54 protein-coding genes, 2 tRNA genes, 1 other RNA gene and 1 riboswitch (2 of these 58 running past the window's edge) are annotated in these 56040 nt (G+C 74.6%); of the genes, 28 read left to right on the top strand and 29 right to left on the bottom strand.

Annotation, left to right across the window (positions count from 1 at the left end; translation table 11 throughout):
* Together ACI79Q_RS08640 and ACI79Q_RS08645 are read left to right on the top strand one after the other, a co-directional pair.
* Window positions 1–1492, top strand: the 3' portion of a protein-coding gene (locus tag ACI79Q_RS08640) for a flavin-containing monooxygenase (protein ID WP_456588959.1). The gene continues 8 nt to the left of window position 1, outside the view; 1492 of the gene's 1500 nt are visible here — the last part of the coding sequence; its start codon lies beyond the left edge, outside the window; its stop codon occupies window positions 1490–1492.
* Window positions 1493–1536: 44 nt separating this feature from the next.
* Window positions 1537–2472, top strand: coding sequence for an alpha/beta hydrolase (locus ACI79Q_RS08645; RefSeq protein ID WP_456588960.1), 936 nt, complete (start codon window positions 1537–1539; stop codon window positions 2470–2472).
* A gap of 54 nt (window positions 2473–2526) precedes the next feature.
* Here the strand turns inward: ACI79Q_RS08645 and ACI79Q_RS08650 are convergent, their stop codons facing one another.
* A complete protein-coding gene (locus ACI79Q_RS08650) occupies window positions 2527–3303 on the bottom strand; it encodes an esterase/lipase family protein (RefSeq protein ID WP_456614542.1) in 777 nt (258 codons plus the stop codon).
* Window positions 3304–3332: 29 nt separating this feature from the next.
* The gene (locus ACI79Q_RS08655; protein WP_456588962.1) at window positions 3333–3638 is read right to left on the bottom strand and encodes a hypothetical protein; all 306 of its coding nucleotides are present in this window, start codon (window positions 3636–3638) and stop codon (window positions 3333–3335) included.
* 186 nt (window positions 3639–3824) lie between these two features.
* On the opposite strand from ACI79Q_RS08655, the gene ACI79Q_RS08660 reads away from it, so the two are divergent.
* Window positions 3825–4085, top strand: coding sequence for a hypothetical protein (locus ACI79Q_RS08660; protein ID WP_456588963.1), 261 nt, complete (start codon window positions 3825–3827; stop codon window positions 4083–4085).
* A 42-nt stretch (window positions 4086–4127) separates the two neighbouring features.
* Here ACI79Q_RS08660 and ACI79Q_RS08665 read toward each other — a convergent pair whose 3' ends face one another.
* Window positions 4128–5315 carry an acyl-CoA dehydrogenase family protein gene (locus ACI79Q_RS08665; protein WP_456588964.1) on the bottom strand — a complete coding sequence of 396 codons (1188 nt, stop codon included), beginning with the start codon at window positions 5313–5315 and terminating at the stop codon, window positions 4128–4130.
* 164 nt (window positions 5316–5479) lie between these two features.
* On the opposite strand from ACI79Q_RS08665, the gene ACI79Q_RS08670 reads away from it, so the two are divergent.
* Window positions 5480–6514, top strand: coding sequence for an ion channel (locus ACI79Q_RS08670; RefSeq protein ID WP_456614543.1), 1035 nt, complete (start codon window positions 5480–5482; stop codon window positions 6512–6514).
* On the opposite strand, the gene ACI79Q_RS08675 is transcribed toward ACI79Q_RS08670, so the two are convergent.
* From ACI79Q_RS08675 to ACI79Q_RS08690, 4 genes are all read right to left on the bottom strand, one after another.
* On the bottom strand, window positions 6511–6657 hold the full coding sequence (locus tag ACI79Q_RS08675) for a hypothetical protein (RefSeq protein WP_456588966.1): 147 nt from the start codon (window positions 6655–6657) through the stop codon (window positions 6511–6513). The genes ACI79Q_RS08670 and ACI79Q_RS08675 overlap by 4 nt on opposite strands.
* Before the next feature lie 43 nt (window positions 6658–6700).
* Complete coding sequence (locus ACI79Q_RS08680; RefSeq protein WP_456614544.1) at window positions 6701–7783, bottom strand: hypothetical protein; 1083 nt, start codon at window positions 7781–7783, stop codon at window positions 6701–6703.
* 369 nt (window positions 7784–8152) lie between these two features.
* Window positions 8153–9802, bottom strand: a complete 1650-nt coding sequence (locus ACI79Q_RS08685; RefSeq protein WP_456614545.1) for an AMP-binding protein — start codon at window positions 9800–9802, stop codon at window positions 8153–8155.
* Between the two features lie 10 nt (window positions 9803–9812).
* Complete coding sequence (locus ACI79Q_RS08690; RefSeq protein WP_456597691.1) at window positions 9813–10781, bottom strand: cyclase family protein; 969 nt, start codon at window positions 10779–10781, stop codon at window positions 9813–9815.
* A 139-nt stretch (window positions 10782–10920) separates the two neighbouring features.
* Between ACI79Q_RS08690 and ACI79Q_RS08695 the strand changes: the two genes are divergently transcribed.
* The gene (locus tag ACI79Q_RS08695) at window positions 10921–12213 is read left to right on the top strand and encodes a hydroxyacid-oxoacid transhydrogenase (protein WP_456588970.1); all 1293 of its coding nucleotides are present in this window, start codon (window positions 10921–10923) and stop codon (window positions 12211–12213) included.
* Between the two features lie 6 nt (window positions 12214–12219).
* Here ACI79Q_RS08695 and ACI79Q_RS08700 read toward each other — a convergent pair whose 3' ends face one another.
* Window positions 12220–12636: a PaaI family thioesterase gene (locus ACI79Q_RS08700; protein WP_456588971.1), complete on the bottom strand. Its 417-nt coding sequence runs from the start codon at window positions 12634–12636 to the stop codon at window positions 12220–12222.
* 132 nt (window positions 12637–12768) lie between these two features.
* Here ACI79Q_RS08700 and ACI79Q_RS08705 point away from each other — a divergent pair, with 132 nt between their 5' ends.
* Genes ACI79Q_RS08705 through ACI79Q_RS08720 form a run of 4 tightly spaced genes read left to right on the top strand, consistent with a single transcriptional unit; the run spans window position 12769 to window position 16230 of the window.
* Window positions 12769–13191 carry a hypothetical protein gene (locus tag ACI79Q_RS08705; RefSeq protein WP_456614546.1) on the top strand — a complete coding sequence of 141 codons (423 nt, stop codon included), beginning with the start codon at window positions 12769–12771 and terminating at the stop codon, window positions 13189–13191.
* The gene (locus ACI79Q_RS08710; protein ID WP_456613006.1) at window positions 13188–14588 is read left to right on the top strand and encodes an alpha/beta fold hydrolase; all 1401 of its coding nucleotides are present in this window, start codon (window positions 13188–13190) and stop codon (window positions 14586–14588) included. The genes ACI79Q_RS08705 and ACI79Q_RS08710 overlap by 4 nt, the downstream gene beginning before the upstream one ends.
* 27 nt (window positions 14589–14615) lie before the next feature.
* Window positions 14616–15533 (top strand): AEC family transporter, encoded by a 918-nt coding sequence (locus tag ACI79Q_RS08715; RefSeq protein ID WP_456614547.1) that lies wholly within the window; start codon window positions 14616–14618, stop codon window positions 15531–15533.
* A 34-nt stretch (window positions 15534–15567) separates the two neighbouring features.
* Window positions 15568–16230, top strand: a complete 663-nt coding sequence (locus tag ACI79Q_RS08720; RefSeq protein WP_456614548.1) for an SGNH/GDSL hydrolase family protein — start codon at window positions 15568–15570, stop codon at window positions 16228–16230.
* A gap of 109 nt (window positions 16231–16339) precedes the next feature.
* On the opposite strand, the gene ACI79Q_RS08725 is transcribed toward ACI79Q_RS08720, so the two are convergent.
* Window positions 16340–17629, bottom strand: a complete 1290-nt coding sequence (locus tag ACI79Q_RS08725; RefSeq protein WP_456614549.1) for a heparin lyase I family protein — start codon at window positions 17627–17629, stop codon at window positions 16340–16342.
* Between the two features lie 401 nt (window positions 17630–18030).
* Window positions 18031–18104 (bottom strand) — tRNA-Ile (locus ACI79Q_RS08730).
* Between the two features lie 160 nt (window positions 18105–18264).
* Window positions 18265–18420: riboswitch (cyclic di-AMP (ydaO/yuaA leader) on the top strand.
* A gap of 10 nt (window positions 18421–18430) precedes the next feature.
* On the opposite strand from ACI79Q_RS08730, the gene ACI79Q_RS08735 reads away from it, so the two are divergent.
* Together ACI79Q_RS08735 and ACI79Q_RS08740 are read left to right on the top strand one after the other, a co-directional pair.
* Window positions 18431–19657 (top strand): murein hydrolase activator EnvC family protein, encoded by a 1227-nt coding sequence (locus ACI79Q_RS08735; RefSeq protein ID WP_456588977.1) that lies wholly within the window; start codon window positions 18431–18433, stop codon window positions 19655–19657.
* Window positions 19658–19689: 32 nt separating this feature from the next.
* Complete coding sequence (locus ACI79Q_RS08740) at window positions 19690–20439, top strand: TVP38/TMEM64 family protein (RefSeq protein ID WP_456614550.1); 750 nt, start codon at window positions 19690–19692, stop codon at window positions 20437–20439.
* Here the strand turns inward: ACI79Q_RS08740 and ACI79Q_RS08745 are convergent.
* Complete coding sequence (locus tag ACI79Q_RS08745; RefSeq protein ID WP_456614551.1) at window positions 20373–21266, bottom strand: maleylpyruvate isomerase N-terminal domain-containing protein; 894 nt, start codon at window positions 21264–21266, stop codon at window positions 20373–20375. The genes ACI79Q_RS08740 and ACI79Q_RS08745 overlap by 67 nt on opposite strands.
* Before the next feature lie 783 nt (window positions 21267–22049).
* Here ACI79Q_RS08745 and ACI79Q_RS08750 point away from each other — a divergent pair.
* Window positions 22050–22550, top strand: a complete 501-nt coding sequence (locus ACI79Q_RS08750; protein ID WP_456588980.1) for a DUF3145 domain-containing protein — start codon at window positions 22050–22052, stop codon at window positions 22548–22550.
* A gap of 184 nt (window positions 22551–22734) precedes the next feature.
* On the opposite strand, the gene ACI79Q_RS08755 is transcribed toward ACI79Q_RS08750, so the two are convergent.
* The 6 genes from ACI79Q_RS08755 to ACI79Q_RS08780 form a co-directional block, all read right to left on the bottom strand.
* On the bottom strand, window positions 22735–24147 hold the full coding sequence (locus ACI79Q_RS08755) for an acyl-CoA carboxylase subunit beta (protein WP_456614552.1): 1413 nt from the start codon (window positions 24145–24147) through the stop codon (window positions 22735–22737).
* Between the two features lie 77 nt (window positions 24148–24224).
* On the bottom strand, window positions 24225–25466 hold the full coding sequence (locus ACI79Q_RS08760; RefSeq protein ID WP_456588982.1) for a beta-ketoacyl-[acyl-carrier-protein] synthase family protein: 1242 nt from the start codon (window positions 25464–25466) through the stop codon (window positions 24225–24227).
* Window positions 25467–25553: 87 nt separating this feature from the next.
* Window positions 25554–25796 (bottom strand): acyl carrier protein, encoded by a 243-nt coding sequence (locus ACI79Q_RS08765; RefSeq protein WP_347060094.1) that lies wholly within the window; start codon window positions 25794–25796, stop codon window positions 25554–25556.
* Window positions 25797–25929: 133 nt separating this feature from the next.
* Window positions 25930–26898, bottom strand: a complete 969-nt coding sequence (locus tag ACI79Q_RS08770) for a beta-ketoacyl-ACP synthase III (RefSeq protein WP_456613000.1) — start codon at window positions 26896–26898, stop codon at window positions 25930–25932.
* Entirely contained in the window at window positions 26895–28097 is a 1203-nt protein-coding gene (locus tag ACI79Q_RS08775) for an acyltransferase domain-containing protein (protein WP_456599167.1), read from the bottom strand. The genes ACI79Q_RS08770 and ACI79Q_RS08775 overlap by 4 nt, the downstream gene beginning before the upstream one ends.
* A 145-nt stretch (window positions 28098–28242) precedes the next feature.
* On the bottom strand, window positions 28243–29421 hold the full coding sequence (locus ACI79Q_RS08780; protein ID WP_456588985.1) for a PucR family transcriptional regulator: 1179 nt from the start codon (window positions 29419–29421) through the stop codon (window positions 28243–28245).
* A 92-nt stretch (window positions 29422–29513) separates the two neighbouring features.
* Here ACI79Q_RS08780 and ACI79Q_RS08785 point away from each other — a divergent pair, with 92 nt between their 5' ends.
* Both ACI79Q_RS08785 and ACI79Q_RS08790 read left to right on the top strand, forming a co-directional pair.
* Window positions 29514–30062: a pirin family protein gene (locus ACI79Q_RS08785; RefSeq protein WP_456614553.1), complete on the top strand. Its 549-nt coding sequence runs from the start codon at window positions 29514–29516 to the stop codon at window positions 30060–30062.
* A gap of 2 nt (window positions 30063–30064) precedes the next feature.
* Window positions 30065–31318, top strand: a complete 1254-nt coding sequence (locus ACI79Q_RS08790; protein WP_456599169.1) for a M20 metallopeptidase family protein — start codon at window positions 30065–30067, stop codon at window positions 31316–31318.
* On the opposite strand, the gene ACI79Q_RS08795 is transcribed toward ACI79Q_RS08790, so the two are convergent.
* Entirely contained in the window at window positions 31315–32349 is a 1035-nt protein-coding gene (locus ACI79Q_RS08795; RefSeq protein ID WP_456588988.1) for a LacI family DNA-binding transcriptional regulator, read from the bottom strand. The genes ACI79Q_RS08790 and ACI79Q_RS08795 overlap by 4 nt on opposite strands.
* A 216-nt stretch (window positions 32350–32565) precedes the next feature.
* Here ACI79Q_RS08795 and ACI79Q_RS08800 point away from each other — a divergent pair, with 216 nt between their 5' ends.
* Window positions 32566–33963, top strand: coding sequence for a GH1 family beta-glucosidase (locus ACI79Q_RS08800; RefSeq protein ID WP_456599170.1), 1398 nt, complete (start codon window positions 32566–32568; stop codon window positions 33961–33963).
* Between the two features lie 94 nt (window positions 33964–34057).
* Here ACI79Q_RS08800 and aceE read toward each other — a convergent pair whose 3' ends face one another.
* Complete coding sequence (gene aceE / locus ACI79Q_RS08805; protein WP_456599171.1) at window positions 34058–36874, bottom strand: pyruvate dehydrogenase (acetyl-transferring), homodimeric type; 2817 nt, start codon at window positions 36872–36874, stop codon at window positions 34058–34060.
* A 141-nt stretch (window positions 36875–37015) separates the two neighbouring features.
* Here aceE and ACI79Q_RS08810 point away from each other — a divergent pair, with 141 nt between their 5' ends.
* The 4 genes from ACI79Q_RS08810 (at window position 37016) to ACI79Q_RS08825 (ending at window position 38408) form a co-directional block, all read left to right on the top strand.
* Entirely contained in the window at window positions 37016–37180 is a 165-nt protein-coding gene (locus tag ACI79Q_RS08810) for a hypothetical protein (protein WP_456588991.1), read from the top strand.
* A gap of 88 nt (window positions 37181–37268) precedes the next feature.
* A complete protein-coding gene (locus ACI79Q_RS08815) occupies window positions 37269–37688 on the top strand; it encodes a DUF3052 domain-containing protein (protein WP_456588992.1) in 420 nt (139 codons plus the stop codon).
* Window positions 37689–37795: 107 nt separating this feature from the next.
* Window positions 37796–38260 (top strand): peroxiredoxin, encoded by a 465-nt coding sequence (locus tag ACI79Q_RS08820; RefSeq protein WP_456599172.1) that lies wholly within the window; start codon window positions 37796–37798, stop codon window positions 38258–38260.
* Between the two features lie 76 nt (window positions 38261–38336).
* Window positions 38337–38408 (top strand) — tRNA-Val (locus ACI79Q_RS08825).
* 54 nt (window positions 38409–38462) lie between these two features.
* On the opposite strand, the gene ACI79Q_RS08830 is transcribed toward ACI79Q_RS08825, so the two are convergent.
* Window positions 38463–39287, bottom strand: coding sequence for an esterase/lipase family protein (locus ACI79Q_RS08830; protein ID WP_456588994.1), 825 nt, complete (start codon window positions 39285–39287; stop codon window positions 38463–38465).
* A gap of 190 nt (window positions 39288–39477) precedes the next feature.
* Between ACI79Q_RS08830 and ACI79Q_RS08835 the strand changes: the two genes are divergently transcribed.
* Window positions 39478–40389 carry an alpha/beta fold hydrolase gene (locus tag ACI79Q_RS08835; protein ID WP_456588995.1) on the top strand — a complete coding sequence of 304 codons (912 nt, stop codon included), beginning with the start codon at window positions 39478–39480 and terminating at the stop codon, window positions 40387–40389.
* Here the strand turns inward: ACI79Q_RS08835 and ACI79Q_RS08840 are convergent.
* The 4 genes from ACI79Q_RS08840 to ACI79Q_RS08855 form a co-directional block, all read right to left on the bottom strand.
* Window positions 40386–41399, bottom strand: a complete 1014-nt coding sequence (locus ACI79Q_RS08840; RefSeq protein ID WP_456597668.1) for an NAD-dependent epimerase/dehydratase family protein — start codon at window positions 41397–41399, stop codon at window positions 40386–40388. The genes ACI79Q_RS08835 and ACI79Q_RS08840 overlap by 4 nt on opposite strands.
* On the bottom strand, window positions 41396–42844 hold the full coding sequence (locus ACI79Q_RS08845; RefSeq protein ID WP_456589065.1) for a WS/DGAT/MGAT family O-acyltransferase: 1449 nt from the start codon (window positions 42842–42844) through the stop codon (window positions 41396–41398). The genes ACI79Q_RS08840 and ACI79Q_RS08845 overlap by 4 nt, the downstream gene beginning before the upstream one ends.
* A 157-nt stretch (window positions 42845–43001) precedes the next feature.
* A complete protein-coding gene (locus ACI79Q_RS08850; RefSeq protein WP_456612994.1) occupies window positions 43002–43967 on the bottom strand; it encodes an alpha/beta fold hydrolase in 966 nt (321 codons plus the stop codon).
* Window positions 43968–44011: 44 nt separating this feature from the next.
* Window positions 44012–45973, bottom strand: a complete 1962-nt coding sequence (locus ACI79Q_RS08855) for an FUSC family protein (protein WP_456599174.1) — start codon at window positions 45971–45973, stop codon at window positions 44012–44014.
* A gap of 61 nt (window positions 45974–46034) precedes the next feature.
* Between ACI79Q_RS08855 and ACI79Q_RS08860 the strand changes: the two genes are divergently transcribed.
* On the top strand, window positions 46035–46862 hold the full coding sequence (locus ACI79Q_RS08860; RefSeq protein ID WP_456614554.1) for a Nif3-like dinuclear metal center hexameric protein: 828 nt from the start codon (window positions 46035–46037) through the stop codon (window positions 46860–46862).
* 18 nt (window positions 46863–46880) lie between these two features.
* Here the strand turns inward: ACI79Q_RS08860 and ACI79Q_RS08865 are convergent, their stop codons facing one another.
* Complete coding sequence (locus ACI79Q_RS08865; RefSeq protein WP_456614555.1) at window positions 46881–47657, bottom strand: hypothetical protein; 777 nt, start codon at window positions 47655–47657, stop codon at window positions 46881–46883.
* 64 nt (window positions 47658–47721) lie between these two features.
* On the opposite strand from ACI79Q_RS08865, the gene ACI79Q_RS08870 reads away from it, so the two are divergent.
* Genes ACI79Q_RS08870 through ACI79Q_RS08885 form a run of 4 tightly spaced genes read left to right on the top strand, consistent with a single transcriptional unit; the run spans window position 47722 to window position 51807 of the window.
* Complete coding sequence (locus tag ACI79Q_RS08870; protein WP_456614556.1) at window positions 47722–49524, top strand: carbon starvation CstA family protein; 1803 nt, start codon at window positions 47722–47724, stop codon at window positions 49522–49524.
* Window positions 49521–49916, top strand: a complete 396-nt coding sequence (locus ACI79Q_RS08875; RefSeq protein ID WP_456589002.1) for a hypothetical protein — start codon at window positions 49521–49523, stop codon at window positions 49914–49916. The genes ACI79Q_RS08870 and ACI79Q_RS08875 overlap by 4 nt, the downstream gene beginning before the upstream one ends.
* Before the next feature lie 59 nt (window positions 49917–49975).
* Window positions 49976–50716 (top strand): zinc ribbon domain-containing protein, encoded by a 741-nt coding sequence (locus ACI79Q_RS08880; RefSeq protein ID WP_456589003.1) that lies wholly within the window; start codon window positions 49976–49978, stop codon window positions 50714–50716.
* A complete protein-coding gene (locus tag ACI79Q_RS08885; RefSeq protein WP_456589004.1) occupies window positions 50713–51807 on the top strand; it encodes a bifunctional RNase H/acid phosphatase in 1095 nt (364 codons plus the stop codon). Before ACI79Q_RS08880 ends, ACI79Q_RS08885 begins: the two co-directional genes overlap by 4 nt.
* A 14-nt stretch (window positions 51808–51821) precedes the next feature.
* Here ACI79Q_RS08885 and ACI79Q_RS08890 read toward each other — a convergent pair whose 3' ends face one another.
* Window positions 51822–52586: a sulfite exporter TauE/SafE family protein gene (locus ACI79Q_RS08890; RefSeq protein ID WP_456614557.1), complete on the bottom strand. Its 765-nt coding sequence runs from the start codon at window positions 52584–52586 to the stop codon at window positions 51822–51824.
* Between the two features lie 24 nt (window positions 52587–52610).
* Here ACI79Q_RS08890 and ACI79Q_RS08895 point away from each other — a divergent pair, with 24 nt between their 5' ends.
* Together ACI79Q_RS08895 and ACI79Q_RS08900 are read left to right on the top strand one after the other, a co-directional pair.
* Complete coding sequence (locus ACI79Q_RS08895) at window positions 52611–52970, top strand: DoxX family protein (protein WP_456599178.1); 360 nt, start codon at window positions 52611–52613, stop codon at window positions 52968–52970.
* A gap of 37 nt (window positions 52971–53007) precedes the next feature.
* The gene (locus tag ACI79Q_RS08900; RefSeq protein WP_456599179.1) at window positions 53008–53727 is read left to right on the top strand and encodes a PIG-L deacetylase family protein; all 720 of its coding nucleotides are present in this window, start codon (window positions 53008–53010) and stop codon (window positions 53725–53727) included.
* Window positions 53728–53736: 9 nt separating this feature from the next.
* Here the strand turns inward: ACI79Q_RS08900 and ACI79Q_RS08905 are convergent, their stop codons facing one another.
* Both ACI79Q_RS08905 and ACI79Q_RS08910 read right to left on the bottom strand, forming a co-directional pair.
* Window positions 53737–55122 carry a DUF222 domain-containing protein gene (locus ACI79Q_RS08905; RefSeq protein ID WP_456614558.1) on the bottom strand — a complete coding sequence of 462 codons (1386 nt, stop codon included), beginning with the start codon at window positions 55120–55122 and terminating at the stop codon, window positions 53737–53739.
* Window positions 55095–55307, bottom strand: a complete 213-nt coding sequence (locus ACI79Q_RS08910) for a hypothetical protein (protein WP_456614559.1) — start codon at window positions 55305–55307, stop codon at window positions 55095–55097. Before ACI79Q_RS08910 ends, ACI79Q_RS08905 begins: the two co-directional genes overlap by 28 nt.
* Before the next feature lie 99 nt (window positions 55308–55406).
* Between ACI79Q_RS08910 and rnpB the strand changes: the two genes are divergently transcribed.
* Window positions 55407–55808: RNase P RNA component class A (rnpB, locus tag ACI79Q_RS08915), an RNA gene on the top strand.
* 147 nt (window positions 55809–55955) lie between these two features.
* On the opposite strand, the gene ACI79Q_RS08920 is transcribed toward rnpB, so the two are convergent.
* Window positions 55956–56040, bottom strand: partial view of a hypothetical protein gene (locus ACI79Q_RS08920; RefSeq protein ID WP_456614560.1) — the final stretch only. Its footprint extends 164 nt past the window's final position; 85 of the gene's 249 nt are visible here — the last part of the coding sequence; its start codon lies beyond the right edge, outside the window; its stop codon occupies window positions 55956–55958.

A 56040-nucleotide genomic window follows, 5' to 3' on the forward strand; every position in this document is an offset into this window, starting at 1 on the left:
GATCGCGGAACAGCCGGTGACGACGGGGACGACGGAGCACGTGGACGTGCTGATCGTCGGCGCGGGGATCTCGGGGATCGGGGCGGCGCACCACCTCCGGGAGCGCTTCCCGGACCGGAGCTTCGTCATCCTCGACGCCCTCGACAGCCGGGGTGGCACGTGGTGGACGCACCGCTATCCCGGCGTCCGCTCCGACAGCGACCTCTTCACCTTCGGGTACCGGTTCAAGCCGTGGCGGGGTGCCTCGATCGCGACGTCGGAGGAGATCCTGTCCTACCTGGACGAGGTCATCGACGAGGACCGGCTGGGCGAGCGCATCCGGTACCGGCACCGGGTCACGACCGCGTCCTGGTCGTCCGCGGAGCGCCGGTGGACCGTCCAGGTCACGCGTGAGGACACCGGCGAGCAGCTCGCCCTCACGACCGACTTCCTGTGGATGTGCCAGGGCTACTACGACCACGACCGGCCCTACCGGCCGCAGTGGCCGGGCATGGACCGGTTCCGCGGGGCGGTCGTGCACCCGCAGCAGTGGCCGGCCGACCTGGACACCACCGGCAAGCGCGTCGTCGTCATCGGCTCCGGGGCCACCGCGGCCACGCTGGTGCCGGCGCTGGCCGACACCGCCGCGCACGTGACGATGCTCCAGCGCTCCCCGACGTTCTTCTTCGCCCGGCCCAAGACCCACGAGCTGGCCGAGACCCTGCGCGCTCTGGACGTGCCGGACGAGTGGACGCACGAGATCCTCCGGCGGGCCTACATCGCGGAGGGCGACGAGATCACCCGGCTCTCCTTCGAGGCGCCGGACGAGCTGCGGGAGCTGCTCATCGAGTCGATGCGCCCGCAGCTGCCCGAGGGGTTCGACATCGACAAGCACTTCAACCCGAGCTACCGGCCCTGGCAGCAGCGGCTGGCGCTGCTCCCCGACGGCGACATGTTCACCGCCATCCGGGAAGGGCGCGCCTCGGTCGTCACCGACACGATCGAGACGTTCACCGAGACGGGGATCCGGACGTCGTCGGGGGAGGAGCTCGAGGCGGACGTCGTCGTCACCGCGACCGGCTTCGACCTGAGCCTCTTCGGCGGCATCGCGTTCACCGTCGACGGCGAGCCGGTCGACTTCACCCAGCGGGTCACCTGGCGCGGCACGATGATCAGCGGTGTGCCGAACATGGCCTACGTGTTCGGCTACTTCCGGGCCAGCTGGACGCTGCGCGCGGACCTGGTCAGCGAGCTCGTCTGCCGGCTGCTCGCCCACATGCAGGAGCGCGGGGCCACCGTGGTCGTCCCGACCCTGCGCCCCGAGGACGCCGACATGCCGCTGCGGCCGTGGGCCGACCCCGAGAACTTCAACTCCGGCTACGTCATGCGCTCGGCGGGCCGCATGTTCAAGCAGGGCGACCGCGAGCCCTGGACCCACCTGCTGGAGTACGCGGAGGAACGGACGGCGCTGCCCGCCGTCGACCTCGACGACTCGTCCCTCGTCTACCGCTGACCGCCCGCACCGTTCCCCCCATCCACCCAGAACAGGAGTCGCCCGTGCCCGTCGACCCGAACATCGCCGCGATGCTGACCATGATGGAGCAGGCCGGCATGCCGCCCATGTACGAAGGCACCCCCGAGGCCGGGCGGGCGCTGTACCTGGCGCTCACCCACGGCGCCCGCACCCCGGAGCAGCTGGTGCCCGTGGGGAGCACCGAGGACCGCACCGTCCCCGGCGCCGAGGGCGACCTGGGGGCCCGCGTCTACCGCCCGGAGGGCGAGGGGCCCTTCCCGACGGTGATCTTCTTCCACGGCGGCGGGTGGGTCATCGGAGACCTCGACACCCACGACAACATGGCTCGCAACGTCTGCCGGGGGAGCGGCGCCGTGGTGGTCGCCGTCGACTACCGGCTGGCCCCGGAGCACCCGTTCCCGGCCGCGGCGGACGACGCGGTGGCCGCTGCGCGGTGGATCGCGGCGCACCTCGACGAGTTCGGTGGTGACCAGCGGCTGGGCGTCGCCGGGGACAGCGCCGGTGGCAACCTCGCCGCCGTCGTGGCGCAGGTGCTGCACGCCGACGGAACGCCGCTGGCGGCGCAGTTCCTGATCTACCCGGCGGTGGACGCCGAGGGCGAGTACCCGTCCCGCATCGAGAACGCCAAGGGGTACTTCCTCGAGAAGGACACCATGGACTGGTTCTACGGCCACTACGCCGGCGCGTGGGACGACGCGCAGGATCCGCGGCTGTCGCCGCTGCACGGCGCCGAGCTCTCGGGCCTGCCCCCGGCGGTGGTCGTCACGGCGGAGTACGACCCGCTGCGGGACGAGGGCGAGGCCTACGGCGAGGCGTTGCGCGCCGCGGGCGTTCCCGCCGACGTGCGGCGCTACGACGGCATGATCCACGGCTTCTTCGACATGGGCACGATCTCGCCGGCCGCGCAGACGGCGATCGACGAGACCAGCGCCCGCTTCGGGGAGCTCCTGCGCAGCTGAGCCGGCCGGCCGTGCGCGGGGCCAGTGCCCCTGGCCCCGCCCGCGCCCCGTCGCTCACCCGGCGGGGAAGAAGGCGCGCAGTCCGAGACGGGTCGGGCGCTGGAACGGCCGCCAGGCGCCGCGGGGCTGGGCCAGCCGGTCGGCGACCACCCACAGCACGGCCGGGTCCAGCCCCATGCCCAGGTGGCTGGCGTGCACGGCGACGTTCTCGCTGATCGGCCCCTCCTGCTGCAGGCAGGTGCGCCAGTCGACGACGCCGTCCCAGCGCGAGTACACCGAGGTGCTCGGCACCGGCAGCGCCGGGGCGGGACGCACGTCCCGCACCGCACGCAGGCGTCGGTACTCCTGGTACATGCCGGCGCCCACGGCGGCGCGGCGCGGCCGGGACGGCACGCCGGCGACCGGGGAGCCGAGCGAGACCACCTGCCGCACCAGCTGCGGGGATCGCTCGGCCAACCGACGGGCGAAGATGCCACCGAGGCTCTGGCCGACGATGCTCACCGGGCCGCCGTGCTCGTCGGCGAGCCGCTGCACCAGCGCCCGGACGCCGTCCACCACCTCCGGCCGGGGCCCGTGGTTGCGGCCGAGGTCCCAGCCGACCACGGGGTGACCCAGCCGGCCGATCCAGCGGCGCAGCGTCCGGGTGGAGGCGTCGGAGGCCAGCCAGCCCGGCAGGACGACGACCGGGTGCGGCTCGCCGCGCGGGGCGAACCGGAGCAGCGGGGACCCGGCCGCGAGCGCGCCGGCGCTGACCAGTGCGCGGGCCGGCTCGGTGAGGGCCAGCAGGTCGTCGGTGCGGGTGCCCCGAGGGCGCCCGGACGGGGTGCTCACCGGAGGTGCATGCCCGGCCGGAGGCGGGATCAGTCGCTCGGCGGCAGCACGCGCGGGACGAACACCTCGTCGATCGGCCGGGGGCCGACGTACTGGCGGCAGGTGCACGGCACCCAGCTGTGACCGGACCAGCGACCGCGCTTGTCGTAGGTGTCGCGCCGCAGCTCGGCGTAGCAGGTGTTGCTCTCGGTGTCGTGCTGGCTCAGCGTGTGCCCGCAGCCGCAGAGCGGGGTCATCGGTGCGGGCGGGGCGCTCCGCCGCCCCCGGCCCAGTCGCCCGGCGACGAAGCCGGCGCCGAGCAGCGCCGCGCCCACCAGCAGGCTGATCGGATCCATCTACGTGCACCTCCTGCGCGAGACATCGACGGTAACGCGCGAACGCCGTCCCCCGGCGGGGTGACCGCCGGTGACGGCGGCGCCGGCGGGTCGGTCGCGCAGCGTGGTGGCGACGGCGGTCGGCGGGGAGCCGCTTTCGCCCGATCGTGGTGATTGACCGGCCGTGACGTGGGGCACTGGTTGCAGGTGAGCACGTACGCCGTGGGTTTCGCCCGTCCCGACCGCTGGTCCGGCGGGCCGCGCACCGAACCGAGCTACCCGTGGCACGCCGTGGAGGCCCACCGCCCGCCGGCCGAGCTCGACGGCGAGGTGGAGCTGGCCGTCTGCGGGGCCATCGTCCAGGTCTGGGGCACGCAGAAGTGGCAGCGCGTCGGCGTGGGCCGCACCGGCTGCCCGGAGTGCGCGCGCCTCACCGCCGTCGACAGCCGGCTGACCACCGCCCGCTGACCCCGGGCCCCCTGGTCGGCCGGCCGGAGCCGGCCGACCAGCTCAGCGCTGCTCGGGCTTCCGGCCGCTGATCGCCGACAGCCCGGTGATCGCCCGGCCGACGATCAGCGCCTGCACCGAGTCGGTGCCCTCGAAGGTGAAGATCGCCTCCATGTCGGCGTGGTGACGGGCGACGTGGTGGTCGAGCAGGATCCCGTCACCGCCGAGGATGTCCCGCGCGTCGGCGACGATCGCCCGGGCCTTGGCCGCGTGGTTCATCTTCGCCAGCGACGCCATGGCGGCCGTCATCCGGCCGGCGTCGGCGAGCTTCGACAGCCGCCAGCACATCAGCTGCATCGACGTGATCTCGGCCAGCATGCGGGCGAGCTTGTCCTGCACCAGCTGGAAGCCGGCGATGGGCTGCCCGAACTGCTCGCGCTGCAGGGCGTGGGCGAGGGCCAGCTCGTAGGACGCCGTCGCCAGGCCGAGCGCCCGCCAGGCGACCGTGTAGCGGGTCCGGTCGAGCATCGAGGAGACGTCCTTGAACGAGTGGCAGTTGGCCAGCTTGTTCTCGACCGGAACCCGGACGTCGGTGAGGGTGATCTCGGCCTGCCACACCGCGCGCAGCGCTGTCTTGCCGGTCATCACCGTCGCCTCGTAGCCCGGCGTGCCCTTCTCGACGACGTAACCGCCGACCTTCCCGTCCTCGCCGCGTGCCCAGATGATCACGTAGTCGGCGATCGTGCCGTTGCCGATCCACTTCTTCTGCCCGTTGAGCACGAAGGCGTCACCGTCACGGCGGGCCGAGGTCTCCAGGCCCACGGCGTCGGAGCCGTGCTTGGGCTCGGTCAGGCCGAACGCCCCGATCTTCTCGAGGCGCACCATCTCGGGCAGCCAGCGCTCGCGCTGCTCCTCGTCGCCGAGGACGGCGATCGACTGCATCGCCAGGAAGCTGTGCACGCCGTTGAAGGTGCCGATGCTGCCGTCGGCGCGCGCCAGCTCCGCGGCGACCAGGCCCGCGGCGACGTTGCTCATGCCGGGGCAGCCGTAGCCCTCGATGGTGCCGCCGACGACGCCGAGCCCGGCGAGCTTCTGCGCCATCTCGAAGGGGAACTCCGCGCGTTCCCAGTAGTCGTTGATGTGCGGGGTGACCTCTGCGTCGCAGAAGGCCCGGACCCGGTCGCGGATCTCGATCTCCTCCGGCTCGAGGAGGTCATCGATGGCGTAGAAGTCAGGGCTGTCGACGGTCACGGTCCCGAACGTACGACGAACAGGTGCATGCTGCCCGTCGTCCGGTGCGTCGCCGGGGCGGCGCGGCTGCTGATCGCGCTGGTCGCGGCGCGTGGTCGGTGCGGCACTGCCCGGGGCGCGCCGCGGTAGCTTGCGTCGTCCCGGTCCCTGCCCCTGGAGCTCCGTTGCCGTTCCTCCTCCACCGCTTCACGCGGTTCGTCCGGCTGCGCCTGACCGGCTGGCGGCTGCCGCTGGCGGTCGCGGTGTTCGTCTTCCTCTCCAGCTGGCTGGCGATGGCGCTGGTCGAGCCCGTGGGCAGCGACATCACCGCGCCGGGCACCTACTGGTGGTACTTCCTCGTCACCGCCGCGACCGTGGGCTACGGCGACGTCTTCCCCAGCTCCGTCGTCGGCCGGGTCATCGGCGCCTACGTGATCGTGGGCGGCATCGTCACCCTGACCCTGTTGTTCACCCGGCTGTCCGAGGCCCTGCAGTCGTTGCGGGGCCGCCGTCTGAGAGGTGTGGTTCCCCTGGACCTGTCCGACCACGTGGTGCTGCTGGGCTACTGGCCCGGGCGCACCGAGCGGATCGTCGCCGAGCTGACCGCCGAGGGGCGGACCCAGGTCGCGCTGTGCGCCTGGGAGGACGTCATGGAGAACCCCATGCCCGACCAGCCGGCGGTGCACTTCGTCCGCGGCGACCTCACCCACGAGGACGTCATGCATCGGGCGTGCGTGCCGCGGGCCCGGACGGTGGTCGTCGACGTGCGGGATGACAACGAGACGCTCGCCGTCGTGGTGGCCGCCGAGCACGCCCACCCCGGGGGCCACCTCGTCGCGGCGCTGCGCGACCTCGAGCGGCGAGACACGCTGCGCTACGTCAGCGCCGGCGTGCAGGGCGTCCAGTGGCACATGCCGTCCCTGCTCACCGAGGAGGCCAACGACCCTGGCATCACCCAGGTCTACAGCGAGCTGATGACCCACGGCGGGCGGAACACCTACTCGCTGACGGTGCCGGCCGGCTTCCCGCACGCGACGTTCGGCGAGTGCCAGCGGCACTTCGGCGAGGCCTTCGGGGCGACCGTGCTGGCGGTGCGCGGCCCCGACGGGCTCGCGGTGAGCCCGCCCTGGGACACCCCGCTCGCGGTGGGGACGACGCTGTACTACGTCGCGGCCGGCCGCATCCCGGCCCGGCAGCTGACCGCCGTCCGGCGCACCTAGGAGGGGTGGCCCTCGACGTCGCCCTCGTCGCCCTGCGGGGCCTCGCGGGGCGCGCTCTGCTCCTCCAGGGATGCCGCCATCTCGGGCGACTCCTGCTCCAGGGCGATGTCGCGGGGCTGCGGCGTCTCGTGCTCCGTCGTCATGCCCCCACCCTGCCGCAGTGCGGCGCCCGCCGCCCCCCGGTCGTCACTCGTCTCCGGGGGCCAGCCACCCCGGGCGGTAGAGCACGGTCCCCGACAGCCCGGGCACGTCCAGCACCACCGTGCCGGTGAGCTCCTGGGTCGGTCCGAGCGGAGCCGCCGGGAAGGGCGCCGCGCCGGTGTCGCACACCCCGGCCGGGGAGCCGCCGGCGACGACCGTGCCGTCGTCCCCGACCAGGCGGAAGTCCCCGGCCGCCACGCTGCGCTCGCTCCCCAACGCGGAGAGGTCGGCGCCGGTGGTCACCGTGATCCGGACCGCGACCAGCGACCCGTTGCTGGGGACGACGGCGGCGTCGGCGCAGCTCACGCCGGGCAGCACCTCCTCCACCGTGACGGTGAGGACCAGGTCGCTCGTCGCGGGATCCCGCACCTCCAGCGGCGCACCGGGCACGAGGACCACGGCCGGCTCGGGGGTCTCGGTGGGTGGTGGCTCGGGGGTCTCGGTGGGTGGTGGCTCGGGGGTCTCGGTGGGCTGCGGTTCCGTGGGTGGTGGCTCGGGCGTCTCGGTGGGTGGTGGCTCGGTGGACGGCGGTGAGGGGGGCTCGGTGGGCGGCTCGCCGGGTGGCGGCACCGCCGGCGATGCCGGGGTGGTCAGGGGTGCCGGGGCGGGCAGCGGTGGCGAGGACGCCGGGTCCGGGGACGCGGACGGAGCTGACGTGGGGCCGGGGGAGGGTGTGGCCTCGACGGCGGCGGGGACCGGGTCGCCGGCGGGTTCCTCGTCGAGCGGCTCGCCCGGGTCGTCGTGGGATCGCTCCGGCGTCTGGGTCGGCGACGGCGACGGAGACGGCGGCGCGGGCCGCCCTCCCGCGTCCCCGGGGGCCGGCGGTACGGGGCGGGGAACGCCGGCGGTGGGAGCACCGGGCAGGAACCAGTCCTCGTCGCCGGGTGGGAGAGCGCCGATGGTCGGGATCACAAGCGGCCCCATGCCGCTGCCTCCCTCAGGGGGGAGCAGCCAGATCCGCGTCTCCGCCCGGTCGTCCGCCGCCACCTGCAGGCCGGCGGACCCGGCCGCGGGCAGGCCGGCCCCGCTCAGCGCGACCAGCGCGGCGGACCCGAGCCCGCCCGTCACCACGCCCAGGGCACGCAACCGGCGGAGGGCCGCCGCCTCCGCGGCGCGGCGGGTCGATGGCGAGGTCGGAGCCGTCGCCCGCCTCGGCACGAAGCGCCCGCGTGCCGGCGCCGCGTGCCGGACGGCCGAGGGATCCCGGGGGACCGGCGACGGCCGCCGCACCCCGGGGGCGCCCGAGGTGGGTGCCGCGGCATCCACCCCCGGGACCGGGACAGCCCCGGCGGGGGGCTGGGGCGGGGTGGTCATCGTCATCACCGCCAGGATCGACGAGCCGGGGGAACGGCCGGGAAGGAGCAGCTGGACGCTAGCCGTCCGGTGGGCGATCCGGGAGGGCTTCCGAAACGGCACCGCCCTCGTTTCTCGGAGGCGTCACCGACCCCGCAGTTCCCGGCGCAGGATCTTGCCGGTCACCGTCTTGGGCAGCTCGTCGACCAGCTCCACGCTGCGCGGGTACTTGTAGGCGGCCATGCGCTCCTTGCAGTGCGCGATCAGCTCCTCCGACGTCGTGCTCGCCCCTGGCTTGAGGCTGACGAACGCCTTCACGGTCTCGCCGCGCTTCTCGTCGGGCACGCCGACCACCGCCGACTCGCGGACGGCGGGGTGCTCGGCCAGCACGTCCTCGACCTCCCGCGGCCACACCTTGTAGCCCGAGGCGTTGATCATGTCCTTCTTGCGGTCGACGATGAACACCCAGCCCTCGTCGTTCATGAAGCCGACGTCGCCGCTCTTGAGCGCACCGCCGGGCAGGCCGGCCGCCGTCTCCTCCGGCTTGCCCCAGTAGCCGGCCACGACCTGCGGCCCCTCGGCGACGATCTCGCCGATCTCGCCCAGGGGCAGGTCGCGGCCGTCGTCGTCCTGGATGCGCACCACCGTGTTCGGAGCGGGGACACCGACCGACAGCGCACCCGAGACCGGGTCCACCGGCGACGGCGACCCGAACGGCGTCACCGTCATCGGCGAGGTCGTCTCGGTCAGGCCGTAGGCGTTGTGCACCTGCTTGCCGGTGGCGGCCAGGAAGTTCTGCTCGGCGGTCGGCGAGATGGCCGCACCGCCGGAGTAGATCGAGGTGAACGAGTCGAAGTGGTCACGCGTGAAGCCCGGGGCGTTGAGCAGTGCGCTGAACGCGGTGATCGCCCCGATGGTGAACGTCGGGCGGTGCTCGGCGAAGGCGTCGAGCACGACCTGGGGCTCGAACCGGTAGGCCAGCACCAGCGGCGCCGGCACCAGCAGGCTGACCGCGATGTGCCCGATCAGCCCGGTGATGTGGAACAGCGGGGCGACGCCGAAGATCGCGCCGTCCCGGCCGGCGTGCACCCAGTCGCGGTAGACCTGTGCCGTGAAGACCACGTTCCGGTGGGTGTTCATCGCGCCCTTGGGCACGCCGGTGGTCCCCGAGGTGTAGGTCAGGAACGCCACGTCGTCGGAGCGCAGGCCGACCGGCGGTGGCACCCGGCCGCGGTGGACGGCGACGAACTCGGCGAAGTCCGTCGTCCCCTCGTGCCGCTGCCGGCTGATGCCGGCGAAGAGCCGCTCGTCGTCCCGCGTCTGGAACTCCAGTTCGCTCGTGGTGAGGACGAGGCGGACGTCGGTGTCCGGCACGACCTCGCGCGCGACCTCGTCGTAGAGCGTCTCCAGGGCCAGCAGCACCGTGGCCCCGGAGTCCGCGAGCAGGTAGGAGAGCTCGCGGGCCCGGCTCATCGGGTTGATCGACACCATGATCCCGCCGGCCTTCCAGGCGGCGACCATGGCGATCACGAACTGCGGCACGTTCTGCAGGTAGACCGCCAGCCGGTCGCCCGGCCCGAACCCGCGCTCGAGCAGGCCGACGGCGAGCGCGTCGCTGAGCTCGTCGAGCTCCCGGCGGGTGATCGTCCCGTCGAAGTACCGCAGCGCGACGCCCAGCGGGTCCCGCTCGACCCCGGCCCGGAACATGTCCAGGGCGGTGTCGTACTCGATCGGGTAGTCGGCCGGCTGGTCGCCGTAGAGCGCCAGCCAGGGCCGGTCGTCGTAGCCGGTCACGACCGCGGCCTCACTTGATGACGACGGGGTTGACGGGGGTGCCGGCCGCCTTCGCGACCTTCAGCGGGGCGGCGACGTACAGGAACGCGTACTGCCCGTCCTCGGCGCAGTCGGCGGCCAGCTTCTCGAGGTCGGCGATCTCGGTGAGGGTGACCCCGAGGTTGCGCATCAGCGCGTTGTGCAGCACCAGGGCGACGCCGTTGTTGGGGTCGAAGGTGACCTCGTTGGCGATCGTGTCGGTGACCAGGTTGGGGATCTCCATGTCCTGGAACCACCGCACCAGCTCGGGGGAGTAGACCAGCCCCGGCTCGTTGAAGCCCTCGTAGAAGGCCTCGCCCTGCTCGTGGAAGAGCTGCAGGAAGTTGGTGCGGATGACGAGGATGTCGCGCTTCTGGATGGGCGTGCCCTGCGCCTCGGCGCAGGCGACGAGGTCCTCGTGGGTGAAGGTCTCGCCCTTGTCGAGGGTGGGCTTGCCGCGGAAGCGCGCCATGTCCAGGAGCACGGCACGGCCGACGACGCCGCGCTCGGCGATCGGCGCGACGCTGGCCTTCTCCAGCCCGCCGACCGTGGTCCGGGCGTCGTAGCCGTTGTAGATCTTCCCGTCGTACCAGAGGTGGCCGAGGGCGTCGTACTGGGTGGAGCCCTGGAGGTAGGCGTCGATCTTGTCGTCGGCGTAGTGCAGGCCGCCGGGGTACTGGGCGCCCTTGCCCCCCTCGTCCCAGTCGCTCTCGTCCAGCACCTGGGTGCGCACGGCGGGGGTGCGGCCGGGCCACACCGGGTCGCCCTTGGGGTCACCGATGAGGCGCTGCAGCGTGAAGACCTTGCCCGAGCGCACGAGCTTGACCGCGGCGAGCACCTGCTCGGGGCCGAGGTAGTTCAGCGCGCCGACCTCGTCGTCGGGCCCCCACTTGCCCCAGTTGGTGGGCGCGTCCTTCAGGAGCTCACCGAGGTAGGGCGCGGTCGTGGGGGTGTCGGTCACGGATGCCTCCAGAGCTGGTCGACGGCCCGTCCGTCGACGGGCGGGGCGGTGACCTGGACTATTCGCCGCTGTGGTGCCGACCACAACCGGCGTGCAACATTCGGTGCAACCGACGCCGACCGAGCCGCAGGGAGCCCCCTTGACCACCAGCACCGTGCCCGGCAACCCCGAGTCCGTCTTCACCTACGGGGCCCCGCAGCTGAAGTTCGGCAACGGCGCCTCCGACGAGATCGGCTTCGACCTCAGCCGGTACGGCGTGCGGCGGGTCCTCGTCGTGACCGACCCGGGGGTCGCGGCCACCGGGCACCCGCAGCGGGTGGCCGACCAGATGGCGCAGTTCGGCATCGAGGCGCGGGTGTTCGACGGCGTCCACGTCGAGCCGACCGACCAGAGCCTGGTCGCTGCCATCGACGAGGCCCGGTCGTCGGGTCCCTGGGACGCGTTCGTCGCCGTCGGTGGCGGGTCGAGCATCGACACGGCCAAGGCGATCAACCTGCTCACCACCAACCCCGGTGAGCTGATGGACTACGTCAACGTCCCGGTCGGCAAGGGGCAGGCGCCGTCGGAGCCGCTCAAGCCGCTGGTCGCCGTCCCGACGACGACGGGCACCGGGTCGGAGAGCACGACGATCTGCGTGATGGATGTGATCTCGGCCCGGGTGAAGACCGGCATCAGCCACGCCCGGCTGCGCCCCACCCTGGCCGTCATCGACCCCGACCTCACCCGCAGCCAGCCCTCCGGCGTGACCGCGGCGTCGGGCATGGACATCCTCTGCCACGCGCTGGAGAGCTACACCGCCCGCTGGTACACCACCTACGAGCACAAGTCCCCCGAGGAGCGGGTGCCCTACTGCGGCTCCAACCCGATCTCGGACATGTGGTCGGAGAAGGCGCTCACCCTGCTCGCCGGGTCCTTCCGCACCGCCGTCCGCAACGGGGACGACGTCCAGGCGCGGTCGGACATGGCGATCGCGGCCACCTTCGCCGGCATGGGCTTCGGCAACGCCGGCGTGCACATCCCGCACGCCAATGCCTATCCCATCGCCGGGCAGGTGAAGGACTTCCACCCCAAGGACTACCCGGGCGACGAGGCGATGGTCCCGCACGGGATGTCGGTCGCCCTCACCGCGCCGGAGGCCTTCCGGTTCACCTTCGAGGCGTCCCCGGAGCGGCACGTCCGGGCGGCCGAGCTGCTGGCGCCGGGTGCCGACCGCCCCGCGGACCTGGCGGAGTTCCTGCCCACCGTGCTCGCCGACCTGATGCGCGACATCGACATCCCCAACGGGGTGGGTGCCGTCGGCTTCGGCGAGTCGGACATCCCCGACCTCGTCGACGGCGCGATGAAGCAGCAGCGGCTGCTGGCCACCTGCCCGCGCGCCGTCACCGAGGACGACCTCGCCGGCATCTTCCGGCGGTCGCTCTCGCTGTGGTGAGGCCCCTCAGCGAGGGGGGACGACGGTCTTGGTGACCTGACCGGTCGCCACGAGGACGCCGTCCACGGTGGCCTCCGCCCGCATGAACGCGACCGCCCGGCCGCGGCGCAGCACGGTCGCCGTCACCTCCACGGTGGAGTCGGCGGCCACCGGTCGCAGCAGCGAGGCGGAGACGTCGTGGGTGACCGCGTGCTCGCCGTCGCCGAGGGAGGGCAGCAGCGCCAGGAACGAGGCGACGTCGAGGAGGGCGTAGACGACGCCGCCGTGCAGCAGCCCCGCCGGGTTCTGCGCGGCGGGGCCCACCGGGAAGCGGATGCCGGCCGCCGGGTTCCCGGCGTCGCGCAGCTCCACCCCGAGGAACCGGTGGAGCGGGATGTCCAGGACGGCCTGCACGTGGGCGTCGGTAACGGGTTCGCCGGTCACCCGGTCAGCATCCATCAACAGCCCCGGTGGCTTCCCACAGGCCCGACCGGAGCCCGTCGCGGGGTGCGCCCGCGCTCCTAGCCTCCGCCTCGACGTCTCCGCCTCGATCGCGGGACCAGGGGAGGAGCGGCGGTGATCCGGTACGGGGACCCCGAGGCGCTCGACGCGCTGGCGGCCGAGCTCGTGCGGCGTGCGCGGGAGGTGCGGGAAGCGGGGGAGGAGCACCGGCGCGACGGCCGGCGGGCCCAGTGGGTGTCCGACGCCGCCACGGCGTACCGGCGCCAGCAGGCGCGGTACTGCGCGGACGTCGACGCCGCGGCCGAGGCGATCGAGCGGGCCGCGGAGCTGCTGCGCCGGCACGCCGACGAGGTGCGCGCCCGGCTCGCCGCGATCGCCCGGGCGGAGCGGGCGGTCCGGTCGTGGCTGGCCGAACGGGCCGCCCGCGGGGAGAACGCGCTCGAGCAGGTGGGTGAGGTTCTGGGCGGACTCCCCGAGGCGGGTGCCGACGCCTGGCGCGCGGTGCCGGCCCGGCTGAGCGGCGCGGGCCTGTGGTGACCGCCCCCGAGCTCTCGGTCAGCGGCGGGGCCGGCGGCGTCGAGGCGGAGCTCGCCGACCTCGTCACCCTGGGACGGAGCAGCGCGGGCCTGGCCGAACTGCTCGCCCGCACCAGCGCGGCGTGCCACCTGGTGCTCGCCGACCCCGACCTGCTGGCCTCCGCGCTCCTGGACCCTGCGGGCGTGGCGCGGGTGGGTGCCGCCCTGCTGGAGGCGCTGGACGGTCCGCGCGGACTGACCGCGCTCGCGGTGCGGTTCGCGGCGCGGGCCGTCGCGCTGGAGGACGCGGCCGCGGCCTACGAGGCGGCCGACCGCGCGCTCGCCGAGCTGGCCGACGACCTGGAGTGGGCGGCCGGCTGCCTCTGGCCGGTCACGACGGCGGCCCTCGTCCTGGGCACTGCCGGGCGGGCCGTCAGCGACCCGACCGGCGCGGCCGCCGACGTCACCGCGCTGCTCGCCGACCCCGAGCGCTGGCTGACCGACCGCCCGGGGCTGGTCGACGACGCGATGGGCGCGCTGCCCGGTGCGGCCACCATGGCCGGCGGTCTCGCGGTCGGCCCCACCGGCCGCTGGCTCGGCGGTGAGGACGTCGGCGCCGCGGCCCGCCGGCTCGGACGGCTCTGGCCCGACGGGGCCCCGGTGGTCACGCGGCTGCCCGACGACGTCAGCGGTCCAGCGACCGCGCCACCCCGCGGGATCGACGACCTGCTGGGCGCGCTCGAGGTCCGGGCACGGAAGTCCGGCCCGGCGCGCGACACGATCGCCGTCCGGGTGCTCACCCGCGCCGACGGTGGCACCGCCTACGTCGTCGACATCCCCGGCACCGGCGTCTGGAACGCGCCGTCGGGCACGGTCCACCCGCGGACCCACGACCTCGGGACCAGCCTCCGGGTGCTCGGCGGTGACACGACGACGCGCCAGGCGGGGATCGCCGAGGCGCTCCACCGGGCCGGTGCGGAGCCGTCGGACCCCGTGCTGCTGGTCGGGCACAGCCAGGGCGGGATGGTGGCCGCGCAGGCGGCCGCGGACGCCGGCGGCCCGGGCTTCGGGTTCGACGTGCGCGCCGTGGTCACCGTCGGGGCACCCGTCGCCCGCGTCGACGTCCCGCCGGAGGTGCAGCTCCTCGCGCTGGAGAACCGCCACGACCTCGTCCCGCAGCTGGACAGCCGCGCCAACGACGACAGCCCGAACGTCACCACCGTGACCTTCGCGGCGCAGCACGGCAGCGTCGCGGACAACCACGCCATCGGGGCCGCGTACCGGCCCGCCGCCCGGGCGGTCGATGCCGGGGAGGACCCGTCGCTGGCCGCGTTCCGCGCCGCCGCCGCGCCCTTCCTGGTGCCGCCCGGCGAGCCGGCGTCGGTCGTCGCGCACGTCTACGAGATCGGCCGGAGGTGACGTGGCCGCGCTGGCTAGTCTGCCGTGGTGCAGGGGGCGGCGGTGGTGCTGCCGGAGTTCTCCCTCATCGTCCTGGGGCTGGTGCTGCGCCGCTGGGCCTGGCGGTCCCCGGGATTCTGGGCGGAGCTCGAGCGCCTCGTGTACTTCGTGCTGTTCCCGGCCCTGCTGCTCCGCACCACGCTCGCCGCCGACGTCGCCGCGGCCGGTACGGGGGTGGCCCTGCTGGCGGCGGTGGGGGCGATCGCGGCGGGCGCGCTGCTCGGCGCGCTCGTGCGGTGGTTCCCGGGCATCGACCGGGTGACCGCGGCCTCGGGGTGGCAGACGGCGTTCCGCTTCAACTCCTTCCTGGCGCTGGCCCTCGTCGACGACCGCGGGCCGGCCGCGCTCGCGCTGATGGGCGTCCTGCTGGGCGTCACCGTGCCCGCGGTCAACGTCCTCGCGGTGCTGGCGCTCGCGGGAGGCACCACTGCGGCGAGCGGACGCGGCGCCGTTCTCGGCGTGCTCGGGGCCGTCGTCCGCAACCCGCTGATCGTGGCGACCGTCGCCGGGCTCGCCGGCAACGCCGCCGGCGTGGTGCTGCCGGAACCGGTCGACGCCACGCTCGGCCGGATCGCCGCCGCGGCCGTGCCCATGGGGCTGCTGACGGTGGGTGCGGCGCTGCGGATCGGCGAGCTGGCCCGCCGGGAGTGGGCGCTCTCCGGCTACCTGACGGCGGTCAAGCTGCTCGCGGTGCCCGCGGCGGCGCTGGCCCTCGTGGCGCTCCTGGGCATCGAGGGCGACCAGCGCGCCGTCGTCCTCGCGTTCGCCGTCGTGCCGCCCGCCACGGCGTCCTACGTGCTGACGGCCCGCATGGGCGGCAACGGCGGGTTCGTCTCCGCGCACATCTCCCTGGCGACGACGGCCGCGCTCGGGACCGTGCCGCTGTGGTTGCTGGTCGCGGGCTGAGGAGGAGGCGTGCGGTCCGCTAGCGTCCTGAGGCATGTCGCGGCGGCGCACGATCGCGATCACCGGCGGGATCGTCGGGCTCGCCCTGGTCCTGTCGGTCCTGATCCCGGGCAGCCCGACGCGGGTCGTCGCCCGGGGCGCCGTGCACGCGGAGTGCGTCACGTGGGTGGGCGACGAGGGGAGCCGGTCGCTGGCGGTGTACGGGGACTCGATCAGCCGCGCGGACAGCGAGCCCCGGTTCGGCTTCCACGGCGGCCGCTCCTGGTACTCCCACCTCGTCTGCTCCGACGAGTTCACCGACGGCGCGAACGCGGCCGTGGCCGGGGAGACGGCGGCGGAGGTGCTGGGGCGTCTCGAGGCCGACGCGCCGCGGGTCGACGTCCTGGTCATCCAGGCCGGCACGAACGACCTCCGCCTCGGGGTGCCGACGAGGGAGACGGTGGCGAACCTGCGCCGGGCGGTCCGGCTGGGGCAGGAGGCCGCGGGCACGGTGCTGCTGGCGACGGTGCAGCCGTGGACGGACACGGACGCCACGGCCCTGAATGCCGCGGTCCGCCGGCTGGCGGACAGGACGGGCGTCGAGCTGGTGGACTTCGCCGGCGTGCTGGGTGACCGCGACCTGACCCGGGACGGGGTCCATCCGACGGAGGCGGGCGCCCGCGCCCTGGCCGACCTGGTGGCGGATGCCGTGACCTAGACGCCGACCACAGGGGCCGCGCGCTGCCCGCAGTCCGGAGAGCTCCGGACTGCGGGCAGCGACCCCATGACGGTCGGGCCTGCTCGCCGGACCCGGCGAGCCGAGCAGGTCAGTCCATCGCGTTCAGTGACGCGACGGACTCGCGCGTCGGGCCGAAGCCGATCGGGGAGTGCTGGAGGTAGTGCGTCCGGTAGGTCCCGGCCGCCGAGTAGATGCCCTGCTTGATGTAGACGGACTGCCCCTCGTACAGGTTGGCGACCCGCTCGGACAGGACCTTCTCGCCCTGGTGCCAGACCTCGATGAGGCCCTTCGCCGGGTCGGGGGACCAGATGAACCGGACGGTGTGGTCGTTCCAGGCGCCCTTGTCGATCGTGCCGAGGTTGAAGGTCCGGACGTACTGCGCGTCGCCGGCGGTCCTGCCGCCCGTGCCACCCCGGACGTCGACCATGAGGTTCTCGTTCACGTCCGACCAGAAGTGCACGTTGGGGTTGCCGGAGTTCACCGTCTGGTGCCACTGCGTGTAGATCAGGAACTGGCCGCGCTCGTCCCAGTCGAAGTCGGCCGGGAAGAACGTGGACCAGGCCCACCACTGCTCGTCGCCGGGCCGGACGTCGCCGGAGGCGGCGATCGAGTCGCGGACCTCGGAGCGGAGGGTGCCGTGCGTGCCGTTCCAGCCGGTGTCGCCGCGCTGCACGGTGAAGAAGGCGGTGCGCTCCGAGCCGGGGTACGGGTTGGCCGTGGTGGTGCCGTACTGGTCCGACCGGAGGGCGTGGATCTCGGGCCAGGGGCCGGGGACCAGCGTCGTGGCGTCGTAGCCCCAGACCCGCGTGGGCTGGACGGCGGGCAGCTCGGACTCGGGCTCGGGCTCGGGCTCGGTCGCGGGCGGGGGCGTCGTGGTCGTCGGCGTCGTGGTCGTCGGGGGCGTGGTGGGCTCCGTGGACGGCGCCGGCGGCTCGGTGGTGGTGGGCTCGGGCGGGGGCGTCGTGGTGACCGGGGCCGCCTCGGCCGGCTGGCCGCCGGGGTAGATGTGCACCGGCTCCGTCCGCTCACCCTGCACCTTGGCGTGGTCCCGCGGCACGACCACGAAGGCGTACCGCGGGGTGGACAGCGGCAGCCGGGGCGACGTCCAGGCGGTGGCGCCGGTGGAGCCCACGATGCGACCGGCGGCGCCGGAGGTGACGTCGATGACGAGGTAGTCGCGGGCCCCGGGCACCCCCGTCCAGTCCAGCGAAGCCCGCTGATCGACGGCCTCGCCGGTGAGATCGGCCGGGGGGAGCAGCACGGCGGCGGCCTGCGTGTGCGATGTGACGGGCCGAGGGGCTGCCAGGACGGCGTCGGCGAGTCCGGCGCCGCCGATCAGGGTCAGGGCCGCCAGGACGGCCAGGTTGCGCTTGTTCATGGCGTCGGTCCTCAGATCAGGTCGAGCGGGGTCTGGACGAGGCGGTCGGCGGCATGGACGCCGCCGCCGGCATCGGTCAGGACGGCGGTGGCGACGGCGAGCACGAGACCGGCCCTCGAGGGGAGCCGGGCAGGCGCTGCAGATGCCGCTCGGACGCCGCGTCCGGGGCTGCGGCGGTGACACCACCGGTCGAACCGACGGCGGCTGAACGCTCTGTCACGCATCAATTACGCCACGTCATGAAGGCGGCGGTGCAGAGGCGCGCCGGTCGCCTTCCGGCCGCGGCGCCGGTGTGGCGCACCGCTGACGCCGAGGCGCCTACACCCATTGGGAGCCGTGTCCTTGCTCACGCGGACAGGGAGGCGCGAGCGCCAGGCACGACACCGCTGGCATGGGAGAGGTGGGGCGGGTGGGGCTCGAACCCACGACCCAGGGATTATGAGTCCCATGCTCTGACCAGCTGAGCTACCGCCCCGGACCCGCCAGCCTGCCAGACGGCGCCGCGGCGCCGCAGCCACGTCCTGGGGCCGGTGGGGCGAACTGACAAGGTCCGTTACCCCCCTGTGACATTCGGGCGATCCGCTTGTACCGTCTCTCGCGGCCCATCCGATCCCGCTCCCGAAACCCGGGGGCTCGGACGGGCCCCGCCGAACTCTGCGGCCTCACCGCCGCGGGGACCGGGGACCCACGTTCTCTGGGGTGAATCCCGCCTGCGCCACCACGGGCAGGCAGGTAGGGCATGTTCCGGCCCGAACCCGTCAGCTGACCTGGTAGGCGGATAGAGGAACGGAGACCGTCGCCTTGGCGACCTCGCACCACCTGCGCCACCACGTCCCGGCCGCGCCCGCGCGCCGGGCCCTCAGCCGCACCCGTCGGGCGGCCACCGCCGCCACCGCACTGCTGGCGCTCGCACTGCTCGGGACGTCGACCGCGGCGGCCGCGCCGGGCGACGCGCGCAGCGAGCACGACCGCGTCGAGGCGGAGGTCGCCGACATCGAGCAGCGCGTGCGCGACGCAGAGGAGCGCCTGCAGCAGCTCACCCTCCGGGCAGAGGAGGCCAGCGGCGCCGTGCTCGCCGCGCAGGCCGAGCTCGACCGCGCCCGCGAGCACGCCGACGCCATCGCCGCCGAGCTCGCCGCCGTCCGGGAGGCCGTGGCGAGTACCCAGGGTGAGGTAGCCGCCCTCGGCCGGGAGGCCTACATGGGCAGCGACAAGTCCATGAAGCAGCTGGAGATGGTGCTGCACGCCGACGGCCCGGGGGAGCTCCTCCAGCAGGCCGCGACGCTCGATCTCCTCGGTGAGGATCGCGCGCAGGTGCTCGAGGACCTGCGGGTGGCCGAGGCCCGCGAGGCCCGGCTCGACCAGGAGGCGAAGGCCGCCGTCGCCGAGCGGGATGCCGCAGCGCGCAAGGCCCAGGGCATGCAGGCGGAGGTCGACGCCCTCCTCGCGGCCGCGCAGACCGACTTCGATGCGCTCACCGCCGAGAAGGCGGCGCTGGACGAGCAGCTGCGCGAGGCGGAGATCCGCATGCTCAGCCTCCGCGGCACGGCCGACCCCGTCGCCGCCTGGTCCGAGCAGCAGGCCACCGAGCAGGCGGCCGTGGCGGCGGCTCCCGCGACCGCCGGGGCCGGCCGGCTCACCCAGGGGCGGGTCACCTCCTGCTACGGCAGCCGGTGGGGTACCCAGCACCTCGGCGTGGACATCGCCGCGCCGATCGGCACCCCGATCTTCACGCCGGAGCCCGGGGTCGTGCTGCAGGCCGGGCCGGCCAGCGGGTTCGGCCTCGCCGTCGCCATCCAGCACCACGACGGGGCCATCACCGTCTACGGGCACGTGAACCAGTTCTTCGTCTCGCCGGGCCAGGTCGTCAGCGGTGGGCAGCAGATCGCCGAGGTGGGCAACCGGGGCCAGTCCACCGGCCCGCACCTGCACTTCGAGGTGCACCTCGGTGGCCTGTACGCCAACCGGTCCAACCCGGTGCCGTGGCTGGCCCAGCGCGGCATCACCCTCGGCGGCAGCTGCGGCTGAGGCTGGTTGACGCCATCGGTCAGGATGAGCACGTGCGGACGACGGCGGGGGCGAGCCCGTGGCTGCGGGCGTGGCTCCTCGTCGCGCTGCTCGCGACCGGCGTGGTCGCCGCCCTCGCCGTCGACGTGCCCACCCTGGCGCAGGTCCGCTCGTGGGCCGACGGCGGCGGCCTCCGGACGTGGCTGCTGCTGATCGCCGCGCAGGGGGTGGTCCTGCTCGCGCCCGTCCCACGGTCGGTGCTGGCGGCGCTGACCGGAGCGGTCCTGGGGTTCGGCGCGGGCTTCGCGGTCGCCTACACCGGTGCCTTCCTGGCGGCGACCGGTGCGTTCTGGCTCGCGCGGGGCCTGGGTCGCCCGGCCGTGGAGCGGCTGGCGGGGCCGCGGCTCGGCCGCGTGGACCGGTTCTCCAGCGACCGGGGCTTCGTCGCGGTGGTGCTGAGCCGGGTGGTCCCGATGGTGCCCTTCGTCCTGGTCAACTACGCGGCGGGCCTGAGCGCTGTACGGCCGCTGACCTACGGCATCGCCACCGCCGTCGGACTGGTACCCGGCACGGTGGTGCAAGTGGGCGCCGGCGCCTCGGCCGGCGCGGTCGTCGCCTGGATGCCGACCGCCACGGTCGCCCCGGTGGTCATCGTGCTGGTGCTGCTGCTGCTTGCCGGTGCGGCCGTGTCGAGGTACCGATCCCGCACCGGCGAGCAGGTGGGCGAGGACGCGGGTCAGCGCCCGCCGAAGAACCGCCCCAGCGCGCCGCCGGCCCCGCCCACGGTGCGGGCGGCCAGCTGAAGGATCGGTCCGCCCGGGATGCCCGGCACCTGCTGGACGATCGGCGCCAGCTGCAGGAGCCCGGGCACGTCGTGGACCTTCAGTCTGCGGCGGGCCACCGCCGGTACCGGGTTCACCCGGCCGGCGGCGGCGTCGAGCAGGAGCTCGGGGGTTGCCTCCACGGCCGGGCCCTCGACGACACCCGGCGGCACCCGTCGCACCCGCCACCCGTCGTCGTCCGCGGTGAACCCCCAGCCGCCGTCGGGTGTCACCAGGCTGACGCGGCCGGCGATGCCCGACGAGGCGGCCAGTGCGCCGGTCACGTCGGTCAGCGCCGCGAGCCCTGACTGCAACACGGGGCCAGGCGGTGGTGGCGCACCGCAGGACACCAGGTCCAGCCCGTGGACGGCGAGCTCGTAGGCCTGTCCGAGGACGACGCTGAGCAGCGGCAACCGGCCGACGACCGAGACCGCGGGTGCGGTGTCGAGCTCCACCGGCTCGTCGGTCAGGTAGCGGGCCGTCGCCTCGCGGTTGCGGCGCAGGGCGGCCAGCACCTCCGCACGGGAGGCGTCGCGGTGGGCGGCGGTCACCCGAGCGTTGACCGCGTCCGGGTCGGGGGGCGTGCCGGCGCCGCCGGTCCGGGCCGAGGCGATGAGGTCGGGCAGGGCGGTGTGGTCGTCCCAGCAGCCCAGGTGCACGCAGATTTCGTGGGCCCGCCACCCGGGGAGCCGGGACCGGCGGTCGAGGTCCACCGATTCCGCCTGCGCGAGGAAGGCGTCCCACGCGTCCAGCACCATCCCCGCGACCGCGTCGCGGCCCGCCTCGGCCATGCCCTGGTGTCCGCCCACGCGGAGGCCCTACCCGGAGGCCGCGCGAGGCAGGCACGGCGCACCGTGGCGCCGGTCACCCGCCCGGGTGAGCGCGCCGTCACGCGGCGGCGGGCGCGGACCGATCGCCCCTCCGTGAGCGAGACACCGGCGCGCGACCGCCGAGCGGGCTGGGGCCACGCCTGCGGACGACGGTCGCGCCCGGCGGTCCCGGCCGTGCTGGTCGGCCTGCGGTCCGGCCTGTACCGAGCCGGGCGACGACGTCGAGGACCTGTGCACCGGGCCGACGTCGCCATGTACCGGGCGAAGAGCACCGGCGGCGACCGGGTGGGGGTCCTGGACTCCTGAGCCGGATCCGTCCACGCCGCGTGGCCCTGACGCTACGCACCGTGGTCGGCGGCGAGAAGGACGCGCTGGTCGCAGGCGTCTGGGGGTGGATGAGCGCCCCGGACGCCGACTACCGTGCGTAACGACGCTCTGGGGCGCGGCCGCTCGCGTTCCGAGCCCTCGTGGGCCGGTATGGTTCCGGCCCGCCGGGCGGACCTGTGAATTCGCTGACGCATGTGGACGCCGCCAGTAACAGATGGTATTGCCCGCTGACCAGCGACAAAGCGGTGCACCGGCGGCCGGGCGAGCGCAACTGTCACTTTCGTCCCAGGAGTCGCAGCCGGGCTGGCGCGATGGGGGCACCATCGTGCAAACTTGTCGCGGGAGCCCTGCTCCGCCACTGCCGATAACGGCGCGTCACCGAATCGATGGGTCCGTAGGGGAAGACGAGACCGATCGAGTCGATGGAGGTGCCCGGTGCAGCGACGGTCAACCCAGGGTGTCGTCTTCGTGCACTCGTGCCCGAAGGCGCTCTGCCAGCACGTCGAGTGGGCGCTGGAACGCGTCGTCGGCGCGCCGGTCTCCCTGTCGTGGGCTGAGCAGCCCGCGGCGCACGGTGCCTACCGTGCCGAAGTGGCGTGGACCGGTTCGCCCGGTACCGGCGCCAAGCTGGTGGCTGCGCTGCGCGCGTGGCCGATGCTGCGCTTCGAGGTGACCGAGGAAGCCAGCCACGGCAACGACGGCGAGCGCATGTCCTACGTGCCCGGGCACGGGGTCTTCCGCGCGCCCACCAGCGCCAACGGCGACCTCATCGTCACCGAGCAGCAGCTGCGGCACCTCGCGGCGACGGCGTCCTCCGTCGAGGCGTTCCGGCACGGCGTCGACCAGCTGCTGGGCGCCGCGTGGGACGCCGACCTGGAGGTCTACCGGCACGCCGGCGACGGCAGCCCCGTCACCTGGCTGCACCAGGTCGTCTGAAGGTCACGATCGGGGCACGACACTCCCGGCCTGGTCGGGGAGTCGTCGTAGCCTGGAGCGGGCCGTCCGGGCGCCGTCGGGGAAGCGGCGCCGGGACGGCCTTTCCACGTGGTGAGGTACTGGAACGGCCCCGTCCAGAGGCTCGCGCCGAGCGTGCGAGGCGTGAGGAGGACGGGGTCCTTCGTCAGAGCGGGATGTTGCCGTGCGCCCCGCGACCGAGCGGTGCTCCGGCGAGCGCCTCGATGAGCCGCTGCCGCGTCCGGGCCGGCTCGACCACCTCGTCGACGACGCCGATCTGCAGCGCCCGGTTGACCCCGCCGGCGATCCGCTCGTGCTCCTCGGCCAGCTGCGCGTGCAGCGCCTCGCGCTCACCGGGCGGGGCGGCGGCCAGCTTCTTCCGGTGCAGGATGCCGACCGCCGCCTTGGCGCCCATGACGGCCACCTCGGCGCCGGGCCAGGCGAACACCTTCGTGGCGCCCAGCGAGCGGGAGTTCATCGCGATGTAGGCGCCGCCGTAGGACTTGCGGGTCACCAGCGTCACGCGCGGGACCACGGCCTCGGCGAACGCGTGCAGGAGCTTGGCGCCGCGGCGCACGACGCCGTCCCACTCCTGGCCCACGCCCGGCAGGTAGCCGGGCACGTCGACCAGCACCACCAGCGGGATGCCGAAGGCGTCGCACATGCGCACGAACCGCGCCGCCTTCTCCGCCGACGCGGAGTCCAGGCAGCCGCCGAGCCGCAGCGGGTTGTTCGCGATCACGCCGACCGTCCGCCCGGCGAGCCGGCCCAGGGTGGTGACGACGTTGGGCGCGAACCGGGGGTGCAGCTCCAGGCCCGGCTCGTCGAGCACCGAGGAGACGAGCGGCTTCACGTCGTAGGCCCGGTTGGTCTGCTCGGGCAGCAGCGCCGCCAGGTCGTTCCCCGCCTCCTCGGCGGCCGGGGCGAAGCTGCCCTGCGCCGCGAGCAGGTCGACGGCCAGCCGGGCGGTCTCCAGGGCGGCGGGCTCGGAGTCGGTGACCACGTGCACCACCCCGCTGCGCCGCCCGTGCGTGTCGGGGCCGCCGAGGCTCTCCATGTCGACGTTCTCGCCGGTCACCGAGCGGACGACCTCCGGCCCGGTGACGAACACCCGGCCGGCCGGACCCATGATCACCAGGTCGGTCAGCGCCGGGCCGTACGCGGCCCCACCGGCCGCGGGGCCGAGCACCACGGAGATCTGCGGGATGCGCCCGGACGCGCGGACCATGGCCGCGAAGACCTCGCCGACGGCGTGCAGCGCGGTCACGCCCTCGGCCAGGCGGGCGCCGCCGGAGTGCCAGATCCCGATGACCGGCACGCGCTCGCGCAAGGCGGTGTCGATGGCGTCGACGATGTGCCGGCAGCCGTCGATGCCCATCGCGCCGCCCATCACCGTGGCGTCCGTGCAGAAGGCGACGGCCTGGCTGCCGGACACCGCGCCGCGGGCGGCCAGCACCCCGGAGGTGTCCCGGGTGCCGAGCAGCTGCATGGAGTCGGCGTCGAAGAACCGCCGCAGCCGGTCCTCCGGGTCACGCGGGTCGGGGGCCGTCACGGCGGGCGCGGCCTGGACTGTCGTCACGGGTTCCTCCGGATCGTGTGGCCCCGTCCGGAGGCTCGCCCCGAGCCTGCGAGGGGTGAGAGGGACGGGGTCCTTCTTCAGGCGGTGGTGAAGACCAACGCGATGTTGTGCCCGCCGAAGCCGAACGAGTCGTTGACCGCCGCGGTCAGCTGCGCCCGGCGCGGCTCCCGGCGGACGATGTCGAGGGCCTGCACGGCGGCGTCGTCGTCGGGGTCGTCGAGGTTCGCCGTCGCCGGCACGATCTGCTCGCGCAGCGCCAGGATCGTGAACACCGACTCCAGGGCGCCGGCGGCGCCCAGCAGGTGGCCGGTCTGGCTCTTGGTGGCGCTCACCAGCACGTGCTCGCCCAGCGAGGAGCGGATGGCCGCGGCCTCGGCGGTGTCGCCGACGGGGGTGGAGGTCGCGTGGGCGTTGACGTGCCCCACGTCGGCGGGGGAGAGGCCGGCGTCGCGCAGCGCGGCGGCGATCGCCCGTCCGGCGCCCTCGCCCTCCGGGTGGGGGGCCACCAGGTCGTAGCCGTCGGCGGTCGCGCCCGCGCCGGCCAGGCGGGCGTGCACGCGCGCTCCGCGGGCGGCGGCGGAGTCGGCCCGCTCGAGCACGAGCGCGGCCGCGCCCTCGCCGAGGACGAACCCGTCCCGGCCCTTGTCGAACGGGCGGGAGGCGCGCTCGGGCTCGTCGTTGCGGGTCGACATGGCGCGCATGGCGGCGAACCCGGCCATGGGCAGCGGGTGGACGCAGGCCTCCGCGCCACCGACGAGCACGATGTCGGCGCGGTCGAACCGCAGCAGGTCCAGCCCCCAGCGGATGGCCTCGGCGCCCGAGGCGCAGGCGCTCACCGGTGCGTGCACGCCGCCCCTGGCCCCGACGGCCAGGCCCACAGCGGCCGCCGGCCCGTTGGGCATCAGCATCGGGATGGTGAAGGGGGAGACCCGCTTGGGCCCCTTCTGCTCGAGGACGTCGTCCTGGCCCAGCAGCGTCAGCGCCCCGCCGATGCCGGTGCCGAAGACGACCGCGATCCGCTCGGGGGCGACACCGGCGTCGCCGGCCCCGGACTCGGCCCACGCCTGCTCGGCGGCCACGACCGCAACCTGCTGGCTGCGGTCGAGCCGGCGGGCGCGGACCCGGTCGATCTGCTCGGCGGGTTCGGTGGCCAGGCGGGCGACGAGCTGGGCCGGGAACTCCTGCACCCACTCCTCGGTGATCCGGCTGACGCCCGAGCGCCCGGCGAGCAGGGCGTCCCAGGTGCTGGCCACGTCGCCGCCGAGCGGCGTGGTGGCGCCCAGGCCGGTGACGACGACGTCGGTGGTGGACGGGCTCATGGGATCTCCTCGTGCGGACGACGGCCGGGTGGGCCGGATCGGGGGGATCGGGTCCCGCCGGCGGTCGGCCGGCGGGACCCGAGGGGGTCAGCCCTGGTTCTTCTCGATGAAGCTGATCGCGTCGCCCACCGTCTTGATGTTGGCGAGCTGGTCGTCGGGGATGGCGACGCCGAACTTGTCCTCGACGGCGGTGGCGATCTCGACCATCGACAGGGAGTCGACGTCGAGGTCCTCGGTGAAGGACTTCTCCGGGGTGGCGTCCGCTGGGCTCACCCCGGCGACCTCCTCCAGGATCTCGGCCAGACCGGACTGGATCTCCTGGGTGCTCACGCGGGTCCTCTCTCTCGGATGGTGCGGTAGAAGGACCCCGTCCTGCCCGCCACTCGCACGCTCGTGGCGGTGCCCTGGACAGGGCCGTTCGTCGTCCGGGACACGGTGTCCCGGCGAACTGGGGTGGGGCGGCTCACGGGAGCACGACCACCTGGCCGGCGAAGGTGAGGCCGGCGCCGTAACCGAGCAGGAGGGCGACGTCCCCGCTCCTGGCCTCGCCGCTCTCGAGCAGGGCCGCCAGCGCCAGCGGCACGGACGCCGAGGACGTGTTGCCCGAGCGGACGATGTCGCGGGCGATGACCGTGCGCTCGGGCAGCTTCAGCCGCTTGGCCATGAGCTCGATGATCCGCAGGTTCGCCTGGTGCGGCGCGAACACGTCGATGTCGTCGGGGCCGACGCCGGCGCGGCGCATGGCCTCGACCAGGGTGTCGGTGAGCTTCGTGGTGGCCCAGCGGTACACCGCCTGGCCGGCCATGCTCATGCCGGTCTCGTTCTCGGGGATGGCGATCGCCTCGTGCAGGTCGCCGTCGCTGCCCCACACGGCGGGGCCGATGGCCGGCACGTCGGACGCGGTCACGACCGCGGCGCCGGCCCCGTCGGCGAAGATGACCGCCGTCGCCCGGTCGTCGAGGTTGGTGTAGTCGGTCAGCCGCTCGCCGCCGATGACGAGGGCGTTGCGCGCGGTGCCGCTGCGGATGGCGTCGGCCGCGGCGCTGAGCGCGTAGCACCAGCCGGCGCAGCCGGCGTTGACGTCGAAGGCGCCGGGCCGGGGCACGCCGAGCTGGTGGGCGATCCGCGGAGCGAGGCCCGGGATCGCCTTCGGCGGGCTGGTGGTCGCGAGCAGCACCAGGTCGATGTCGCCGGCGTCGAGGCCGCTGGCGGCCAGCGCCTTGCCGCCGGCTGCGACCGACATCTCCACGAGCGTCTCGTCGGGCTCGGCCCAGCGGCGCTCCGCGATGCCGACCCGTGCCTGGATCCACTCGTCGTTGGTGTCCATCCGCTCGGCGAGCTCGGCGTTGGTCACCCGACGGCGGGGCCGGTAGCTGCCGAAGCCGAGGATGCGGGCACCGGGGGCGCCGACCGGGAGCTGGAGTCGGGTCACGAGGACACCTCCGGGTAGAGCCGGGCGATCGGGTCGCCGGCGTCGACGAGGTCACCGTCGTGCACCAGCCACTCGGCCAGCACGCCGTCGTAGCCGGCGGAGACGTTGACCTCCTCCCGGCGGCCGCGGATGCAGCCGAGCGGGGTGCCGGCGGGCAGGTGGGTGCCCTCGGCGATCTCCGCAGGGCTCACCGTCCCGCGGGCGGGCGCGACGACCATCCGCCAGTCGGGCAGGTGCTCGGCCTCCGCGCGGCCGCGCTCGGCCTCGATCAGCTCGCGGGCCCGGTCGAGGTCGGCGGGCGTGCTCACGGCGAGCACCTCGATGCCGGCGCCCTTCCACTCCCGCTTGGCCAGGCCGGCGAGGGCGCCGGCGGGCGGCAGCTCGATCACGGCGGTGACGCCCAGCTCCCGCATGGTCGCCAGGCAGGCGTCGAACCGCACCGGGCTGGTGACCTGGGTGACCAGTCGGGAGAGCACCTCGGCGCCGCTGTCGACCGCGGCGCCGTCGGCGTTGGACAGCAGCAGCCGGCTCGGGTCGGCCGGGCGCAGCCCACCGACCAGGCCCTCGAGCTCTTCGCGGGCGCTGGCCATGTACGAGGTGTGGAAGGCGCCGGCGACCGAGAGCGGCATGATCCGCGCCTTCGCCGGCGGGTCGGCCTTGAGCGCGGCGAGACCCTCCAGCGATCCGGCGGCGACGATCTGGCCGGCGCCGTTCATGTTGGCGGGGCTCAGGCCGTGCTCCTCGATGGCGGCCAGCACCTCGTCGGGGTCGCCGCCGAGGACGGCGGACATGCCCGTGGGGGTCTGTGCGCAGGCGGCGGCCATGGCACGGCCGCGGACGGCGGTGAGCGCGATCGCCGCCTCGACGCTCAGCACGCCGGCGAGCGCCGCGGCGGTGAGCTCGCCGACGCTGTGCCCGGTGATGACGACGTCGCGCCCGGTGTGCGGGGTGTGGGCCACCGGCCCCGGCAGCCCACCCAGCTCGCGGGCGACGAACAGGCTCATCGCGACCACGAGCGGCTGGGTGACCGCGGTGTCCTTGATCGCCTCCGCGTCGCCGGTCGTGCCCAGGGAGAGCAGGTCCGCGCCGGCGATCGCGCCGGCCCAGCGGAAGAACGGTTCGGCGCCGGGGAGGTCGAGCCAGTCGGTCAGCATCCCGGGCTTCTGCGCACCCTGACCCGGGGCGAGGACGGCGAGCACCCCACCACCGTGCCAGTGATCACCGGTCCCGCGCGCGGCGGCCGGGCACGAAAGCACCCTGGTGATCTTTGTCGAGTTCCTCCAAAACACGCGCGGGTTCAGGGGCTCGAGGCGCGTTCCTGTGGTGGGAACCGGACCGTCCGGGTCAGTGCCAGAGGGAGCGGTCGTGGTCCAGCGCGGCGAGCGCGAGGGCCACCTGCAGGGTCCAGCTGCCCCGGGGGTCGGTCGCCGACAGCCCGGTGAGCTCCGCGGCCCGCCGCAGCCGGTACCGCACGGTGTTGGGGTGCACGAAGATCGCCCGGGCGCTCGCCTCGAGGTTGCCCCCGCTGCTCAGCACCGCGCGCACCGTGTCCAGCACCCCGCCACCGGCCGAGCGCAGCGGCGCGGCCACGTGCTCGTGCAGGGCGGTGCGGGCCAGTGGGTCGCCGTCGAGCGCGCGCTCGGCGAGCAGGGCGTCCGCCGCGACCGGGCGCGGCGCCTCCGGCCAGGCGGCCGCTGCCCGCAGCCCGGCCAGCGCCGCGGCGGCGGAGACGGCGGCGCGTCCCAGCCCGTCCACGACCGGGCCGGTGACCACCGGACCCGCACCGAAGTCGTCCGCGACCCGCTCCGCAGCGGCCTCGAGGTCGCCGGTGCCGCCCAGGACGACCACCAGCTGGTCGGCGTGCACGCCGACCAGCACGTCGCAGCCCAGCCCGCGGGCGGCCCGGCGCACGGCCCCGTGCGGATCGTCGTGCCCGGTCGGCGTCGCCCCCACGACGACGAGCGCCGGCGTGCCGGCGGCCCAGCCCAGCGCCGCGGCCCGGCCGGAGAGCTCCTCGGAACGCTCGCCACGCACCAGCGCGTCGACCACCAGCGCCTCCAGGCGCGCGTCCCAGGCGCCCCGGTTCTCCGCGAAGGTGGCGTAGACGTGTGCGGTGGCGAAGGCGACCTCGCGGCTGAACTGCAGCACGGCGAGCCGCAGCGCCTCCTCGTCGCCGGGCTCGGCGACCGATGCGACGCGTTCCTCCGTCACCTCGACCGTGACCTTGATGAGGTCGACGGTCTGCTTCAGCGCCACGGCCCGCACCAGCTCGCGCGGTGCCGCCCCGAACACCTCGCCGGTGAGGCGGGGGGGCCGCCCGGGGTTGCGGCACCACTCGACGAGCGATGCGATGCCGGCCTGGGCGACGAGGGTGACCCACGAGCGCTGGTCGGCCGGCATGGCCCGGAACCAGGGCAGGTCCTCGTCCATCCGGGCCACGGCCTGCGTGGCCAACGACCCCGACGCCCGCTCCAGCCGCCGCAGCGTCGCGTCGCTCGGCGGGCGGTTGCTCACCCGGCTCACCGGGTCAGCGTGTCACGCCCCCCGGGACTGGGGAGAGTGCAGGTGTGGACCATGCCTCGGCCGGTGCTCGCGGGGACGGCGGGAGCGCCGCGGTGAGCGGCCTCGACTCCCGCGTGGTGCTGGCGCCCGACGACGGCTCGCTGGGCCCGCTGCTGCGGATCGCCGACGACCGGCTCGGGCCGGGCGCCGGCTACGGCCGGCACGAGCACCGGGCGGTCGACGTCGTCGCCGTCGTCCTGGACGGGGCCCTGCGCCACCGGTGGGGCCCGGGGGTCGACCTGACCGCCGGTGACGTCGCGGTGCTCCGCGCGGGGGATGGGCTGGTCCACGACGAGGTGGCCGGCGACCGGGGAGCGCGGGTGCTGCAGTGCTACCTGCGCAGCGCCGCTCCCGCGGAGCCCGCGACGCACGCGGTGCACCGGTCGCCCGGTGGGTGGCTGGACCTGGGCCGCGGGGACGCCCGGCTGTGGGTGGCCCGCCCGCAGGCGGGGGAGGAGGTCGCGCCGCCCCCGGGGCTGGTGCTCGTCGCCGACGCCTCCGGCGTGCGACGGCACGACGCCGGGCCGGTGGGCACCGGCCCGGCGTCCGCGGTCCTCGTGTGGCAACTCGACGCCGGCCGCCCCGACTGGGCAGAGTGGTGAGCATGGAATCGGCCTCCTCGCAGGATCCCGCCGCGAGCGCGCGAGCGGAGGGGGGCGAGGAGGTCCTTCCGCTGCTCGCCGCCGCGTACTCGGACGCCGACCGCACCATCGAGCTGCGGCGGCAGCTGCACCGCCACCCGGAGATCGGGCTGCACCTGCCCCGGACGCAGGCCACGGTGCTGGAGGCGTTCGCCGAACTCCCGCTGGAGGTCACCACCGGCACCACCACGAGCTCGGTCGTGGGCGTGCTGCGCGGGGCGCGGCCGGGCCCCACGTTCCTGCTCCGCGGCGACATGGACGCGCTGCCCGTGCACGAGGACAGCGCCCTGCCCTTCGCCTCCGAGGTCCCCGGCGTGATGCACGCCTGCGGGCACGACACCCACGTGGCGATGCTGGTGGGCGCCGCCCGGCTGCTCGCCGCCCGCCGGGACGAGCTGGCCGGGCAGGTGGTGTTCATGGTGCAGCCGGGGGAGGAGGGCTTCCACGGTGCGCGCTACATGCTCGAGGAGGGCCTGCTCGACGTCGTCCCCGAGGCGCCGGTGAGCGGCGCCTTCGCGCTGCACATCTCCTCGACGCTGCCCAGCGGGACGGTGAACGTCCGGCCCGGGCCGATGATGGCCGCCGCCGACCAGTGGCGGATGACGCTGCGCGGCCGGGGCGGCCACGCCTCGGAGCCGCACGCGGCCGCCGACCCGATCCCGGTGGCGGCCGAGATCGTGCTGGCCCTGCAGGCGATGGTGACCCGCCGGGTCGACGTCTTCGACCCGGCCGTCGTGACCGTCGCGCACATCGAGGCGGGGTCGACCAACAACGTCATCCCCGACACCGCCTACCTCGAGGGCACGATCCGGACGCTGTCGGCCGAGCGTCGTGCTGACGTGGTCGCCTCGGTGCGGCGGGTCGCCACCCACGTCGCCGCCGCCCACGAGATGGAGCTGCACTGGGAGCACTTCGAGGGCTACCCGGTCACCATGAACGACCCCGGCATGGCCGCCCACGTGCTGACCACGGCGGCCGAGCTGCTGGGCCGGGACGCCGCCGTGCTGATGCCGGCCCCGCTGATGGGTGCCGAGGACTTCGCCTACGTGCTGCAGCGGGTGCCCGGCGTCATGGCGTGGCTCGGCGCCCGCCCGCACGGCATCGACCCGGCCACGGCGCCGCCCAACCACTCCAACCTGGTCGTGTTCGACGAGGAGCCGCTGCCGGCCGGCGTGGCGCTCTACGCCCAGATGGCGCTGCGCGCCCTCAGCGGTTAGGCGGAGCCGCGGCGCACCAGGGAGGTGCCGCAGACGCGAGCCGCGGCCTCGGCCCCGGACCCGGCCGAGCCGATCTGGTCGAGCAGCAGGTCGACCAGCCCACTGGTCATCTCCTCCAGCGGCTGGGCCACGGTCGTCAACGGGGGGTCGCAGGCCGCCGCCACCTCGGCGTCGTCGAACCCCACCACCGCGACGTCGTCGGGCACCCGCCGGCCGGCTGCCCGCAGGACGCGCAGCGCCCCGACCGCCATCGGGTCGGAGGCGACGAATACGGCGTCCAGGTCGGGGACGTCGGTCAGGAGCCGGGTCATGGCGCGTGAGCCCCCGGCCTCGGTGAAGTCGCCCTCGGCGACCAGCTCCGGCCGGGCGGGCACGCCGGCGGCGGCTAGCGCGGCGCGGTACCCGGCCAGCCGGTCCAGACCCGCCACCATGTCGAGCGGGCCGGTGACCGTGCCGACCCGGGTGCGGCCCAGCGACAGCAGGTGGGCGGTGGCGGTGGTGGCCCCGCCGACGTTGTCGGCGTCGACGTAGGGCACCGGCCGGCCGTCGAGCGGCCGCCCGGACATCACGAGCGGCACGGGGGAGCGGGCGAGCAGGTCGGGCAGCAGGTCGTCGCGGTGCAGCGAGATGAGGATGACGCCGTCGACGTGCCCCTGCTGGACGTAGCGGGCGACCTTCTCCTGCTCCCGCCGGCCGCGGGCGGCCAGCAGCACCAGGTTCAGGTCGGTCTCGGCCAGCCGGGCCGACAGCCCGCGGACGATGCGGGCGAAGAAGGGGTCGGCGAAGATCTGGGTGTTGGACTCCGACAGCACCAGCGCGAGGGTGTCGGTGCGCCGGGTGACCAGGCTGCGGGCCATCCGGTTGGGGACGTACCGCAGCGCCTCGACGGCGGCGTGCACCGCGTCCCGGGCCTGCGGGCTGACGCGCGGCGAGTCGTTGATGACCCGCGACACCGTTGCCCGGGAGACCCCGGCGAGCGCGGCCACCTGCTCCAGCGTGGGCGTCGGAGGTCGCGCACCGGCGGTGGTCATGGCACCTCCTCCGCGGTCACGGGCGGCGACCGGTACCGGGCCGCCGGGAGGTCACGGTAGTGCGCGCCGGTCGTCCGCACGAGGTCTGCGAGGAGCTCCGCCCGTCCGGGCGAGACGACCGGGCGCTCGGTGTGAGAGCGTTCTCACCGCGTCACCGGCGCACGCCCGCCGGCCGGCGCCCCGGTCCCACCGACCCGCCCAAGGAGCAGTGTGCCCATGTCCTCGACCGACAGCCGTCCGGAGCTCGCCGAAGGGCTCACCTTCCCGCCCGGGTTCTTCTTCGGCGCCGCCACCGCGGCCTACCAGATCGAGGGCGCCGTCGACGTCGACGGCCGGGGCCCCTCCATCTGGGACACCTTCAGCCACACCCCGGGCCGGACCTTCCGGGGCGACACCGGGGACGTCGCCGTCGAGCACTACACCCGGTATCCCGAGGACATCGCGCTGATGAAGGAGCTGGGCCTGTCGGCCTACCGGTTCTCCGTGGCGTGGCCGCGAGTGCTGCCCGAGGGCGCCGGCCGCGTGGAGCAGCGGGGCCTGGACTTCTACCGCCGCCTGGTCGACGAGCTGCTGGAGCAGGGCGTGGACCCCTGGCTGACGCTCTACCACTGGGACCTGCCGCAGGCGCTGCAGGACCGCGGCGGCTGGACCGACCGGGAGACCGCAGCCCGCTTCGCCGACTACGCCGGCATCGTCCACGACGCGCTCGGGGACCGGGTGCGGCACTGGTCGACGCTCAACGAGCCGATGGTGAGCGCCCTGCTCGGCCACCAGTCGGGGGCGCACGCGCCGGGCATCCGCGACGCCGTCTCCGCCTCCCGCGCGGTGCACCACCTGCTGCTCGGCCACGGGCTGGCCAGCCGGGTGCTGCGCGACAAGGGCGTCGACCACCTGGGCATCACGCTGAACTTCACGCCGATGTCCCCGGCCAGCGACCGGCCGGAGGACGTCGACGCCGCCCGTCGGCTCGACGGGCAGCAGAACCGGATGTTCCTCGTGCCGATCGTCTCCGGTGCCTACCCCGAGGACGTCGTCGCCGACCTGGCCGCTGCCGGCGCCCCGCTGCCGGTGGAGGACGGCGACCTCGAGGTCATCTCCGCGCCGCTGGACTGGCTGGGCGTCAACTACTACTTCGAGCAGACGGTGCGGGCCGGCGCGCGACCCGAGGACATGCCGCCGACCTCGTTCATCGGGGGAGAGGACGTCGTCGAACTGGACCCGGAAGGGGTCACGACGACGATGGGCTGGGGGGTCAGCCCGGAGGCGTTCACCCGGCTCCTGCTGTGGCTCGAGGAGCAGGCGCCCGGGCTCCCCCTGGTCATCACGGAGAACGGCTCGGCCTGGGACGACGAGGTCTCCGCCGACGGGGCCGTGCACGACCCCGAGCGCACCGACTTCCTGCTCCGGCACCTGGCGGCGCTCCAGGCGGCCATGGACGACGGCGTCGACGTCCGCGGCTACTTCGCCTGGTCGCTGCTGGACAACTTCGAGTGGGCCCGCGGCTACGCCCAGCGGTTCGGCCTCGTGCACGTCGACTACGAGACCCAGCGGCGCACGATCAAGGACAGCGGTCGCGCCTACGCGGAGATCATCCGCCGCCACCGCGCACGCTGAACGGACGGCGGGGCACTCACCGTGCCCCGCCGTCGGCCCCCTCGCAGGGTCCCGCCGCGAGCGTGCGAGCGGTGGGGGGCGAGGGGGTCCTCTTTCAGGTGGCGGGGCTGGGGTCCGACCGCTCGTCGGCCGGCGCGGCCTGCACGTCGCGCACCCGGTACTTCTCCACCGCCTCGCGCACCCGTGCCCGGTCCACCTGGCCCTCGTCGGCCAGCGAGGCGAGCGTGCGCACCACGATCGACTCGGCGTCGACGTGGAAGTGCCGCCGCAGCGCCGGGCGGGTGTCGGAGAGCCCGAACCCGTCGGTGCCCAGCGTCGCCATGCCGCCGGGCACGTACGGCGCGATCAGGTCGGGGACGGCGCGCATCCAGTCCGACACCGCCACGACCGGACCCACAGTCTCCTGCAGCCGCGCGGTCACGAACGGCGTCCGCGGCTCCTCCTCGGGGTGCAGGAGGTTCCACTCCGCGCACTCGTCGGCCTGCCGGCGCAGCTCGTTCCACGACGTCACCGACCAGACGTCGGCGCTCACGCCCCAGTCCTGGGCCAGCAGTTCCTGGGCCCGCAGCGCCCACGGCACGGCGACGCCGGACGCGAGCACCTGCGCCTTGACCTCGCCGGCCGCGCCGTCGTCGGCCCGCGGGCCCTCGGCGTAGCGGTACATGCCGGCCAGCAGGCCCTGCACGTCCAGGTCCTCCGGCTCGGCCGGCTGGCTGAACGGCTCGTTGTAGACCGTCAGGTAGTACATGACGTCGGGGGAGCGGGAGCCGCCCAGCGGGGCGCCCGGGTCCTCGCCGTACATGCGCACGAGGGCGTCGCGGGTGATGTGCGCGACCTCGTAGGAGAACGCCGGGTCGTAGGACACCACCGCCGGGTTGGTGTGCGCCAGAAGGAGCGAGTGGCCGTCCTCGTGCTGGAGCCCCTCGCCGTTGAGCGTCGTCCGCCCGGCGGTGGCACCGAGCAGGAAGCCGCGGCTCATCTGGTCGGCGGCGGCCCAGATGGAGTCGCCGGTCCGCTGGAACCCGAACATCGAGTAGAAGATGTAGATCGGGATCATCGGCTCGCCGTGGGTCGAGTACGACGTGGCGGCGGCCGTGAACGACGCCGTCGAGCCGGCCTCGTTGATCCCCTCGTGCAGGATCTGGCCCTGCTCGGACTCCTTGTAGGTGAGCATCAGCTCGCGGTCGACCGAGGTGTAGCGCTGGCCGGCCGGGTTGTAGATCTTCTGGGTCGGGAAGAGGGAGTCCATCCCGAAGGTGCGCGCCTCGTCGGGGATGATCGGCACGAAGCGCGGGCCGAGCTCGGAGTCCTTGAGCAGCTCCTTGAGCAGGCGGACGAACGCCATCGTCGTCGCCACCTCCTGCTTGCCCGAGCCGCGGCGCAGGACGTCGAGGGCCTTGTCCTCGGGCGCCTTGAGCGTCTTGAACTCCGCCCGCCGGCGCGGCACCGCCCCGCCGAGCGCCCGGCGCCGCTCGAGCATGTACTGCATCTCGTCGGAGTCGGGGTCGGGCTTGTAGTAGGGCGGCAGGGTCTTGTCCAGCGCCGAGTCGGGGATGTCCAGGTAGAGCCGGTCGCGGAAGGCGGCGAGGTCCTCGGCGGTCAGCTTCTTCATCTGGTGCGTGGAGTTGCGGCCCTCGAAGTGGCTGCCCAGGGTCCAGCCCTTGATGGTCTTGGCGAGGATGACCGTCGGCTGGCCCTTGTGCTCCATCGCGGCCTTGTAGGCGGCGTAGACCTTGCGGTAGTCGTGGCCCCCGCGGGCGAGGTCCCAGACCTCCTTGTCGCTCATCCCCTCGACGAGCTTGCGGGTGCGCGGGTCGCGGCCGAAGAAGTGCTCGCGGACGAAGGCGCCGTCCTCGGCCTTGTAGGTCTGGTAGTCGCCGTCGGGCGTCTGGTTCATCAGGTTGACCAGGGCGCCGTCGCGGTCGGCCGCCAGCAGCTTGTCCCAGCCGCGGCCCCAGATCACCTTGATGACGTTCCAGCCGGCGCCGCGGAAGAACGACTCGAGCTCCTGGATGACCTTGCCGTTGCCGCGCACCGGGCCGTCGAGCCGCTGCAGGTTGCAGTTGATGACGAAGGTGAGGTTGTCCAGCTCCTCGCGGGCGGCCAGTCCGATGGCGCCCAGCGACTCGGGCTCGTCCATCTCGCCGTCGCCGAGGAACGCCCACACGTGCTGGTCGGACGTGTCCTTGACCCCGCGCGCGTGCAGGTAGCGGTTGAACCGCGCCTGGTAGATCGCGTTGAGCGGGCCGAGCCCCATCGAGACGGTCGGGAACTCCCAGAACTCGGGCATCAGCCGGGGGTGCGGGTAGGACGACAGCCCGCCGCCGGGGTGGCTGACCTCCTGCCGGAAGCCGTCGAGCTGCTGCTCGGTGAGCCGGCCCTCGAGGAAGGCGCGGGCGTAGATGCCGGGGGAGGCGTGCCCCTGGAACCAGATCTGGTCGCCGCCGCCGGGGTGGTCCTTGCCGCGGAAGAAGTGGTTGAACCCGACCTCGTACAGCGACGCCGACGAGGCGTAGGAGGAGATGTGCCCGCCGACGCCGACCCCGGGACGCTGCGCCCGGTGCACCATGATCGCGGCGTTCCACCGGATGTAGGCGCGGATGCGCCGCTCGGCGTGCTCGTCACCGGGGAACCAGGGCTCGCGCTCCGGCGGGATGGTGTTGATGTAGTCGGTGCTGCGCAGGGCCGGCACCCCTACCTGCTGCTGCCGGCTGCGCTCGAGCATCCGGAGCATGAGGTAGCGGGCCCGGCCGCGGCCGGCATGGTCGACGACCGCGTCGAGGGACTCCAGCCACTCCTGGGTCTCGTCGGGGTCGGTGTCGACCAGTTGGCTGGGGAGCCCGTCGGTGATGACCGCGCGGGTCTGTCCTGCGCGGGCGGGGTCGCCGTCCGGCTGCTGCGGTGCGCTCATGGCTCCATCGTCTCCTGCCGACGTCGTCCCCGTCACGTCTGTGTCCGCTCTGCGGAAAAGTCGTGTCGGACGCGCGCCCCCGGTGCGCCCGGTGCACGCAGGCTTGCGCCCCGCCCCGTATGCCCTACGCTTCCGCCTGCGGTGCATCGACGAGACGGCGCCGCCCCGGATGCCCGGCCACGACGGCCGGACGACGGCGTCGACGACAGCGAGAGGGGTGACATGACCGGGGTGCGGGTGGTTCTCCCGCTGGTCGTGTCGATCTCCGCCGCGTGCCCGTCCGTCGCCCGCTCGGTCTTCCCGTGACGCCTTCGTGCGTGATCACCGGCCGGGCCGGGCACCGGACACCCCACACCTGGCCAGCAGTAGGCCGACCCATGGAGGAGCAGCAGGGATGAGCGTCGACAGCGCCGGCATGGCGGCCCGGCTGGGCATCAAGCCGGGCATGGTCGTGCAGGAGCTCGGCTGGAGCGAGGACGCCGACGAGGACCTGCGCGACTCGATCATCGAGGCGTCCGGCAGCGAGATGGTGGACGAGGACACCGACGAGGTGGCCGACGTCGTCATCCTCTGGTGGCGCGAGGACGACGGCGACCTGTTCGACGCCCTCACCGACGCGCTGACCTCGCTGGGCGACGAGGGCGTCGTCTGGCTGCTGGTCCCGAAGTCCGGCCGGCCCGGGCACGTGGAGCCCGGCGACGTCACCGAGGTCGCCCCCACGGCCGGTCTCTCGCAGACCAGCAGCATCTCCGCGGCCAAGGACTGGTCCGGCATCCGGCTGGTCACCCCGAAGGCGGCGCGCAGCCGCCGCTGAAGGAGGACCCTGTCCTCCTCATCCCTCGCACGCTCGGGACGAGCCTCTGGACGGGGCCGACGGGGGCCGTTCCAGCCGGTCACCACGGGTGGGGCACGATCACGGGCATGAGCCTCTCCGTCGGTGACCGCGCGCCCGAGTTCAGCCTGCCCGACCAGGACAAGCAGGTCGTGTCCCTGGCCGACCTGCGCGGCACGCCCGTGCTCCTCGTCTTCTACCCCTTCGCCTTCTCCGGCATCTGCACCGGCGAGCTCTGCCAGCTGCGCGACGAGCTGACCTCCTACACCGGTGCGGGGGTGAAGGTGCTGGCCATCAGCACCGATCCCGTCTTCAGCCTCAAGGCGTTCAAGGCGCAGGAGAACCTCGAGTTCCCGCTGCTCTCGGACTTCTGGCCGCACGGCGAGGTCGCGCAGACCTACGGGGTGTTCAACGAGAAGGCCGGCATGGCCCTGCGCGGCACGTTCCTCGTCGACGCCGAGGGCGCCATCGCCTTCGCCGAGGTCAACGCCCCCGGCGACGCCCGCCAGCAGTCCGGCTGGAAGGACGCGGTCGCGCAGCTCGTGGCTGCCTGACCGGCCGCCCGGCCAGGGGTCTCCCCGCGCGCTCGCGAGTGGCGAGCGGCGGGGAGGTCCTTACGCTGGGCCGGCGGGGCGCGTAGCTCAGCGGTAGAGCTCTCGCCTTACAAGCGAGCGGTCGCAGGTTCGAACCCTGTCGCGCCCACCCCGTCGTCCTCGGAGCAACCGGTGGCGCAGCGGACGATGCCGCGTACGCCGGTCAGGCGGCGACGGGCGCCTCGGACGCCGGGGCCGGCTCGGCGGGCTTCGGGAACGCCGGCCGCAGGAACGCCGGCGCCCGGAACGGGGTCCACTCGCCCTCGGGCTGCGCCAGCCGGTCGGCGATCGCCCAGAGCGCCGCCGGGTGGTGGCCGATGCCGAGGTGGCTGGCCATGACCGCGATGTTCTCGCAGCGCTCACCGGGCACGTTCAGGCAGGTCTGCCAGTGCACGATGCCGTCGAGGTGGGAGTAGATCGACGTCGCGGGCACCGGCAGGGGGCAGCCCTCGGACTCCAGCGGGAACTGGCGCTGCTCCACGTGCAGGTGGGCGTAGCGGTCGAACGCCTTCGACGCCCGGGTCTGGCTGTGCCGCTCGATGCGGAACGGGCTGCCGAGGGTGATCACCTGGCGCACCTGGTCGGGGCACTGCCGGGCGAGGTCGCGGGCGAAGATGCCGCCGAGGCTCCAGCCGATGACCGTCACCTCGCGGCCGTAGCGGCCGTGCAGGTAGTCGAGCTTGTCGCGCAGCCCGTTGACGCAGACGGCGGTCGGGCCGATGTTGCGCCCCAGCCCCCAGCCGTGCACCCGGTAGTCCAGCCGCCGGAGCGTCGCGCGGAGGACCCGGGTGGAGGAGTCGTCGGCGAGCAGGCCGGGGAGGACGAGCACGGGGTGGCCGTCTCCCTTGGGCAGGCGAGCCGTGAGCGGGCGGGCCGCCAGGTAGAGGCCGTAGTCGGCGAACGCCCGGCCGGGCTCGGTGAGGTAGAGCGGGAGTGCGGGGCCGTCACCCTGCTGTCGTGCCACGTCGTCCTCCAGGCTGCCGTCCATGTGTGCACGGGCTCTACCAAGATGCGGCCTGGCTCACACCTGAGGTGGCTGCACGCGCGGGCACATGTTGCCGAACTGTGTCCTGCGTCATAGCGGACGTTCGCGTACCGCCACGTGACGCGGCCTGCCCGCGCTGCGACCGGTGGCACCACGTGCCACCGTACGGACGACGGCAGGGGAGAGGAGCGGGATGGGCGAGGACGGCATGCCCGGGCGGAGCCGCACGGTGGACCTCGACGGACCGGTGCACTACCTCGACTTCGGGGGCCCGGAGGAGGGGCCGGTGGTCGTGCTGGTGCACGGGCTGGGCGGCTCGCACCTGAACTGGGACCTCGTCGCCCCGGCGCTGCGCGAGCACGCGCGGGTGCTGGCCCTCGATCTGCCGGGTTTCGGGCGCAGCGAGCCCGGCGGTCGCAGGGCCAGCGTCCCGGCCAACGTCGCCGTGCTGAACCGCTTCCTCGCCGAGGTCGTCGGGGAGCCCGCCGTTCTCGTGGGGAACTCGATGGGCGGCATGATCTCGATCCTCGAGGCGGGGGAGCACCCCGAGGCGGTGCGCGGGCTGGTGCTGCTCGACCCGGCCGTCCCCGGCCCGCGGCGGGCGCTGGACCCGCTGGTGGCCGTCACGTTCGCGCTCTACGCGATCCCGTTCGTCGGGGAGCGCTTCCTGTGGTGGCGGCGGCAGCGCACGTCGGCCCTGGTCCGCGTGCACGACATGCTGGAGCTGGTGGGCGTCGACCCCGAGCAGGTGCCCGCCGACGTCATCGACCGGTCGGTCACCCTGATCGAGGAGCGCCGCGACGTCCAGGGGATGGACCGGGCGTTCCTCGCGGCGGCCCGCTCGGTGCTGCGGGTGCTGGCCGATCCGCGTCGCTACCGCGCAGCGATGGCGTCGATCGACGTCCCGGTGCTGCTGGTCCACGGCGACCGCGACCGGCTGGTGCCGGTGCAGGCGGCGCGGGACATCGCGCGGCAGCACGCCGCGTGGCGGTACGCCGAGTGGGCCGGCGTCGGCCACGTGCCCCAGCTGCAGGAGCCGGAGCGCCTGGTGGCCGAGGTGCTGGACTGGATGCGCGACGCGCGGCTCGTCGGCTCCCGCGCCTAGCTCCCTCCGTCCGGGCGGAGCGTGTCGCGCAGCGCCTCCAGCCCGGTGTAGCGCGGCCGCCAGCCGAGCTCCTCGCGGGCCCGCGTGGTGTCCATGATCGCCGGCCGGGTGGCCGCTTCGACCCACTCGGCCACCGGCGGCAGGAACGGCAGCCGGGAGACCGCACGCGCCGCGGCCTGCGCGGGCGCGGCGGGCGTCGGGATCGCGATCGCGCCGAACTCCCGGGCCACGTCCGCGGCGGTGAGGACGCCGTCGCCGGCGATGTTGTAGGCGCCCGGCGGTCCCGCGCCCAGGACGCACAGCAGCAGCGCCTGCCCGACGTCGTCCTCGTGGACGAACTGCAGCGGGTGGCGTGGCACCAGCAGCGGCACGGGGACCGGCAGCCGCCGCGGCCGGTCGAACAGCAGGCGGCCCAGCGGGGCGAGCGGGCCGGGCAGCACGTCCTTCCCGCCGATGGCGTGCGGACCCACCACCACCGGCGGGCGGAGCAGGTAGAGCGCCAGATCGGGGGCCGCCGCCACCTCGTCCTGCAGCAGGTGCTCGAGCTCGGCCTTCTCCTGGGCGTAGAACAGCCGCGCCGCCGGGCGCACCGGCCACTCCTCGGAGATCAGCTCCGGGTTGTCGCGGTGGAAGCCGTAGGCGGCGACCGAGGAGGCGTAGACGAACCGCCGGGCGCCGACCGCCGACGCCGCGCGGAAGACGTTCAGCGTGCCGTCGACGTTGATCGCCCGGGTCGTCTCCCGGGAGGCGTTGCCGGTGATCAGGAAGGCCAGGTGGACGACGACGTCGGCACCGGCGAACGCCTCGCGCAGCCCCTCCGGGTCGCGCACGTCGCCCTGCCGGTAGCGCATCTTGGTCCAGCCCCGCTCGGCCGGGTCGAACGGGCGGCGGGCGATGCCGATGATCGACTCGACGCGGTCGTCGTCCTGCAGCAGCGGCACGAGCCCGGCGCCGAAGGTGCCGGTCGGCCCGGTGACGGCCACGGTCAGCCCGCGCCCCCCGGCGCTCACCGGGCGGCTGCCCGGGCCTTGGTGGTCCCGCCGGTGGGCTGCTCCACGTCGGGCGTGGCCTCCGCCGCGCGGGCGAGCTCGAGCAGCTCCTCGATGCCCCGCCGGATGCCCCCGGAGAGGACGTCGACGTCGGGGAAGGCGTCGAAGTCGGCGTTGAGGCCGAAGGTCATCGTGTCGAGGTAGCTGAAGATCCCGATCGAGCAGCGGATGCCGCCGGCGATCGGCACGTAGGCGTGGGCCGAGCACATCCGCTTGCCGAGGACGTACAGCGGCACCCGGGGGCCGGGCACGTTCGTCGTCACCGCCTGGCACCACATCTGCCCGGCCTGCATCGCCGAGCGCACCCCGACGGAGAGCAGGGTGGGCGCGACGAAGTCGCCCATCGAGATGATCGTCGGGACGTCGACGGCCTGCATCGCCCGCTTGTACTCGTCCATCTGCCCGCGGATCGAGCGCAGCCGCGACACCGGGTCCGGGTCGCCGACGGGCAGGTCGACGAAGACGCAGGCCACCCGGTTGTTCAGCGATCCGCGCTGCTGCTCGGAGCGGACCGAGACCGGCACCATCGACCGCACGACGAGGTCCTCGGAGGAGAGCTCGCCGCGGCCCTGGAGCAGGTCGCGGAAGCCCTTGGTGATCGCGGTGAGGACGACGTCGTTGACCGTGCCGCCGAGCGCTGTGCGCACCGACCTGAACTCCTCGAACCGGCCCTGGGTCCACGCCCAGCGACGGTGCGGCCCGATGTGCCCGTTGAGCGAGCGGGCGGTGGGGGTGACGGCCTGCTTGGCCAGCGACGGCAGGGCGCCGGCCAGCGTGCGCCCGGACTCGGCGAGGCCGCGGACGTTGCGGGCGGCGCTCCCGACGGAGGGCAGGCTGGTCAGCGTGCGCAGCGGCTGGGTGGCCGCCTCGGTGACCGCGCCGGCGACCAGGGCCAGCGAGGAGGGGTCGCGCCGCGGCGTCCAGTCGCGGGGGTCCTCGTGGGTGGCGTCGGGGTCCAGGTCGAACATCAGCTGCATGAGGTCGGTGCCGGCGACGCCGTCGACCATGCAGTGGTGGACCTTGGAGATGAGCGCCCAGCGCCCGTCGGCCAGGCCCTCGACGAGCCAGAGCTCCCACAGCGGCTTGGCCATGTCCAGCCGCTGGCCGAGCACCCGGCCGGCCAGGTTGCGCAGCTGCTCGTCGCCGCCCGGGGAGGGCACCGCGGTGTGCCGGACGTGGTACAGGATCTGGAAGTGCGGGTCGTCGACCCACATCGGGCGGCCCAGCTGCAGCGGCACCTCCCGCACCCGCTGCCGGTACCGCGGCACGCGCGGCAGCTTGCTGAGCAGCAGCCGGACCACGTCGCCGTAGCTGGGCGCCGGCCCGTCGAACACCGCCACCGACCCCACGTGCATGGGGGTGTTCTCGCTCTCGGCGAAGTAGAACCCGCTGTCGAGGGCACTCATGCGGTCCACGTCTCACTCCTCGCCGCCCTGGTCGCTCTGCTCGGACCTGGGCCTCGCACGTCCCGGATGGTGGCCGCCGAACGAATTTGCGCCCCTCCGTGCACGCACTCGACGGTGTGGCGGCGGCCACATCTTCCCGTGCCCCGTATCCAGCAGGTCAACCGGCCTTCCGGCGCTCGACCTCGATCCGGTCGAGCAGGTCGGTGAACGCGCGGTCGACCACCGCCGCGCGGGTGAGGTTGACGCTGTGCCCGGCCCCGGGGACGACGACCAGCTCGGCGCCCGGGCCGACCGCCTCGGCGATCCGCCGCCCGTGGGCCTCGGGGGTCAGCCGGTCGTGCGTCGCGGCCACCACCGTCACCGGCACCCGGCGGAGGACCTCCAGCGCCGCCGTCTCGTCGTGGTCGAGGAAGGTCGCGTAGAACGCCATCGTCACCGGTAGGGGCGTCTCCTCCAGCAGCTGCTGCACCAGGCGCACGCTGCGCGGGTCGGCGTCGTCCTTGCCGAACAGCAGCCGCCGGATGGCCCGCCGGCCGAGGAAGGTGCCCCGCCGGCGACGTCGCTCCAGCGCCGGGGCCAGCCGTTGCAGCAGCCAGAGGTAGAGCGGGAGCAGCCGCAACCGGCGCATCAGCGTGACCACCGTGGCCAGGACGCCGGTGCTCACCAGTCCACCGGCCGAGGTGGCCAGCAGGAAGGCGCCGACGATGCGGGTGCCGAACAGCTCGGGCCGCTGCCGGGCCAGCGCGAGGATGCTCATCCCGCCCATGGAGTGGCCGGCGAGCACCACCGGCCCGGTGGGGGCGACGGCGTCGAGCACCTCGCCGAGGTCGCGGCCGGTGCGGTCGATCGTGGCCCGGGTCAGGGGCGTCCAGCCGGAGCGGCCGTGGCCGCGCTGGTCCCACAGGACGAGCCGGGCCCGGTCCCGCAGCGCCGCGCGCTGGGGCTCCCACTCCGCCAGCCGCGCGGTGAACCCGTGGCAGAGGACGACGGTGAGCGGGGCGACTTCCCTGCCGTCGAACTCCACGTGCAGGTCGCAGCCGTCGTCGGTGGTCACCGTCCGCGAGCCCGGAGGGGGCGGTCCGTCGAGCGGGGGCAGGGGCAGCAGCGGGGGGTCGGCGGGCACGGCGCCATCCCATGGCCTCGGAGCGTGGCGCGCAACCGGCCGGCTCAGTGGCCCCCGCGGCGCCCGGGTGCGGTCTCCCGCACCAGGCGACGGGCGGCGTCGACCTCGCGGGCCACCGGGGCCAGCACCCCCTCGGCGTGCAGCTCCGCGTCGTCGGGCACGACCGACCGCCGGACGTCGTCCTCCAGCCCGCGGATCGCCCGGCGCAGGACGGCCACCTGGGCGAGGTCGGGGGCCGGCTCCCCGCCGCGGCTGGCGATGACGGCCTCGGTGACGGCGTCGGACGCGCGTTCCAGCTGCACGATCACCGGCCACCACGCGGCCGCCCGCGTGCTGATCGGCGGTGGCTCGGCCAGGCGCCGCTGCAGCTGGGTCTGCAGCTCGGTGAGCGCGCGGTAGCTGCGCCTGCGGGCGCGGCGGCGCTCGGCCGGGCTGCCGGTGAAGGCGGCCGCCACGAACGCGTCCAGGGCGCGGGCGGCGTCGCGCAGCGCCTCGTCCAGCGGGGCGCGCCAGGTCTGCGGCCACAGCAGGTAGCCGAAGACCAGCACGATCGCGCAGCCGATCAGCGTGTCCAGCAGCCGGGCACCGACGAGCCCCGGCCCGGCAGGCAGCGCCAGATCGAGCAGCAGGATGATCAGCGGCGTCTGGAAGACGGAGAACAGGCCGAAGTTGGCGTTGCGCGCCCACGGCAGCACCGCGGCCGCGCCGGCCAGCGCCACGAGCACCCACCCGTTGCGGGGGAGGGCCGCGAGGAGGGCGGAGCCGAGCAGCACGCCGAGGAGGGTTCCGGCGCCCCGCTGCACCGCCCGGGTGAACACCGAGCCGAAGTCGGGCTTCAGCACGATCGCGACGGTCAGCAGGACCCAGTACGGCCGCTCGATGGGCAGGTACTGGCGGGCGATCTCCGCGACGGTCATGCAGAGCGACAGCCGGACGGCGAAGCTGCGGGCGTCGGCGCTGGCGAGCGTGCGGTCGGCCAGATCGTGGAGGCGGGTGCGGAGGTCGGGCCGGGCCACCGCCGCGGCCGCCGCGCCGGCCCGTTCCTCCGGGTCGCCCACCACGTTCCACACGAGCCGGACGCCGTGCCGGACGGCCCGCACGGCCGGATGGCCCTGCTCGAGGGGGGCGGGGCGCTGCTCGACCAGCTCGCCGCGGCCCGAGACTGCCGCCGCCAGCGCGTGCGCGGCGGCGACGTCCTGCGGATCCGGGGGGATGCCCGCGCGCGCGGCGGCCACGGCGCCCTCCACGAGCGGCGCCGCCGCGTTGAGGACGCCGGCGAGTTCCGAGAGCTCGCGGCTGCGGCCCGCCGACCGGCTGCGGCTGCGGATGACCCGGTCGTAGGCGGCGTTGAGGGCCGTGGTGAGCGCCCGCCGGGCCTCGGGGGCCGCGTCGCTGCCGACCGCCGCCAGCAGCTCGCCGATGCGGGTGAAGACGGCGGCGACGGCGGACCGGTCGGGGTCCAGCGGCTCGGTCCGGTACTGCACCAACGCCGTCAGGGTCGCCCACGCCGCACCGCAGAGGAAGAAGCCGACCTCCGCGGCGGCCGTGAGCGGGGTGACCAGCCCCGAGGCGAGCGCCGTGTAGATCAGCAGCTGCAGCGCGCCGAGCGACAGAGCCGCGTTGACCGCGCTGACCAGCGCCGCGGCCGCCGACAGCGCCGCGATGACGGCCACCGGTGCCCACCCGCCACCGGTCGCGAACTGGCCGGCCAGCAGGCCCAGCATGCCGAAGAGGGTCGCCGCCCCGATCCGGCGGAGCCGGTCCCGGAGCGGGCCGGGCTGGGGCGCCAGGCTCGCCGCCAGCGCCCCCATCGTGCCGAACACGCCGGCGCCCAGCGTGACGGCGGAGTCCAGGCCGCCCATGGCGACGGCGAGGGCCAGGGGGGCGGGGATCGAGACGGCGAACCGGGCGACGTCGCGCCACGGGACCGGCGGGGGCGTGGTGCGCACCAGCTCCTCGAGCCAGGCGGGGGCCCGCAGCGATCGCTCCCCACGCCGCCGCACCACGCTCCGAAGCTTGGCACTCCACCGGACCGGCCGTGCGCACCCCCGCCTACCCTGACCAGCCGTGACCGTGCAGCTCGGGAAGGTCCTCGCCGCCCTCGATGCCCGCTACGACCGGGCCCTCGCCGAGGGGTGGGACGCCGTCGGGCTGGTCTGCGGCGACCCCGCGGAGGAGGTGCGGCGGGTGCTGTTCGCCGTGGACCCGACCGCCGCCGTCGTCGACGAGGTGGTGCGAACCGGTGCGCAGCTGCTGGTCACCCACCACCCGCTGTTCCTCAGCCCGGTGCACGGTGTGCCGGCCGACGACCCGCGGGGGCGGCTGGTGCACCGGCTGGTCCGGGCGGGCGCCGCGCTCTTCGTCGCGCACACCAACGCCGACCGGGCCCCGCGCCACGGGGTCAACGACGCGCTGGCGGCGGCGCTCGGCCTCGCGGAGGCCGTGCCACTGGAGCCCACCGCCGCGGATCCGCGGGCCGGGCTCGGCCGGGTGGGCCGGCTGCCGGAGCCGATGACGCTGCGCCGGTTCGCCGAGCACGCCGCTGCCGCGCTGCCCGCCACGGCCGGAGGTGTCCGGGCGGCCGGTGACCCCGACCGGCGGATCGCCACGGTCGCGGTCTGCGGCGGCAGCGGTGGCTCGCTGCTGGGTGCCGCCGCCGCGGCCGGGGCCGACGTGCTGCTCACCAGCGATCTGAAGCACCACCCGGTGTCCGACGCGCTGGAGGGGGCCGGGCCGGCGCTGTGCGACGTGGCGCACTGGGCCTCGGAGTGGCCGTGGCTGCCGGTGGCCGCCGACGTGCTGCGCCGCGACCTGGACGGCGCGGTGGAGGTCGCCGTCGCCACCCCGCGGACCGACCCGTGGACCTGTCGCGCCGACGCCCCGGCCGCGGGCTGACCGGGGCGGTCCGCGCGGTCAGCCGTGACCGGCGGCCCGCAACGCCTGCACGCAGCTGCGCTCGAGCGCGCGCTGGCGGCGGATCCGGGCGAGCAGGCCGGGGACCGGCTCCAGCTGCCTGGTCGCGGCCGGGTGCACGTCGGTGAGCCGGCCGTCGGCGTAGCGGCCGGAGGTGGTGTGCACGGTCCACCGCTCGACGTCCGGCACGGAGAGCTCCTGCCCGACCAGCACCGCCGGGCCGGCCACCGCCGGCGGTCCACCCGGCAGCGCGAGCGGATCGGCGTCCCAGTCGGGGACCCGGACGGTGCGCACGTGCAGGCCACCGTCGTCGACGGCCAGGACGGCGTCGGCGGGGCCCTCGCGCCGGTCGACCGGGACGACGGCGTCCGGGTCGAGGACCAGCACCAGGCGCGGCAGGTACCACCAGTGCTCGCGGCGGAGCATGTGCGAGTCGGCCAGCGCCCGCGACGGTGGGTGCTTGCGCAGCTCCTGGTCGAGCAGCTCCTCGCTGAACAGCTCGCCGTCGCCGTCCTCGACCAGCGTGAGCCGCCCGGTGAACGCCAGGGGTGACCACCGCGCCCCGGTGAGCCGTGGCTCGGAGAGGACCAGCGCGGCCGAGCCGGCGGCCGCGGCGGCGCGGGCGGTCGCCACGTGCGCCCAGGGCAGCGCGACCGCCGGCCGGCCGCCGAGGGCCAGCGGGACGACGCCGGTGGCCCCCGGGGGCCCGTCCGGCGTGGACCACAACAGTTCGGCCACACCCGCGGCGTGGAGCGCGGCCAGACTTGTGGGGTCCATGGGCTGAGTGTTCACTCCCTCCGACGGCGGCGACGAGGCCGCCCGTGGACCAGGGGGTTCTGCCGTGCCCGCGTTCGTCGTGGCCGCCGTGGTCGGGGTGCTGTTCTTCCTCGGCTACCGGTACTACTCCAGCTACCTGGCCCGGAAGGTGTACGCCCTCGACCCGGCGTTCGTCACGCCGGCCCACCAGTTCAACGACGGCAACGACTTCGTGCCGACGAACAAGCACGTCCTGTTCGGCCACCACTTCACCTCGGTGGCCGGGGCGGCCCCGATCGTCGGCCCGGCGATCGCGGTCTTCTGGGGCTGGGGCCCGGCCCTGACCTGGATCGTCCTGGGCACCATCTTCGCCGCCGGCGTGCACGACTTCGGCGCGCTCGCGGTGTCGGTCCGGCACAAGGCCAAGAGCATCGGCACGCTGGCCGGCGAGGTCATCAACGGCCGGGCCCGGAAGCTCTTCCTGGCGATCATCTTCTTCCTGCTCACCCTGGTGAACGCGGTCTTCGCCGTGGTGATCGGGAACCTCTTCGTCGCCAACCCGGGTGCGGTCATCCCGATCGTGCTGGAGATCCCGCTGGCGATCTTCATCGGCGTCTACATCTACCGGACGCGGTCCTCGGCGCTCATCCCGTCGATCGTCGGCGTGATCGTGTTGTACGCCCTCATCCTGGTCGGCAATGAGTTCCCGATCTCGCTCGACGGGCTCGCCGACGCGCTCGGCGTGGAGCAGACCCGCAACGTCTGGGTGGTCCTGCTCTTCGCCTACACCTGGATCGCCTCCCGCATCCCGGTGTGGGTGCTGCTCCAGCCGCGCGACTACATCAACAGCCACCAGCTCTTCATCGCCCTCGGCGTCATCGCCCTGGGCGTCATCGTCGGCATGAACACCATCCAGGCGCCGGTGGTCAACGACGTGCCCGAGGGCTCGCCGAGCTTCTTCCCCTTCCTCTTCATCACCATCGCCTGCGGGGCGATCTCCGGCTTCCACTCCCTGGTCTCCTCCGGCACGACGTCCAAGCAGCTGGACCGCGAGACCGACGCCCGCTATGTGGGCTACATGGGCGCGGTCGGCGAGGGGTCGCTGGCCACCGGTGCCGTCCTGGCCGCCACGGCCGGCGTCGCCGCCTCGCAGGCGGACTGGGAGGCGCTCTACCCGGACTTCGCGACCGCCTCCAGCGGGGCGACCGGCAACTTCGTCAACGGCGTGGCCCAGTTCGCGAACAACATCGCGATCCCGCTCGACCTCGCGACCATCTTCGCCGCCGTGGTCGTGATCAGCTTCGCCGCCACGACCATGGACACCGGCGTGCGCCTGCAGCGCTACGTCGTCCAGGAGATCGGCGAGCTCCTCGGCATCCGGGCGCTCTCCCGCAACCTCACGGTCGCGACCACCATCGCCGTCCTGATCCCGCTCGGCATGGCGCTGATCCCCGGGGAAGGGGAAGCCGGGTACACCTTCGGGGTCCTGTGGCAGCTGTTCGGGACCACCAACCAGCTCACCGCGGGCCTGGCGCTGTCGGTCATCGCCGTGTGGATCACCCGCCGGGGCCGCAACCCCCTCGCCGCGCTCATCCCGCTGGTGTTCCTGCTGGTCATGACGTCGTGGGCGCTGATCGTCAACCTGCGCAACTTCATCGAGGCCGAGGACTGGGTGCTGGCGCCGCTGGACGCGCTGATCTTCGTCCTGGCGGTCTGGCTGATCGTGGAGGCGGCGCTGGCCCTGCGCACCGCCTACCGCGAGCGGCCGTCGACCCCGGTCGACGGATTCGGGACGGGGGAGCCGGACGCCGTGGCGAAGGCCAACCCCGAGGTCGGCGAATCGACGGCCGGGCCCACGGAGGGGCCGGCCGGGACCTCGCGCAGGTGACCTCGCGGGTCGTCCTCGTCCGCGGCTCCCGGGCCGCGGGCGGGGGCGGCGGCTGCTGCAGCGGGGACGTGCGCCCCTTCGACGACGGCGGCTCGCACGCCCACGCCCCCCGGGCGGACCCGGTGGGGGAGGTGTACCGGGCGCTGCGGGCGCGGCTGCCGGCCGACGTCGCGATCGAGGTCGTCTCGCCGTCGAACTGGCTCTGGCTGCTGCCGGAGCTGGTGAGGGCCGGGCGCCGCCGCGGCCTGCGGGGCGCCGCGCTGCGCCGCTCGGTGCGTGCGGGGATGGCGGTCGAGTCGCTCGTCGTCGACGGCGCGGTGCTCGCCTCCGGTGGCCTGCCCGCGCCCGCGGCCGCCGTCGCCGCGGTGGAGGCGGAGCTGGCGCTGCGGTGACCCGGCCGCCGTCGGGTCACCGGCGCGGGACCCGACCGGGGCGCGGGTAGGTTGAGCGCGTGAAGGTCGACCATTTCGAGCAGCAGAAGCTCCTGGAGCTCGCGGCGGAGGACGTCGCCCTGACCCAGCTCGCGCACCGGAAGCGGACGCTGCCCGAGGCCGCGGCCGTCGAGGCCGCCGCGGAGACCGAGCGGTCGCTCGGGGACGACGTCGTCCGGGCCGAGACCGAGGTCCGCGACCTGCAGCGGGAGGTGTCCCGCCTGGAGGCCGACGTCGAGACGGTCCGGCAGCGCGCGACCCGTGACCAGCAGCGCCTGGACGCCGGTGGCATCACCGCGCGGGAGACCACCAGCCTGCAGCTGGAGCTCGAGTCGCTCGCCCGGCGCCAGGCGACCCTGGAGGACCAGGAGCTCGAGCTGATGGAGCGCCTGGAGACCGCCGAGTCCACCCTGCGGGCGGCGCAGGAGGCGCTCGAGCAGGCTCGGGCCGATCGGGAACGCGCCGAGCAGCTGCGCGACGACGCGCTCGCCGACGTCGCCGACTCCACCACCCGGCACGAGAGCGCGCGCGCCGCGGTCGCCGGGGGCCTCTCCGCCCCGCTGCTGACCCTCTACGACCGGGTCCGCGCCCAGACCGGCAGCACCGGGGCGGCGATGCTCCGGGCGCGGCAGTGCCAGGGCTGCCGGCTCGAGCTGAACGGCCGCGAGCTGGCGGCGGTCCAGAAGGCCGACCCCCACGAGGTGGTCCGCTGCGAGAACTGCGGGCGGATCCTGGTGCGCACGGCCGAGTCCGGGCTGTGACCCGCCGGTTCGTCGTCGAGGCCGACGGCGGCTCCCGCGGCAACCCCGGGCCGGCCGGCTACGGCGCGCTGGTGCGGGACGCGGACACCGGCCGGGTGCTCGCCGAACGCGCTGCGTCCGTGGGGCGGGCCACCAACAACGTGGCCGAGTACGGCGGCCTGGTCGCCGGGCTGCAGGCGGCGCTGGACCTCGACGCCTCCGCCGAGGTCGAGGTGCGGATGGACTCCAAGCTGGTCGTCGAGCAGATGTCGGGCCGCTGGAAGATCAAGCACCCCGACATGCAGCAGCTGGCGCTGCAGGCCCGCGCGATCGCTCGGAAGCTGGGCGGGGTCCGCTACACCTGGGTGCCCCGCGCGCAGAACGGTGCCGCCGACGCCCTCGCCAACAGCGCGATGGACGGCAAGCCCGTGCACCGCGACGCCGCCGCCGAGCCCAGCGTGGCCGAGGACGACGTCCAGCCCACGGCGGAACCCGCCCCGGTGGTCACCACGGTCACCCACCTGCTGCGCCACGGGCAGACCGAGCACACCCCCGAGCGCCGGTTCAGCGGCCGCAACGAGCTGCCCCTGTCGCGCACCGGGCGGGCCGAGGCCGAGGCGGCGGGGGAGCGGGCCGCCCAGCTGGGGATCGAGGTGGTCGTCGCGTCACCGCTGCGCCGGACGCGGGAGACCGCCGAGATCGTCGCCGCGCGGCTCGGGCTGCCGGTGGAGTTCGACGACGACCTGCGGGAGCTGGACTTCGGCGACCTGGAGGGGCTGACCTTCGACGAGGCCCGCGCCCGGCACCCGCTCGCGGTGCGCCGGTTCATGGCCGACGTGACGGTGGCGGCGCCCGGCGGGGAGTCGATCGCCGAGGTCAGCGCCCGGCTGGCCGGTGCGCGCCGGCGCATCCTGACCCGGCACGCCGGGAGGACGGTGCTGGTGGTCAGCCACGTCACGCCGATCAAGCTGCTGCTCGCGGCCGGGCTCGGGGTCGGCGACGACGTCGTCCACCGGGTCTTCCTGGAGGCCGCCTCGTTGTGCACCGTCGCCTGGAGCTCCGACGGGCGCACCTCGGTGCGGCTGGTGAACGACACCGCGCACCTGCGCTGACCGCGGTACGGCGTTCAGACCCCCACGAACAGGTACACCGACACCGCGACGCCGAAGGTCACGATCGTCACGCGCAGCGGCGTGGTGGGGATGCGGCTCGCCAGCCGCGCTCCGAGGAAGCCGCCGCAGAGGCCGGCCGGGGCGGCAACGGCGACGACGGTCCACTCGACCGGCCCGAAGACGCCGAACACCACCAGCGTCACCGTGGCGGTGACCGCGGACAGCGCCGACTTCAGCGCGTTGGCGAGCTTGAGCCGGTGCAGCCCGATGCCGAGGACGCCCACCAGGATCACCCCGAGCGCACCGCCGAAGTAGCCGCCGTAGACGGTGGCCAGGAACAGGGCCAGGTACAGCCAGGCCGGGTCGCGGCCGGGCCCGGCGGCGAGCTGACCGGCCAGCCGTCGGGTCACCAGCGGCTGGAGGGCGAGCAGCAGGCTGGCCAGCAGCACGAGCACAGGGACCACGGCGTCGAAGGCGTCGGACGGCGTGGTGAGCAGCAGGACGCTGCCGCCGAGCCCGCCCAGGGCGGCCACCGCGCCGAACCGGAGCAGGCGCCGGCGCTGGCCGGCGTACTCGGCGCGGAAGCCGGCGACCCCGCCGAGGTAGCCGGGCCACTGCGCCAGCGAGTTGGTGACGTTCGCCGCGACAGTGCCCAGCCCCAGCGCGACGAGGGTGGGGAAGAGGATCAGCGAGCCGCCGCCGGCGATCGAGTTGACCCCGCCGGCGAGGAATGCGACGCCCGCGACGACGAGCAGGTCGACGGCGGACACGGCGGACACGGCGGTGCAGCCTACGGTGGGCGCGTGCGGAGGCCGGCGAGCGCGACGTGGCTGGGAGCCCTGCTGGGTGGGTCGGGGGTGCTGCACCTGGTGCGCCCGCGTACCTACGAGTGGCTGGTGCCGCCGGAGCTGGGAGACGCCCGGTCGTGGGTGCTCGCCAGCGGGGTGGCCGAGATCGGTACCGCCGCCCTGCTCGCGGCGCCGCGCACCCGGCGGGCCGGCGGCTGGTCGGCCGCCGCCCTCCTGCTGGCGTTCGTGCCCGCGCACCTGCACCACGTCCGGCTCGGCCGCGGGAAGCCGGCGGTGCTGGCCGCCGCCGCGGTGCGGCTGCCGCTCCAGGTGCCGATGGTCTCGGCGGCGCTCCGGGTGGCCCGCGGCCGCTGACCGCCCGGGGCCGACGCCGGCACGGCAGACTCGACCCGTGCCCGCACCGATGCCCGACGACTGGCAGCGCGCCCTCGTCGTCGCCGCCCACCCCGACGACATCGAGTACGGCCTCGCCGCCGCGGTCGCCGTGTGGACGGCCGCGGGCAAGGAGGTGCGCTACCTGCTCGCCACCCGCGGCGAGGCGGGGATCGCCGGGATGCCGCCGGCGGAGGCCGGGCCGCTGCGTGAGGCGGAGGAGCGTGCGTCGGCCGCCGTCGTCGGGGTGAGCGAGGTGGAGTTCCTCGACCTCCGGGACGGCGTCCTGGTGGCCGGGCCCGACCTGCGGCGCGAGCTGGCGGGCGGCATCCGGCGGCACCGGCCCGACCTGGTGGTCACCACCTGGGGCGGGGACACCTGGACCCTGCCCGGGGTCAGCCCCGCCGCCCTGAACTCGCCCGACCACCGGGCGCTCACCCGCAGCGTGCTCGACGCGGTCGCCGACGCCGCCAACGAGTGGATCTTCCCGGAGCTCGCGGAGGACCCGTGGTCGGGCGTCCAGTACATCGCGGTGCAGGCCATGGGCGGTGAGCCGCCGCACGCGATGGACGTCAGCGGGGGAGTGGAGCCCGCGGTCGCGTCGCTGGCCGAGCACCGGCGGTACCTCGCGGCGCTGTCCGACGAGCCGGTCGACGAGCAGGCACGGCGACAGATCGACATGTCGACCCTGACCGAGGACGGCGGCCGGCAGGTGGGCTTCACGCTCTACTGGGGATGACGCACGCGGTCAGAACGGTGGTGGGTCCTCCGCCGGTGGTGGCGGTGGTGGTTGCGGTGGTGCGGTGAGGACGCGATAGCCGGGTGGTCGGCTGGTGCGGCTGACCCCGGTGGGGGTGATGACGGTGAGCACGCCGTCGTCGCCCAGGGTGTGCTGCCAGCCGGGGGCGAAGGTCTTGAGCCGGTGGTGGTGGCGGCACAGGCAGCACAGGTTCTCGCAGGCCGTGGCCCCGCCGTCGGCGTGCGGGATGACGTGGTCCAGATCGGCCCAGCCGGCGGGCACGGTGCAGCCGGGGTGCCGGCAGGTGCGGTCCCGCGTTGCGAGGAAGCGTTGCTGGGCGGCCGAGGGCCGGTAGCGGTCGATCGGACCCGGTGAGCCGAGCAGCGGGCAGTCGCAGGACCGGTCGGGGTGGTCGGGGCAGCCGTGGGTGGCCAGCTTCTCCACTTCGCGGCGGCCGGTGACCGCCCGCAGTCTTCCGGTGGCGTCGGTGAGCGCGATCTGCAGGCTGCCGCCGGGTGGGGCCTGCACGCCTGCGGCATCCAGGGCGGCGAGTAGTTCGCGCAGGTGGGCGGCGGTGATCGGCTCCCCGTCCACCTCGGCCACCGGCGCGGGCGGGCCGCCTGCGGCCGCTTCCCGCGCTGTGTCGGTGAACGCGGCCGGCAGTGATGCATTAGAGGCGAGGAAACCCGCCGGGGTGAGCGCGGGCAGCGGTGCGACCACGGTCAGGTGCGCGGTCACCGCCGGTTGCTGCTGCCAGGGGCGCAGCAGCAGGTCGGTGAGGGCTCCGGTGCGCAGCATGCCGATCGGCCGGGCATCGCCGGCGTCCTTCGCCGACCGGGCGTGGGCATCGACCGCCTGGCGGCAGGCCCGGGCCTCGGGATGGGGCAGCAGGGCGCGCAGCTCGCTCATCCCGTCCCCGACCGGGCGCACCGTCACATCCGCTGCCCGCCGACGGGCCTGCCGGCGCCGGTCGGCCGCGGCGGCGTCGCGGGCGATCAGCTCGGCGCGCACCGCCTCCCGCAGCTTCCCCACCCCCAACTCGGTGGCGGTGGGCAGGACGGCGGTCTCCATGGCGGCGATCACACCCGGGTCGGTCTCCCGCCCGGTGACGGCGACCTCCGCGGCCATCGCCCGGGCACGGGGCCAGTCCAACCGCCCCAGCCGCAGCCGTGTGTACGTCGCGGGCAGCAGCGTGGTGAGCACCTCGGCGTGCTCCAGCTGCGTCACCGCCGCCGTGCGGCTGCAGTTCTGCACCGCGGCCAGCTCATCGGGCACGAACTCACTCGCCCCGGCCGGGCCGACAGTGCCGGCGCGCTCGCCGCCGGGCAGCGGATCGGCCGGAGCCGGGCGCGCCGCGGCCAGGTCCATCACCAGCTCCACCCGCAGCGCCGCCACTGCGCCTCCGCGGCCACGATCTGACCCAGCAGCTCCGCCGCCTCCGCCGCACCCCGCCGGGCCGGCAACCACGCGCTCAACGGTTCACCCAACCGCGGCAACGGATCAGGGTCGGCCAGCTCCCACTCCGACGGCGGGCTCACCGGCCCCACGGTCACCCCGACCGCGAACCCGACCACCGACATACCCGCAGGTTAGGACGGGGGTACGACACTTCCGGCCGGCCTTCGGATCGCCGTGGCCGGGCGTGGGTCCGGGCCTCGTAGACTGGCCGGTACGACGGACGAGTCGGCCGGGCGGTCGCGTCGGCGGGGGAGACCCCGTCGCCGAGGAACGTCCGGGCTCCACAGGGCAGGGTGGTCGTTAACGGCGACCCGGGGTGACCCGCGGGACAGTGCCACAGAAAACAGACCGCCAGCGCTCGCGCTGGTAAGGGTGAAACGGTGGTGTAAGAGACCACCAGCACGCCGGGTGACCGGCGTGGCTCGGTAAACCCCACCCGGAGCTAGGTCAAGAAGGAGCGGCGGTTCACCGCCGTTCCGCGCAGGCGTTCGAGGGCGGCCCGCCCGAGCCTGCGGGTAGACCGCTGGAGCCTGTCGGCAACGGCAGGCCTAGATGGATGACCGCCCATCGGGAGGCCGCAAGGCGCCCGTGGACAGAACCCGGCGTACAGGCCGACTCGTCCGTCGTCCTTTCCTCCGGAGCGCCCGCGTGCGGCCACTCGGGGCCGGTGATGCCGCCGAGACGACGTTTCCGCGGGAACGCCTGCGGACAGCGGCCCGCCTCGGCTGCCGGTGGAGACGGCGGCAGCGCCACAGGATCTCCGGTAGGGCTCACCGTCCCTCGAGGTCACCGCCTGCGTCGGCTCGGTCCCCGCGCTCGTGACGGCGGCCGACCACTCCGGTGACGAGGAGCACG

Source organism: Blastococcus sp. SYSU DS0828 (assembly GCF_054050975.1).

Coding starts and splice junctions, on each gene's coding strand:
- ACI79Q_RS08720 (WP_456614548.1), top strand. CDS start 15,568: ATGTCGCGGCGGCGCACGATCGCGATCACCGGCGGGATCGTCGGGCTC.
- aceE (WP_456599171.1), bottom strand. CDS start 36,874: ATGAGCGCACCGCAGCAGCCGGACGGCGACCCCGCCCGCGCAGGACAG.
- ACI79Q_RS08725 (WP_456614549.1), bottom strand. CDS start 17,629: ATGAACAAGCGCAACCTGGCCGTCCTGGCGGCCCTGACCCTGATCGGC.
- ACI79Q_RS08795 (WP_456588988.1), bottom strand. CDS start 32,349: ATGACCACCGCCGGTGCGCGACCTCCGACGCCCACGCTGGAGCAGGTG.
- ACI79Q_RS08910 (WP_456614559.1), bottom strand. CDS start 55,307: ATGTCGGTGGTCGGGTTCGCGGTCGGGGTGACCGTGGGGCCGGTGAGC.
- ACI79Q_RS08830 (WP_456588994.1), bottom strand. CDS start 39,287: ATGGACGGCAGCCTGGAGGACGACGTGGCACGACAGCAGGGTGACGGC.
- ACI79Q_RS08760 (WP_456588982.1), bottom strand. CDS start 25,466: ATGAGCCCGTCCACCACCGACGTCGTCGTCACCGGCCTGGGCGCCACC.
- ACI79Q_RS08800 (WP_456599170.1), top strand. CDS start 32,566: ATGTCCTCGACCGACAGCCGTCCGGAGCTCGCCGAAGGGCTCACCTTC.
- ACI79Q_RS08790 (WP_456599169.1), top strand. CDS start 30,065: ATGGAATCGGCCTCCTCGCAGGATCCCGCCGCGAGCGCGCGAGCGGAG.
- ACI79Q_RS08675 (WP_456588966.1), bottom strand. CDS start 6,657: ATGACGACGGAGCACGAGACGCCGCAGCCCCGCGACATCGCCCTGGAG.
- ACI79Q_RS08845 (WP_456589065.1), bottom strand. CDS start 42,844: ATGAGTGCCCTCGACAGCGGGTTCTACTTCGCCGAGAGCGAGAACACC.
- ACI79Q_RS08655 (WP_456588962.1), bottom strand. CDS start 3,638: ATGGATCCGATCAGCCTGCTGGTGGGCGCGGCGCTGCTCGGCGCCGGC.
- ACI79Q_RS08865 (WP_456614555.1), bottom strand. CDS start 47,657: ATGGACCCCACAAGTCTGGCCGCGCTCCACGCCGCGGGTGTGGCCGAA.
- ACI79Q_RS08815 (WP_456588992.1), top strand. CDS start 37,269: ATGAGCGTCGACAGCGCCGGCATGGCGGCCCGGCTGGGCATCAAGCCG.
- ACI79Q_RS08820 (WP_456599172.1), top strand. CDS start 37,796: ATGAGCCTCTCCGTCGGTGACCGCGCGCCCGAGTTCAGCCTGCCCGAC.
- ACI79Q_RS08835 (WP_456588995.1), top strand. CDS start 39,478: ATGGGCGAGGACGGCATGCCCGGGCGGAGCCGCACGGTGGACCTCGAC.